Origin of the sequence: Clostridioides sp. ZZV14-6154 (assembly GCF_020657785.1) — a bacterium.
Classification (GTDB): domain Bacteria; phylum Bacillota; class Clostridia; order Peptostreptococcales; family Peptostreptococcaceae; genus Clostridioides.
Genome location: NZ_JAGWCY010000005.1, coordinates 115343 through 173013, shown reverse-complemented (window position 1 = coordinate 173013; position 57671 = coordinate 115343). Strand labels below are relative to the sequence as shown.

48 protein-coding genes, 1 pseudogene and 1 riboswitch (2 of these 50 running past the window's edge) are annotated in these 57671 nt (G+C 28.1%); of the genes and pseudogenes, 39 read left to right on the top strand and 10 right to left on the bottom strand.

The features are described from left to right. Positions 1 to 295: the 3' portion of an ornithine racemase Orr gene (orr, locus tag KGF45_RS12635; protein ID WP_227842673.1), read on the top strand. The gene continues 770 nt to the left of window position 1, outside the view; only the last 295 of its 1065 coding nucleotides appear in the window; its start codon lies off the left edge, out of view; the stop codon is at positions 293 to 295. A gap of 29 nt (positions 296 to 324) precedes the next feature. After that, entirely contained in the window at positions 325 to 1746 is a 1422-nt protein-coding gene (gene nhaC / locus KGF45_RS12630) for a Na+/H+ antiporter NhaC (RefSeq protein ID WP_227827848.1), read from the top strand. A 134-nt stretch (positions 1747 to 1880) separates the two neighbouring features. On the opposite strand, the gene KGF45_RS12625 is transcribed toward nhaC, so the two are convergent. The 3 genes from KGF45_RS12625 to KGF45_RS12615 form a co-directional block, all read right to left on the bottom strand. After that, a complete protein-coding gene (locus KGF45_RS12625; RefSeq protein ID WP_227842672.1) occupies positions 1881 to 3236 on the bottom strand; it encodes an APC family permease in 1356 nt (451 codons plus the stop codon). A gap of 36 nt (positions 3237 to 3272) precedes the next feature. Then, on the bottom strand, positions 3273 to 4493 hold the full coding sequence (locus KGF45_RS12620) for a M20 metallopeptidase family protein (RefSeq protein WP_227842671.1): 1221 nt from the start codon (positions 4491 to 4493) through the stop codon (positions 3273 to 3275). Positions 4494 to 4861: 368 nt separating this feature from the next. Next, positions 4862 to 6874: a sigma 54-interacting transcriptional regulator gene (locus tag KGF45_RS12615; RefSeq protein WP_227827845.1), complete on the bottom strand. Its 2013-nt coding sequence runs from the start codon at positions 6872 to 6874 to the stop codon at positions 4862 to 4864. A gap of 612 nt (positions 6875 to 7486) precedes the next feature. Here KGF45_RS12615 and KGF45_RS12610 point away from each other — a divergent pair. Further along, positions 7487 to 8137 carry a Crp/Fnr family transcriptional regulator gene (locus tag KGF45_RS12610; RefSeq protein WP_227842670.1) on the top strand — a complete coding sequence of 217 codons (651 nt, stop codon included), beginning with the start codon at positions 7487 to 7489 and terminating at the stop codon, positions 8135 to 8137. Positions 8138 to 8279: 142 nt separating this feature from the next. Here the strand turns inward: KGF45_RS12610 and KGF45_RS12605 are convergent, their stop codons facing one another. Both KGF45_RS12605 and KGF45_RS12600 read right to left on the bottom strand, forming a co-directional pair. Beyond that, the gene (locus KGF45_RS12605; protein WP_227827843.1) at positions 8280 to 9656 is read right to left on the bottom strand and encodes an MATE family efflux transporter; all 1377 of its coding nucleotides are present in this window, start codon (positions 9654 to 9656) and stop codon (positions 8280 to 8282) included. Between the two features lie 15 nt (positions 9657 to 9671). Beyond that, positions 9672 to 11585 carry an ABC-F family ATP-binding cassette domain-containing protein gene (locus KGF45_RS12600; protein ID WP_227842669.1) on the bottom strand — a complete coding sequence of 638 codons (1914 nt, stop codon included), beginning with the start codon at positions 11583 to 11585 and terminating at the stop codon, positions 9672 to 9674. A gap of 135 nt (positions 11586 to 11720) precedes the next feature. Here KGF45_RS12600 and KGF45_RS12595 point away from each other — a divergent pair, with 135 nt between their 5' ends. Both KGF45_RS12595 and KGF45_RS12590 read left to right on the top strand, forming a co-directional pair. Beyond that, positions 11721 to 12353, top strand: coding sequence for a redox-sensing transcriptional repressor Rex (locus tag KGF45_RS12595; protein ID WP_227434586.1), 633 nt, complete (start codon positions 11721 to 11723; stop codon positions 12351 to 12353). 137 nt (positions 12354 to 12490) lie between these two features. After that, positions 12491 to 13045 carry an FmdE family protein gene (locus tag KGF45_RS12590; protein ID WP_227842668.1) on the top strand — a complete coding sequence of 185 codons (555 nt, stop codon included), beginning with the start codon at positions 12491 to 12493 and terminating at the stop codon, positions 13043 to 13045. A 213-nt stretch (positions 13046 to 13258) separates the two neighbouring features. On the opposite strand, the gene KGF45_RS12585 is transcribed toward KGF45_RS12590, so the two are convergent. After that, on the bottom strand, positions 13259 to 13429 hold the full coding sequence (locus tag KGF45_RS12585; protein ID WP_009888017.1) for a DUF362 domain-containing protein: 171 nt from the start codon (positions 13427 to 13429) through the stop codon (positions 13259 to 13261). Positions 13430 to 13712: 283 nt separating this feature from the next. Between KGF45_RS12585 and KGF45_RS12580 the strand changes: the two genes are divergently transcribed. The 4 genes from KGF45_RS12580 (at position 13713) to KGF45_RS12565 (ending at position 18519) form a co-directional block, all read left to right on the top strand. After that, positions 13713 to 14780, top strand: coding sequence for a CapA family protein (locus KGF45_RS12580; RefSeq protein ID WP_227827840.1), 1068 nt, complete (start codon positions 13713 to 13715; stop codon positions 14778 to 14780). Positions 14781 to 14950: 170 nt separating this feature from the next. Then, a complete protein-coding gene (cooS, locus tag KGF45_RS12575; protein ID WP_227842667.1) occupies positions 14951 to 16852 on the top strand; it encodes an anaerobic carbon-monoxide dehydrogenase catalytic subunit in 1902 nt (633 codons plus the stop codon). Continuing rightward, a complete protein-coding gene (locus tag KGF45_RS12570) occupies positions 16845 to 17318 on the top strand; it encodes a 4Fe-4S dicluster domain-containing protein (protein WP_227842666.1) in 474 nt (157 codons plus the stop codon). Before cooS ends, KGF45_RS12570 begins: the two co-directional genes overlap by 8 nt. Next, complete coding sequence (locus KGF45_RS12565) at positions 17293 to 18519, top strand: FAD-dependent oxidoreductase (RefSeq protein ID WP_227842665.1); 1227 nt, start codon at positions 17293 to 17295, stop codon at positions 18517 to 18519. The genes KGF45_RS12570 and KGF45_RS12565 overlap by 26 nt, the downstream gene beginning before the upstream one ends. Positions 18520 to 18648: 129 nt before the next feature. Here the strand turns inward: KGF45_RS12565 and KGF45_RS12560 are convergent, their stop codons facing one another. Further along, the gene (locus KGF45_RS12560; protein ID WP_227827836.1) at positions 18649 to 19836 is read right to left on the bottom strand and encodes an SAM-dependent methyltransferase; all 1188 of its coding nucleotides are present in this window, start codon (positions 19834 to 19836) and stop codon (positions 18649 to 18651) included. 267 nt (positions 19837 to 20103) lie between these two features. Between KGF45_RS12560 and KGF45_RS12555 the strand changes: the two genes are divergently transcribed. The 18 genes from KGF45_RS12555 (at position 20104) to KGF45_RS12470 (ending at position 38133) form a co-directional block, all read left to right on the top strand. Then, positions 20104 to 20928, top strand: coding sequence for an ATP-binding protein (locus KGF45_RS12555; protein ID WP_227827835.1), 825 nt, complete (start codon positions 20104 to 20106; stop codon positions 20926 to 20928). A 127-nt stretch (positions 20929 to 21055) separates the two neighbouring features. Beyond that, the gene (gene gluD, locus KGF45_RS12550) at positions 21056 to 22321 is read left to right on the top strand and encodes a Glu/Leu/Phe/Val family dehydrogenase (protein ID WP_227434603.1); all 1266 of its coding nucleotides are present in this window, start codon (positions 21056 to 21058) and stop codon (positions 22319 to 22321) included. A 406-nt stretch (positions 22322 to 22727) separates the two neighbouring features. Then, positions 22728 to 23102, top strand: coding sequence for a M56 family metallopeptidase (locus KGF45_RS12545; RefSeq protein WP_227827834.1), 375 nt, complete (start codon positions 22728 to 22730; stop codon positions 23100 to 23102). Positions 23103 to 23215: 113 nt separating this feature from the next. After that, positions 23216 to 23869: a M56 family metallopeptidase gene (locus KGF45_RS12540; protein ID WP_227827833.1), complete on the top strand. Its 654-nt coding sequence runs from the start codon at positions 23216 to 23218 to the stop codon at positions 23867 to 23869. 195 nt (positions 23870 to 24064) lie between these two features. Beyond that, entirely contained in the window at positions 24065 to 25198 is a 1134-nt protein-coding gene (locus KGF45_RS12535; protein ID WP_227827832.1) for a M56 family metallopeptidase, read from the top strand. A 440-nt stretch (positions 25199 to 25638) separates the two neighbouring features. Next, entirely contained in the window at positions 25639 to 26667 is a 1029-nt protein-coding gene (locus KGF45_RS12530; RefSeq protein WP_227842664.1) for an NlpC/P60 family protein, read from the top strand. Positions 26668 to 26957: 290 nt separating this feature from the next. Beyond that, complete coding sequence (pyrB, locus tag KGF45_RS12525; RefSeq protein WP_227842663.1) at positions 26958 to 27878, top strand: aspartate carbamoyltransferase; 921 nt, start codon at positions 26958 to 26960, stop codon at positions 27876 to 27878. Positions 27879 to 27918: 40 nt separating this feature from the next. Beyond that, on the top strand, positions 27919 to 28611 hold the full coding sequence (locus tag KGF45_RS12520) for a dihydroorotate dehydrogenase electron transfer subunit (protein ID WP_227827829.1): 693 nt from the start codon (positions 27919 to 27921) through the stop codon (positions 28609 to 28611). Beyond that, complete coding sequence (locus tag KGF45_RS12515; RefSeq protein WP_227827828.1) at positions 28604 to 29506, top strand: dihydroorotate dehydrogenase; 903 nt, start codon at positions 28604 to 28606, stop codon at positions 29504 to 29506. The genes KGF45_RS12520 and KGF45_RS12515 overlap by 8 nt, the downstream gene beginning before the upstream one ends. 87 nt (positions 29507 to 29593) lie before the next feature. Beyond that, positions 29594 to 30178, top strand: coding sequence for an orotate phosphoribosyltransferase (pyrE, locus tag KGF45_RS12510; protein ID WP_227827827.1), 585 nt, complete (start codon positions 29594 to 29596; stop codon positions 30176 to 30178). A 220-nt stretch (positions 30179 to 30398) separates the two neighbouring features. Next, on the top strand, positions 30399 to 31325 hold the full coding sequence (locus KGF45_RS12505; RefSeq protein WP_227827826.1) for a ketopantoate reductase family protein: 927 nt from the start codon (positions 30399 to 30401) through the stop codon (positions 31323 to 31325). Positions 31326 to 31431: 106 nt separating this feature from the next. Next, entirely contained in the window at positions 31432 to 32811 is a 1380-nt protein-coding gene (locus KGF45_RS12500) for a hypothetical protein (RefSeq protein WP_227842662.1), read from the top strand. 32 nt (positions 32812 to 32843) lie between these two features. Beyond that, positions 32844 to 33527, top strand: a complete 684-nt coding sequence (locus tag KGF45_RS12495; RefSeq protein ID WP_227842661.1) for a prolyl oligopeptidase family serine peptidase — start codon at positions 32844 to 32846, stop codon at positions 33525 to 33527. A gap of 18 nt (positions 33528 to 33545) precedes the next feature. Next, complete coding sequence (locus KGF45_RS12490; RefSeq protein WP_227842660.1) at positions 33546 to 34472, top strand: hypothetical protein; 927 nt, start codon at positions 33546 to 33548, stop codon at positions 34470 to 34472. 35 nt (positions 34473 to 34507) lie between these two features. Further along, complete coding sequence (locus KGF45_RS12485) at positions 34508 to 35503, top strand: alpha/beta hydrolase family protein (RefSeq protein WP_227842659.1); 996 nt, start codon at positions 34508 to 34510, stop codon at positions 35501 to 35503. A gap of 15 nt (positions 35504 to 35518) precedes the next feature. Beyond that, positions 35519 to 35710: a hypothetical protein gene (locus KGF45_RS12480; protein ID WP_227827823.1), complete on the top strand. Its 192-nt coding sequence runs from the start codon at positions 35519 to 35521 to the stop codon at positions 35708 to 35710. Between the two features lie 15 nt (positions 35711 to 35725). After that, a complete protein-coding gene (locus KGF45_RS12475) occupies positions 35726 to 36709 on the top strand; it encodes a permease (protein WP_227842658.1) in 984 nt (327 codons plus the stop codon). Between the two features lie 590 nt (positions 36710 to 37299). Then, positions 37300 to 38133 carry an MBL fold metallo-hydrolase gene (locus KGF45_RS12470; RefSeq protein ID WP_227842657.1) on the top strand — a complete coding sequence of 278 codons (834 nt, stop codon included), beginning with the start codon at positions 37300 to 37302 and terminating at the stop codon, positions 38131 to 38133. A 71-nt stretch (positions 38134 to 38204) separates the two neighbouring features. On the opposite strand, the gene KGF45_RS12465 is transcribed toward KGF45_RS12470, so the two are convergent. Continuing rightward, on the bottom strand, positions 38205 to 39101 hold the full coding sequence (locus KGF45_RS12465) for a LysR family transcriptional regulator (protein ID WP_227827820.1): 897 nt from the start codon (positions 39099 to 39101) through the stop codon (positions 38205 to 38207). A gap of 190 nt (positions 39102 to 39291) precedes the next feature. On the opposite strand from KGF45_RS12465, the gene KGF45_RS12460 reads away from it, so the two are divergent. The 8 genes and pseudogenes from KGF45_RS12460 (at position 39292) to guaA (ending at position 49343) form a co-directional block, all read left to right on the top strand. After that, a complete protein-coding gene (locus KGF45_RS12460; RefSeq protein ID WP_227842656.1) occupies positions 39292 to 40323 on the top strand; it encodes a putative sulfate exporter family transporter in 1032 nt (343 codons plus the stop codon). Positions 40324 to 40616: 293 nt separating this feature from the next. Continuing rightward, the gene (locus tag KGF45_RS12455) at positions 40617 to 41492 is read left to right on the top strand and encodes a DNA-3-methyladenine glycosylase family protein (RefSeq protein ID WP_227827818.1); all 876 of its coding nucleotides are present in this window, start codon (positions 40617 to 40619) and stop codon (positions 41490 to 41492) included. Positions 41493 to 41511: 19 nt separating this feature from the next. Further along, entirely contained in the window at positions 41512 to 43002 is a 1491-nt protein-coding gene (cls, locus tag KGF45_RS12450) for a cardiolipin synthase (RefSeq protein ID WP_227827817.1), read from the top strand. A 192-nt stretch (positions 43003 to 43194) separates the two neighbouring features. Then, positions 43195 to 43479: a co-chaperone GroES gene (gene groES, locus KGF45_RS12445; RefSeq protein ID WP_003420907.1), complete on the top strand. Its 285-nt coding sequence runs from the start codon at positions 43195 to 43197 to the stop codon at positions 43477 to 43479. 32 nt (positions 43480 to 43511) lie between these two features. After that, entirely contained in the window at positions 43512 to 45140 is a 1629-nt protein-coding gene (gene groL / locus KGF45_RS12440; protein ID WP_227827816.1) for a chaperonin GroEL, read from the top strand. 266 nt (positions 45141 to 45406) lie between these two features. Further along, positions 45407 to 46147, top strand: coding sequence for a nickel pincer cofactor biosynthesis protein LarB (gene larB / locus KGF45_RS12435; protein WP_227827815.1), 741 nt, complete (start codon positions 45407 to 45409; stop codon positions 46145 to 46147). Between the two features lie 47 nt (positions 46148 to 46194). Beyond that, positions 46195 to 47420, top strand: a pseudogene (larC, locus tag KGF45_RS12430) (nickel pincer cofactor biosynthesis protein LarC). Between the two features lie 59 nt (positions 47421 to 47479). Next, a riboswitch (purine riboswitch) is annotated at positions 47480 to 47581 on the top strand. 223 nt (positions 47582 to 47804) lie between these two features. Continuing rightward, positions 47805 to 49343, top strand: coding sequence for a glutamine-hydrolyzing GMP synthase (guaA, locus tag KGF45_RS12425; protein ID WP_227434621.1), 1539 nt, complete (start codon positions 47805 to 47807; stop codon positions 49341 to 49343). A gap of 192 nt (positions 49344 to 49535) precedes the next feature. Here guaA and KGF45_RS12420 read toward each other — a convergent pair whose 3' ends face one another. Continuing rightward, positions 49536 to 50000 carry a MarR family transcriptional regulator gene (locus tag KGF45_RS12420; protein ID WP_227842655.1) on the bottom strand — a complete coding sequence of 155 codons (465 nt, stop codon included), beginning with the start codon at positions 49998 to 50000 and terminating at the stop codon, positions 49536 to 49538. Between the two features lie 194 nt (positions 50001 to 50194). Here KGF45_RS12420 and KGF45_RS12415 point away from each other — a divergent pair, with 194 nt between their 5' ends. Continuing rightward, positions 50195 to 51076, top strand: coding sequence for a hypothetical protein (locus KGF45_RS12415; RefSeq protein WP_227842654.1), 882 nt, complete (start codon positions 50195 to 50197; stop codon positions 51074 to 51076). A gap of 168 nt (positions 51077 to 51244) precedes the next feature. Here KGF45_RS12415 and KGF45_RS12410 read toward each other — a convergent pair whose 3' ends face one another. Then, positions 51245 to 52078, bottom strand: a complete 834-nt coding sequence (locus KGF45_RS12410) for a serine aminopeptidase domain-containing protein (protein ID WP_227842653.1) — start codon at positions 52076 to 52078, stop codon at positions 51245 to 51247. A 582-nt stretch (positions 52079 to 52660) separates the two neighbouring features. Between KGF45_RS12410 and KGF45_RS12405 the strand changes: the two genes are divergently transcribed. The 3 genes from KGF45_RS12405 to KGF45_RS12395 form a co-directional block, all read left to right on the top strand. Further along, entirely contained in the window at positions 52661 to 54904 is a 2244-nt protein-coding gene (locus KGF45_RS12405) for a GGDEF domain-containing protein (RefSeq protein WP_227842652.1), read from the top strand. Between the two features lie 435 nt (positions 54905 to 55339). Further along, positions 55340 to 57370 carry a BglG family transcription antiterminator gene (locus KGF45_RS12400; RefSeq protein WP_227842651.1) on the top strand — a complete coding sequence of 677 codons (2031 nt, stop codon included), beginning with the start codon at positions 55340 to 55342 and terminating at the stop codon, positions 57368 to 57370. Beyond that, positions 57367 to 57671, top strand: partial view of a fructose PTS transporter subunit IIA gene (locus KGF45_RS12395; RefSeq protein ID WP_227827809.1) — the 5' portion only. 148 nt of this gene lie beyond the right edge of the window; only the first 305 of its 453 coding nucleotides appear in the window; the start codon lies at positions 57367 to 57369; the stop codon falls past the right edge of the window. The genes KGF45_RS12400 and KGF45_RS12395 overlap by 4 nt, the downstream gene beginning before the upstream one ends.

Sequence of the window (57671 nt, the reverse complement as noted above, 5' to 3'; positions counted from 1 at the left end):
TCCTATTGGTGAAATAGGAGTTGATGCTTTTAGAAATAAACCTGTTTATGAAGACAAGGGAATCTTAAAAAGGGCAATCATAGCAATAGGTAAACAGGACATAAATATTGACTCTTTAATTCCAATAGACACTGATATAAAGATATTAGGGGCAAGTTCAGACCACATGATATTAGATGTAAGTAATACAAAATATGACTATAAATTAGGCGACAATGTAGAATTTTTATTAACTTATGGAGGCATCGTGTCATCTAGTACGAGCGAATATGTTTCAAAAAAAATTATAGTGTAGTGTTCAAATAATTAGGAGGAAATTATTTTATGAAAGAGCGAGAATGTAGAAAAGCAAATCTGTTTGATGCAATGATACCAATTACTTGCTTGATATTATTTTTAAGTTTAGGGGTATTAATGTATGGCTCATCACCTCATGTACCACTAATAGGAGCTGCAGCAGTAGCAGGACTTGTAGCTGTATATAGGCTTGGATTTAAATGGAAAGACCTAGAATTAAGTATGTTCAATAGTATAAAGATGGCAATGCAAGCAATCTTAATCATAATTATAATAGGTGTACTTATAGGAACTTGGATAGTAAGTGGAGTAGTTCCATGTATGATTTACTGGGGGCTAAAAATTTTATCACCAAATATTTTTTTAGTAGCATCAACACTAGTATGTGCAATAGTATCTCTTGCAACAGGTTCATCTTGGAGTACAATGGGTACAGTAGGTGTAGCACTTTTAGGAATTGGCCAAAGCTTGGGTATGCCAACTGGATTAATAGTTGGTTCTATAATATCTGGAGCTTACTTTGGAGATAAACTATCACCTTTATCTGAAACGACTAACTTAGCTCCAGCTATGGCAGGAACAGATTTGTTTACACATATAAAATATATGCTATATTCAACTATACCATCATTATTAATTTGTTTAGTAATTTATGGTGTAATCGGAATGAAGTATTCAGGTCAAGCATTAGACATAAAACAGATAGAGTTAATTAGGTCTACATTAGATTCTACATTCAATACTTTATCACCAGTATTATTATTAGCTCCAGCAATAGTAATTGGATTAGTTATATTTAAAGTTCCTGCGATACCAGGACTTATAGTAGGTGCTGTATTAGGAGTATTGTTTGCAATAGTTTTCCAAGGAGAATCTATGAATGTAATATTAGACGCAGCACAAAATGGATATGTTTCATCAACACAAATAGAAGAGGTAGATGCTTTATTATCTAAAGGTGGGATTATGAATATGATGTCCACTGTATCTTTAACAATATGTGCTTTATCTCTTGGAGGTATTTTAGAAAAAACAGGCATGCTTGAAGCAGTAGCTTCTTCTTTACTAAGATTAGCAAAGGGTGTATTTGGAACAGTATTATGTACAATGGTAACTTGCACGGTTACTAACATAATAGCAGGTGAACAATACTTATCTATAGTTATACCAGGAAGAATGTATAATAAGGAATATAAAAAGAGAGGTATACACCCTAAGATGTTGTCAAGAGCTTTAGAAGATAGTGGAACTTTAAGTTCTCCACTGGTACCATGGAATACATGTGGAGCGTATATAACAGCAACATTAGGGGTATCTGCATTAACATATGGTCCATATGCATTATTAAATATTATAAATCCATTGGTATCTCTAGCATTAATTGCATGTAAGTTTAAAATAGCAAAAATAGAAGATGAACCTGAAACTTGTTTGAATTTTGATGTTTGATTATAGTATTTAATATATGTTACTTATTAGAAAAAATAAAGACCTAAACTTTGTGTAAATAACAAAATTTAGGTCTTTATTGACTTTTTCTATAAATTTAAAATAAAAAAGAATGTCAAGTAATCTATAAAATATTACTGAATTTTTTCTCTTGGGATATACAATTTTGAATCTTCTGATTTATTTTCGCACTCACATTCATTTTTTTTATTTTTTTTCATAAGTACATATAAAGGTGCTATCAATAACATTGCTCCTAGTCCTATCAAAACCCTATTTTGAGTTACAGGTTTTGACATATCTTCAAGCCAAGCTTGTTGTAACAACCATAAACTACCTAATATAGCTACTGTTGGTATAACAGGACCAAAAGGAATTTTAAATGAAGCCTGAATATCTGCTCTTTTTCTTAAAACTATTACTGACAAACAAGTTGGTATGTATTGAGCAAATCTGGCAATTACACTCATTACTGCAAGCTGTTCAAAACTTCCAGTTAATACAAGTGGTATACAGAAGATTAAAGACATTATTATTGCTACATATGGAGCATCATATTTATTTGTTTTTCCTATAAATGCTGGAAGAGAACCTTCTTCTGCTAGAGCAGAGCCACATTTAGGAGTTACTATTGAAGAACCTATATTTATTCCGAATATAGATATTAATGTTGCTACAGATATAAAGACTTTGCCATAATTACCTAAAAATACGCTTGAAGCGTCTGCGATTGGAATACTATTTTCAAATAGTTTGTCTCCAAGTATACCCATACAGACAACTTGAATTAAGATATAAATTATTGCACATATAAATATTGTAGTTATTAATGCTATTGGAAGATTTTTTTTAGGATTATCCATTTCTCCACTTGCTACAACAAATGATTCAAATCCAGTAAACGCGTAAAATACTAATATTATAGCAGGTCCTATACTGGAATTTACAACATTACCTGAAGGAACAACATTATCAAATTTTATAAAGAATATTCCGATTATTACAAAAATTATTAATGGTACTAATTTAGCTATAGTTATTACATTATTCATTATCTTTGTGCTTTTAATTCCAAATAAGCTGTTTATTGAAAGTAATGTCACTAATGTCACTGCGATATACCCTTTATATTCAGTAGCAGCTTCTGGCCAAAATGCGCCTAAAGCTGTTGCAAATCCTACTGCTAGTGTAGACCATGATATGATTCTAATAACCCAAGACATTGTACCAACTTCAAAACCTATAAAATCACCAAATGCCTTTTTGGAGTATAAATATGCACCTCCATTTTTGTCAAACATACTTCCAGCCTCTGCAAAACATAAAAGTATTGATAGAACTAGAAGTGTAGCAAAAATATATATAAATATACTGTTTTGGCTTGCTAGATTGTAAACTTTACCTGGTAGTAAGAATATACCTGAACCTATGATACTATTAATTCCTAATAATATCATACTAAATAACCCTAATTTTTTAGCTTTTTCCATATTAATTTATCTCCTATTCTTTTATTAATTACCATATTAATTAAAATATAAAGTATTCATTACATGCATCATAACTCCTATTGGCAGACAATCCTCATCTACATTAAATTTAGAGGTATGAAGAGGTGAAGTCAGCCCTTTTTCCTCGTTTTTGCACCCTAAATGGAAGAAGGCTCCTTTGCAATGTTCTGTATAAAAAGAAAAATCTTCTCCACCTAATGAAGGGTTTGTTCTCAGTATAAATTTTTCTTCTCCAAGTAATTCCTTAGTATTTGAAATAACAGTATCTACTAATTCCTTTTCATTTATAACAGCAGGGTAATTTTCGTCACTCACATATAATGTTCCAATACATCCAAATGCAGATGCTGTATCTTCAACAATTTTAGTAATCTTATTAATTACAAAATCCCTTGTCTCACTATTTAAAGTTCTCAATGTACCTTCTAATTTTACATCTTCACATATTACATTATGTGCATCACCACCATATATTTTGCCTATAGTCAAAACTGCAGCATTATTTGGTTCTAGGTTTCTACTTATTATGGTTTGTAGTGATGTAACAATTTGTGAAGCTGTGACTATTGCATCAATACCATTTTCAGGGTATGCACCATGAGCTCTTTTACCCTTAACACTTATTTCTATAGTATCAACACTTGCATTTAATGTGTCGTATTTTGTTTCAATAAATCCTGTTTTAATGTGTGGCATGACATGAAGCCCAAATATATAATCAGCTTTAGGGTTTTCTAAACACCCGTCTTCAACCAAGAATTTTGCTCCACCAAAACCTTCTTCTGCTGGTTGAAATAAGAATTTTACATTTACATTTAGACTATCTTTCATTGAATGGAGTACTTTACATGCTCCAAGTAGCATTGTTGTATGCGCATCATGACCACAAGCGTGCATTTTTCCATTATGTATTGATTTGTAAGGTATATCGTTTTCTTCTTCTATAGGAAGCGCATCCATATCTGCTCTTATACAAATAGTTTTATCTGCATTTTCCTTTAAAATGTATGCCATAATTCCATTGTGTTTTGTAAATTCCATATAATCAATTCCTATTTCTTTTAAATAAGAAATGACTTTTTGTTTTGTAAGATTTTCCTCAAGAGCTAATTCTGGAATTCTGTGTAATTCTCTTCTAACATCTATTAACCAAGGTTTTATAGAATTACAACTTTCTATTACAAAATCTTTTTCTAATTCTTTAACTTGATTTTCTAATTTTAAAGCTGGTTGCATTTTTATTCCTCCAATTGCTTTTTATTGTTTTGTTAATATAGTTAAGCAATTATTATGCCATATTTTTTTACTTAAGAATTTTGTTTTTTATAAAAATATTGAATAAAAAAAATCATTATATTGTATGAAAAGTATGAAAAATAAATATTATATTGCAATTTTCAGTAAAAAATCTTATTTTGGATAAAGATTATGCTATATATGAGTGTTTATAAAGAAAATAGGAAAATTTTTATGTATCCTATTCCTATTAATTCCTATTAATTAGATAAAAATAAACTATAATTTTTATGTATTTAGCAAACAAAAAAATCTACTAAGGAAACAAATTATTCCCTAATAGATTTTTTATTTAATATTTGATAAACTTATAGAGTTTCATACTTTAATTTATTATAAAAGGTTTCTCCTTTTTGAGTTATTTTACTTCCATATCTTCCTGAATTACAAATTATAAATTCTTCTTTTTTTAGATATTCAAATATTTTTTTTATTTTCCCTTCAGTAATTTGAATATTTTTATCTAGTAATCTTTGTAAAATTAGTCCTCTACCAATACCAACATCTGATTCTTTATTTAAGATTAACACTTCTAGTATATTTAAAATATCATTTTTATTATACTTTAGTTTTAATGGGGAATTCTTATTATCTAAAGTTCTTAAGTTTGGAGGTAAGTCCTTTTCAAGTACAATATCATCACACATAATATTTAAATAAGATGTTACATTTTGGAGTTCTCTTATATTACCTTTCCATTTATAGTTTTGTAGAAGCTCTTTTGCTTCTGGTGTAATCAATAACTTTTTATTAATTAAATCTTCCATAATAATTAAAATATCTTCTTTTCTTTCCCTTAAAGGAGGTATATTTATTGGAATTGTATTTAATCTATAATATAAATCCTCTCTAAATTTACTATTATCAATCATTTGTTCTAGATTTTTATTAGTAGCTGATATGATTCTAACATCTATATTAATTATATTATGAGAACCGACAGGCATTATTTGTTTTTCTTGAAGAACTCTAAGGAGCTTTGTTTGTAGTTCTAAGGGCATGTCGCCAATTTCATCTAAGAATATAGTTCCATTGTTTGCTAGCTCAAATAATCCTTGTTTTCCTTCTTTTAGACCACCAGTAAAAGTACCTTTATCATATCCAAATAACTGACTTTCTAGTAAGTTTTCGGGAACAGCTGCACAATTTACTGCTATAAATGGCTGATTTTTTCTAGTTGAATTATTGTGTATAGATTGGGCTATGAGTTCTTTACCAGTTCCACTTTCACCTCTAATAAGTATACTTAAATCAGATTTAGAAACTTTTTTAGCTAAATCTATGCATTCAAGCATCTTTGGGCTATTTGTTTTTATATCTTTGAATGTATATTTTGCTATTTGTCCTTTTTCTCTTAATTTTTTAGTTAAATTTTGTTCTAGCTTTTTTATGTATGTTATTTCTTGTAAACTGTAATATGTACCCATTTTTTCATCTTTATTGTATATGTTTTTTTTATTTACATTTATATACTTTTTATCAAATATAACAACCTTGTCCAATATCTCTTTTTCATTTAATAAAACCTTTAAACTATCTATAAACACTTCTTCAATATGTTTACCATAGATATCTTCTTTTATATTTAAGATGTCTTTTACTTTACTATTATATGTATTTATTACACCATCTTTTGAAGTAAATAATATTCCATCTTTTGATAAGTTCAATATTGTATCTAATTCTTCTATCTTTAAAAACAGTTCCTTATATTTATCTTTTATACCTGTGTCTAAACTTATTATTTCTTCTGAGTATTTAACTAGATTAGATTGTATTTCTTTTGAATCGATTTGTAATAAGTTTATTATTTCTATAAATGTAGAAATATCTATATATCTATGACCTAAATCAAAAATATCTGAGATAAAACTAGGGACTTTTTCTGGAACTCCTGGAGTTATAGCTATCTTTATATCTTTATAATTATTTTCGTTCATATATGGAACTGGTCTGATATTAGTTACTCCAATCTTATAAAATAAGCTTATAGTCTCTAAAGTAGTTTCATCAGAATCATTTACAATTAAAGCATTTGTACCTTGTGGTAAGGATAATAAATCATATACTTTATCTTCCTTAAAAGTTCTTCTTATTACAATAACTTTTTTCTTGTCCAATATATTATTTATAATTTTATCTAATCTCTCTACAGACATTACTAATATTACGTCATCGTTTATAATATCATCATCATTTATTTCATTTATAAAATATCTGTTAATTTTTATGTAATCTCCAAAAACTAACTTTAAGTTATTTTCCAAAAAATCTATTAAATCTTTTCTGCTATCATTTACCAAAGCTACTGATTTTTTCATTGATTTCTCCTTATTTATATAATAAATAGTTTTTAATAATATTTACAGGAAGGTTATTTCCATAATCAATATATCTCATTGTATCTAAAATGGTACAAAACTTATACAATATTAATACTTAAACTATTCAACATTATTAATACTATAAAATAATTTAATTTTAATATCTTTTTTATGTAACATCAATAATTTTATATCTAACTTTTTAAATTTAATAGAGTTTTATACAAAAAAGAAGGTGCCTAGATATGATTTTTTGAGAATCATACATAGAAACCTTCTTCCTTATAATTAAATCTTGTCACCAAATCCCCCTAATTGTTGCTTAAAATCTAAAATGTATGTATATTTTTCATTTCTATTCGATTAAATTATAATATACATCTAAAAAATTTATTTTAACAAATTCTATTGATAATACAATTTCATAAATATAGAATTATATTAAAATAAATAATATATGAAAATATATATGTATAAGTTTATTCTGCTTGAGTAGAATAGATTTGTCAAGATTAATTTAATTGTTATATTATCTTTTGTTAAAAATTAATCTAAATTAAAATATATAAATAGAATATTTTACACAATATATCATAAAAGGAGAATTTAATGAAAGCAGAAGAAACGAGCATATACCCAATTATTAAAAATAACTTAAATCAAGTATCCATTGTTGAATATAAAAAAGGGCAAAGATTTGTAGCGTCAGATGAAGATTTACAAGAAGTCTTTTTTATAATAGAGGGAGTTGCATTAGTAGAATGCTCTACTAGAGGAGGAAATAAATTTCTTGTTGATATTGTACCAGAAAATGAATTTATAGGTAAAATTAGTTATATATATGAACATAATTTGAAATGTGATATCTTTGCGAAAACTAATATAAAATTATTCCGATTTAAAAAAGATGTCTTTGATGAGTTATACCTTAAAAGAGATTTTATTGAATTATTTCACAGTAAATGTACAAGAAGAATATATGAGTTGTACAAGACTAGAATGGTAAGAGAATTATTTTCTTGTACAGAAGTCATTGCCTATTGTATATTAAAAAAACAAGAGAATAGTACATGTAAAGCAAAGTATATTCGTAATTTTAGTGAAATTTATTCAATCAGTAGAAAGAGTAGATACCATTCCCTATTGAATTTAATTGAAAAGGGTATAATTAAAAAAATAGATAGTACATATGAAGTTTTGAATTATGATAAATTATATAGATTAGCATTTGAAGTAAAGGAATTTTTAGAAGATAAATAGTTATAAATATTATTGTTATTTCACTTAAATATAATATAATAATTTCTATAAAAAATAGCTTCACTGAAAACTAGAAATAATTTAGCTGTTTTCAGTGAGACTATTTTAAAGTATTATATACTACTAAAATATACTATTGTTATTAATCAATTTCTTTAACTATGTTAATAGCCCATTTTTTAGATAATGCTCTAGGTACACCAAATATAAATTTTACAACTTCTTCACTGTAAGTGAGTAGAACAAGGATAAATATAGGTGCCCCTTTAAATGCAGCTATAAAAGTTAAAGGAAGTGAAGCTAACCACATACATCCTAATTCTAAAAATAGAGCATATTTAGTATCTCCACCACTTCTCAAAATACCAATTATAATTAATGTATTAAATGATTTTAGAGCCATTAGTATACCCATTATAAAAAATATTTTAGTTATATCAGAAGACAAGCTATCAGAAACACTGAACATCTTTAATAATAATGGGATATTTAAAATTAAAATAATTCCAAGTATTAAACCAGCTAAAAACACTAGTATAGAAAATTTCTTAGCATATTCAATGGCTCTTTTGATATGGTCAGCACCAAGTTCATTACCAAGCATAATAGATGCACCAGATGCAATACATACAGCAGTCATTATAAAGAAGTTACCTGTACTAGTTGCTATTTGACTTGCCGCTATAGCAGATGTACCTGCCCTTGAATAGGCAACAGAATACAGAACAGTTCCAACTGCCCATGCAGAGTCATTTACAAATATAGGGAAACTCTTTGATGAAAAAGATTTGATAAAAATCTTATCAATAGCCTTTAGATTTTTCAAACCAAATTTTAATATATAGTCTTTTTTATAAAAATAGACATAAGTAAGCATTAAAATTAATTCGCATATTCTTGCAATTACAGTTGCTAAAGCAGCTCCTTTTACGCCTAATGCAGGAAGCCCTAAATTACCAAATATAAATCCATAATTTAAAATAACATTTGTTACAAGAGCAAATGCACTGCAAATCATACCTAACTTAGGATTCCTAACACCTCTAGAACCAGTACTAAACACTGTACTTATAGCTATCAATGGATAACTAAATACTGCAATACTAAAATACTCTATACAAAGTCTTACAACCTCTGAATCATAAGAAAATATGTGTATTATTGGTTTTGGCGTTAGTAGAGCAGGGATAACAAATACAAAACTTAAAGCTAGTGCTAATATACAGGTAAGACCTGTAACCTTTCTTATATTACTAATATCTTTCTTTCCATAAAACTGTGAAATAAAAACTCCAGCTCCACCTGTAATACCAGATAGAGACATATTAAAAAGGAAGAAAAATTGGTTTGCAACTCCAACTGAAGCTACAGATACTTCACCTAAACTACTTATCATAACTGTATCTATTACATTTACAGATGTAGAAATTAAGTTTTGTATGATAATAGGTATACATAAAGATAGAAGTATCTTGTAAAACCTTTTATTTTCATCCTTTAAAGAAAACAATGCTTGCAAATAATCCTCTCCTTTTTACATAAACTCTTCCCACTCATCATATAGAGATGAAAGGTCATTTTCTAAACTGATTTTTTCTTGACTGACTTCTTTAGCTTTCTCAGGATTAGAGTATACTTCTTCTTGACACAATAGCACATCTAATTCTTCAATTTTAAGTTCTAGTTTTTCAATTTCTTTTTCTATACTTTGCCTTTTTATTCTATTTTTCTTTTCTAATTCTCTTTGTTCTCTTTCTTTTCTTTTTTCATCCTTTATTTGAGTCCTTGTTTTTTCTTCTTTCTCTTCAACAATACTCATTTCCTGAACTTGTCTTTTCTTATCAATATAATAATCATAGTTACCTAAATATTCAGTAACTCCATCTTCATCTAAAACAAGAATCTTATCTACAACAGTATTTAGAAAATATCTATCGTGTGATATTGTAAATATAGTACCATCATAATTAGTTAATGCTTCCTCAAGAACCTCTTTAGAATCAATATCTAGGTGGTTAGTAGGCTCATCTAACAATAAGAAATTTGCATTGGATAGTATAAGTTTAAGTATAGCCACTCTGGCTCTTTCTCCACCACTTAATGTAGAAATTTTCTTGAAAACTTCTTCATCAACAAATAAAAATGCTCCTAACATATTTCTTAAAGTGGTTTGAGTAAGATGATTATTATTTTCCCAAATTTCATCAATTATGGCGTTATCCAAATTAAGAGTTTTTTGTTCCTGATGGAAGTAAGAAACATGGACATTAGTTCCAAACTTAATATTACCATTAAGAGGTTGTAGTTCGTTAGTTATTATTTTAAATAATGTAGACTTACCAATACCATTTGCACCTATAAGAGCAACTTTTTCTCCTCTATATATGTCTAAGTTTAAATCTTTAAAAAGTATTCTTTTTCCATATCCCATAGATACATCTCTAATTTGAAGGACATCATTCCCACTTTGAACAGAGGGAGTAAACTGTATACGAGCTTTTTTTCTATAAGCTTCTGGCTTATCTAAAACATCTACTTTGTCCAATGCTTTTTCTTTGCTTCTCGCACGTTTTAGGTGCTTTTCCCGACCATACGCTTTTAGTCTTTCAATAGATTCTTCTTGTTTTTTTATTTCTTTTTGCTGGTCTTCGAATTTTTTTAGTTCTAGTTCTTTTTCTATTTTAGACAGCTCAACAAATTTAGAATAGTTACCATTATATACTTTAAGTCTTTTATTGTGAATTTCAAAAATTCTATTTACAGCTTGGTCTAAGAAATATCTATCATGAGATATTAGCATAACAGTACCTTTGTATTGTTTTAAAAATACTTCTAACCATTCTATTGCTTCAGAATCTAAGTGGTTAGTAGGCTCGTCAAGTAATAATAAAGTTGGTTTTTTAAGAAGTAATTTTCCTAAAAGAACCCTAGTTTTTTCACCACCAGAAAGTATACTTATTGGTTTATCCATATCATTGTCACTAAATCCTAATCCTTTTAAAACTCCTTTAGCTTCAGACTTATATCCATATCCATTTAAATCTGAAAATAATTCTAACTTATGTGAATATTCATCCATGATTTTTTCTAAAATTGGAGAGTTTGTTTTTGTGCTTTCCTCAGATATTTTAACTTCCAATTCTCTTAAATAGGATTCCATATCTATCAAATCTTTAAAAACTTCCAACACTTCTTCTAAAATGGTATTATCCGAATAAAAATTGGTATTTTGTTCTAAATATCCGATTTCACAATCTTTAGAAGTGTAAATATCTCCACTATCATAGCCATAAATTCCCGATATTATTTTAAATAAAGTAGTTTTTCCAGTACCATTAATGCCAATTATACCAATTTTATCCCCTTCATTTACTGTAAAACTAATATTTTCCAATATAGAATCTATACCAAAACTTTTATTTAAGTTGTTGCATGACAAAACAATCATAAATTTCTACCTCCTTGAACTATCTAAAATTATAATGTTTTGATATAATATAATCAAGGTTATATGTATTAGTTTTGAAAAAGAAATATTTTATTGTGAATCAAACAAAAAAGAGGACACTTTTAGGAGGTGAAAATGTTGGGAAATAAAAATATATCAATGGCAGTTATAAGAAGGCTCCCAAAATATCATAGATATCTTGGAGACTTATTAGATAGGGATATACAAAGAATATCTTCTAAAGAATTGAGTGATATAATAGGTTTTACTGCTTCTCAAATAAGACAAGATTTAAATAACTTTGGTGGATTTGGACAACAAGGGTATGGTTATAATGTAGAGGCTCTTCATACTGAGATAGGTAAAATACTTGGATTAGACCGACCATATAATGCAGTTCTTGTAGGAGCGGGTAACTTGGGACAAGCTATAGCCAATTATGCAGGATTTAGAAAAGCTGGATTCGAGATAAAAGCTTTGTTTGATGCAAATCCTAGAATGATAGGTTTAAAGATAAGAGAATTTGAAGTGTTAGATTCAGACACTTTAGAAGAGTTTATAAAAAACAATGATATAGATATTGCTGTATTATGTATACCTAAAAATGGAGCACAAGAAGTTATTAATAGAGTTGTAAAAGCTGGAATAAAAGGTGTATGGAATTTTGCACCATTAGATTTAGAAGTTCCGAAAGGTGTTATAGTTGAAAATGTAAACCTAACAGAAAGCTTATTTACTTTATCATATTTGATGAAAGAAGGAAAGTAGACAACTTAAACATATTAATAATAAGTAACTATGAAGAGTATTGAGAAAGTCAGAAGATTTAATATTAAATCATCTGGCTTTTTAAAATATAAAAGCTAAAATTGATATAATATAGAAGTAAACTTAATATAAAGGGAGTGCTATTAGTGGAAGAGTTATGGCAAAAAGCTATTGAATTTCATGGTCATGAATGTCCAGGTCTAGCTATAGGATTTAAAGCGGCACTTGCAGCGAGAAAATATTTGGAATGTAATCAGTCAGGGGATGAAGAGATTGTATGTATTTCTGAAAATGATGCATGTGGAATAGATGGTATACAAGTGGTATTAAGTTGTACGATGGGTAAAGGGAATTTGCTACTTAGAATGACAGGTAAATCAGTATACCATTTTTTTAATAGGGAAAATGGAAAGTCTATAAGAATATATGTGAAATCAAAACCATTTGATATGGATAGAGAAGGGTATAAAAAATACTTATTAGAAAGTGAATTTGAAGATATATTTGAAATTACAGACACAAAATTAAGACTTCCAGAAAAGGCAAGAATATTTAAGTCTCTTAAATGTGAAGTGTGTGGAGAGTTTGCACCTGAGCAATATATAAGAATTCAAGATAGCAAGAAGGTATGCCTTGATTGTTTTAGCAAATACGAAAGATTTTATGAAGAAGGAAAAGAAACATCAAATTAAAAATATTAGGTTTATACATAGCAATGAAAGAGTCACAGCAAAGGATTATATACAATATTATTAAATTTATATAATAGAAATAAATGCTTTATTTTAATGGAGTAAAGTGATGATATTTAAAAATAAATGTTATTTAATTTATGCATAATAAAAAGAGACTGATTAATATTGATAAAATCAAATTAAGACAGTCTCTTTATGAATAACCAATTATTATTCTGGTTGAGGTGCATCTACAGGACAAGCTCCTGCACAAGAACCACAGTCTATACAAGAACCAGCATCTATAACATATGCGTCGTCTCCAGCTGATATACAGCTAACAGGGCATTCAGCCTCACAAGCACCACAGCTTATACAAGCGTCAGTAATTTTATATGCCATTTTGAAATCCTCCCTTTTATATGTATTGTAATTCAATAACATTATAACAAATATTATTGAATATAACAATTAAATTAATTCTACAATAAAAACTTTATTGTGATATTCTTATTTTAAAGTTTTACAATAAATTTTAATCTGCTTATATTTTTATTTATCTTAGAGAAGTTTACCTTAAAAATAAAATTAAAGTTTAAAAGTTATGTATGTAGTACATTTAAAAATGTTATACTCTTAAAGAGTATATTTTATTAAGAATTTGTTGATTTAAAGGAGATTTAATATGAAAAATAAGTCAGTTTACATATGTATTATGAGTTTATTGTTGCTTGTAGTAGGGTGTTCTAATAATTCGAATAAAGAAAACAATATTAAAAAAGATTCTAATAATAACCAAAGTCAGGTTGAAGAACAAAAAAGAGAGCCTATAATAAAAGATATAACTATAAGTTTTGCTGGTGATGTAACTATGGGAAACTATAAAGGTTCATCATACTATGGTAGTTTCGACCATGAATTTGAAAGACAAGGAAAGGACTATGATTATTTTCTTAAAAATGTAAAACCTATATTTGAAAAAGATGATTTGACAGTAGTTAACTTAGAAGGTCCTCTTACCAATGCATCAAAGGCGAAGGAGAAGAAGTTTGCATTTAAAGGCAAACCAGAATATATAAACATTTTGAAGTCTGGAAGTGTAGAGGCAGTAAGTGTTGCGAATAACCATTCAGAGGATTATTTTGAGGAAGGTATGAAGGACACTAAGTTCATATTGGATGAAAATAAGATAAATTACTTTGCTTTAGGTAAAGATGCAGTAATAGATGTTAATGGAATTAAAGTAGGTTTATTGGGATATAATGGATTGTCAACTGAATACAATGAAAAAAACTTAAAACAAATGGAAGATGAGATTAAAGCCCTAAAAGAGAAGTCAGATGTTGTTATGGTTTATTTTCACTGGGGAATAGAGCTGGAATATTCTCCAGATAAAAAACAAAAAGATTTCGCTCATTATGTGATAGATAAGGGTGCAGACTTAGTTATAGGTTCTCATCCTCATGTAGTTCAAGGTATAGAAAAGTATAAAGATAAGTATATAGCCTATAGTTTAGGAAATTTTTGTTTTGGAGGAAACAAGAATCCTTCTGATACAGACAGTTATATATATCAACAAACTTTTACCTTCTCAGATAATAAACTATCTTCAATTAAAGAGCCAAATATAATACCAACAGCAATAACATCTAGTAGCTCTAGAAATAATTATCAACCAAAAGTACTAGATGGAAGTGAGAAGGATAGGGTTTTAAATAAGCTAGAAAAAATAAGTAAAGATTTGAACAATTAAAAGTGTAAAAAAAAATAAATATATATATTTATTTTAATAATTTATATTTTGTTTGAAGCTTGGGAAAACGTGGTATCAAATAAGTAGATTTTAATAGTTAAATTGTAGTCAATCACTATAATGCTATTAAATCTACTTTTTTAATATAAAAATATAAGGGGGAATTTGTAATGGCTTGTAACACTTGTAAAATGTGCGAAAGCGCAGACAAGAAATTAGAAAGTTTTGTAGCTTCAAAGGATGTTGAAACAGCATTTCATAGAACTGAAGATCAAAAGGTTAAATGTGGTTTTGGACTTCAAGGAGTCTGTTGTAGACTCTGTTCAAATGGACCATGTAGAGTAACTTCAAAGTCACCAAGAGGTATATGTGGAGCAGATGCAGATACTATAGTAGCAAGAAACTTTTTAAGAGCAGTAGCATCAGGGGCAGCTTGTTATTTACATGTGGTAGAAAATACAGCTAAGAATTTAAAAAATGTTGGAATAACTAAAGGTGTTATTAAGGGAGAAAAAACATTAAATCAATTAGCAGAGATGTTTGGAATAGAAAGTGATGAAAAATACGATAAATGTATAAAAGTAGCTGATAAAGTTATAAATGATTTATATAAATCAAGAGATGACAAGATGGAATTAGTAGAAAAAATAGCTTATGCACCTAGAGTAAAAAAATGGAAAGAGTTAGGTATAATGCCTGGTGGTGCAAAATCAGAAGTGTTTGATGCAATAGTAAAATCATCAACAAATTTAAACAGTGACCCAGTAGACATGTTAGTCAACTGTTTAAATTTAGGAATATCAACAGGGTTATATGGTCTTACTCTAACTAATCTTTTAAATGATGTTATGTTAGGAGAACCAGTTATAAGAATGGCTCCTGTAGGATTTAATGTAATAGACCCAGACTACATAAATATAATGATAACAGGTCATCAACATTCAACATTTGCAAATTTCCAAGACAGATTAAAAGATGAAGATGTTATAAAATTAGCTCAATCTGTTGGGGCAAAAGGATTTAAATTAGTAGGATGTACATGTGTTGGTCAAGATTTACAATTAAGAGGAGAACATTACCAAGAAGTATTTGCTGGTCATGCTGGTAACAACTTTACAAGTGAAGCTGTTTTATCAACTGGAGCAATAGATATAGTTCTTTCTGAATTTAACTGTACTATACCTGGACTTGAGCCAATAGCAGATAAATATAAAGTAAAAATGGTTTGCTTAGATGATGTTGCTAAAAAAGCAAATGCAGAATATATAGAATTAGATAGAAGCAATTTAGATGAACTTAGTAATTCATTAATACAAAAAGCACTAGAATCTTATAAAGATAGAAGAGGAAGTGTTGAAATAGATATACCAAAAGACCATGGATTTGAGCAGTCTTTAACTGGTGTAAGTGAAAAGAATCTAAAAGCATTTTTAGGAGATTCATGGAAACCTCTTATTAATTTAATTGCAGAAGGAAAAATTAAAGGGGTTGCAGCTGTTGTAGGATGTTCAAATATGACAGCAGGAGGTCATGATGTAAATACTGTTGAATTGACTAAGGAGTTAATTAAAAAAGATATTATAGTACTTTCAGCAGGATGTTCTACTGGAGGATTAGAAAATGTTGGTCTTATGTCACCTGGAGCAGAAGAATTAGCAGGAGAAAACTTAAAAGAAGTATGTAAGACTTTAGGAATACCACCAGTATTAAACTTTGGGCCATGTTTAGCTATAGGAAGACTTGAAATAGTAGCAACAGAGTTAGCAGCTGAGCTTGGAATAGATTTACCACAATTACCATTAGTGCTTTCAGCTCCACAATGGTTAGAAGAACAAGCATTAGCTGATGGAGCTTTTGGACTTGCTCTTGGTTTACCTCTTCATTTAGCATTACCTCCATTTATAACAGGAGGAAAATTAGTAACAGAGGTATTAACAGAAAAATTAAAAGACTTAACAGGAGGACATGTTATAGTGAATCCAGATCCTAAATCTTCAGCTGATCAATTAGAACAAATAATAATAGACAGAAGAAAAAATTTAGGGTTAAAGGATGTGGAATGTAATGCATAGAATTTTTATAAATAAAGATTTATGTACAGGCTGTAAAAGTTGTGTATTAGCTTGTATGTTAAAGCATAATAAAGATTATGACATGTATACTCTTGATTTAGAAAATATAGATAATGATAGTAGAGGGCATATAGAACTAGATAGCAAACATAATAATCCAGTTCCAATTCTTTGTAGACACTGTGATGAACCGGAATGTGCCTTAGCATGTATGAGTGGTGCAATGCATAAAGATAGTCAAAGTGGAATTGTTTCATATGATGAAGAAAAATGTGGTTCATGTTATATGTGTGTGATGTCTTGTCCATATGGATTATTAAAACCAGATGATAGAAGCAAGCAAAATATACTTAAATGTGATTTATGTAAAGATGAGGAATATCCTAGATGTGTAGCTAATTGTCCAAGTGGGGCAATTGAATTACAGAAGGAGGAAAATGATGAATTATGTAGTGTTAGGGGCTAGTGCTGCTGGTATAAATGCAGCAAAAACATTGAGAGAATTAGATAAAGATTCTAGTATAGTGATAATTTCTAAAGATGAAAATATATACTCAAGATGTATGCTACATCATGTTATATCTGAACACAGAACTTTAAAACAAATAAACTTTGTTGATGAAGACTTTATGGAGAAAAACAATATAAATTGGATTTCAGGTAAAACTGTTAAAGGAATAGACACAGATAAAAAACTAGTTCAAATGGAAGATGTCACTGTAAATTATGATAAGCTTTTAATAGCTACAGGTGCATCTTCTGCTATTCCTCCTATAAAGAATTTAAGAGAAGGAAATTTTGTATACTCTGTAAGAAACATAGATGATATTTATAAAATAAAAGAGAAGGCAGAAGAATCGAAGAAAGTTGTTATAATAGGTGCAGGACTAGTTGGGATAGATGCTTTAATTGGTTTATTTAAATATGAACAGCTAGATATTTCAGTGGCCTTTATGGAAAAATATATTTTAGATAGACAATTAGATGAATATACAGCATCAGTATATGAAAATAAATTTAAAGAAAAAGGCGTAAAATTTTATCCAAGTGCATCAATACAAGAAATTGTTTTAGATGATAGCAAAGATGTTAAAGGTGTTGCATTTTCAAACGGAGAAATTCTTGATGCAGACATGGTAATCGTAGCTACAGGAGTGAAACCTAATGCTGACTTTTTGGATGAAACAGGAATAGAATATGACAGAGGCATAATAATAGATGATAGATGCCAAACAACACGAGAAGATATCTATGCAGCAGGGGATGTTGTAGGTAAAAATGCCATCTGGCCTATAGCTGTAAAACAAGGAATTATAGCTGCACACAATATGGTTGGAAAAGATAAAAAGATAGAAGATGAATTTGCTTTTAAAAATAGTATGAATTTTATGGATATACCAACCATTTCTATAGGCATGAATACACCTGTAGATGATAGTTATAAAGTATTAACTAGACATGGAAATGATTGTTATAAAAAGTTTATTTTTAAAGATAATATAATCTATGGAGCAGTTATACAAGGAGATATTTCATATGTAGGTGTATTAACTCATTTGATAAAAAATAAGGTTGAAATATCTGATTTAGAAAATAGGATATTTGATGTATGTTATGCAGACTTCTTTAACATAAAAGAAAATGGAGAGTTTTGTTACAGTGTATAATAGCTGAATTAAAACTTATAAATAAATAGAGCTATTTTAAGATAAAAGATTTTAGTTTATAAAAGCTTTACTTAAATATAGCTCTATTTTTATAATTAAGTTCAAATTTTGATTAATTTATAAAAGTACCTATTTTGAACAAGAATACATATAATCTCTAGTTAGAGGTAAATCATTTTTGATACCTTTAGTGAAAAGTATCTGATGTATATCTATAATACCAGTATTGAAAGCAGCAGCGCAAGAACAAAGATATAAATCCCACATTCTTATAAATTTATCATCAAACATTTCTTTAATCTTAGGAAGACTATCATAGAAGTTTTTATGCCAAGATAATAAAGTTTTTACATAATGTAATCTTAAACTTTCAACATCTATAGTATGATAGTTATAATCGCTACAAATATGTATCATTTCTCTTAAACTAGGAATAACTCCACCAGGGAAAATATATTTTTTTATCCAAGGGTCTCCATAAGATTCTTTTAAGCCACTTATATAGTGAAGCAAAAATAATCCACTATCTTTTAGGACAGCATTTACATTTTTAATAAAAAGCTCATAATTTTCTCTGCCAACATGTTCAAGCATACCAACGCTAACAACTCTATCAAATGTAAGATTTGATTCTTTAAGTTCTCTATAGTCCATAAGTTTTACTTCAAGGTAATCTTGAAGATTCTCTTCTTTAATTCTAATATTAAACTCTTTAAATTGTTCTTCGCTAAGTGTAATTCCCACACCATGAATTTTATATTTTTTTGCTGCTTCTATTAATAGAAATCCCCATCCACAACCAATATCAAGAAGACTCATACCTTCTTCTAAATTTAGTTTAGTTAATATGTGATGAACTTTATTAACCTGAGCATCATAAAGATTATCATTATCATCTTTAAAATATGCACAAGAATAACTAAGTGTTTTGTCTAGCCATAAACTATAAAAATCATTTCCAATGTCATAATGAGCGTGTATTTCTTTTTTTTGATGTCTCATCGAATTAGATGAATGTAGCAAATGTTTTACAGCTGAGTTATCAATATTAAATTTGTCTATCTGTTTTAGAAGTAGATTTAAGGTTAAAAATAAATCTCCTTCAACCTCAATGTCTCTATTTATGTAGGCTTCTCCAAGTGCTAAAGATGTACTTTTTAATAATTCAGATTTGCTAATATCATTATTTACAATAACTTTAAATTGAGGAGAGCTATCTCCAACTAGAAATTCTTCCCCGTCTTTAAGCCTAACTAGAAATGGTGTTTCATTAAATCTTTCTAAATAGTCTTTTAAAAAATTTTTTGTAATGTTCATATTACCAGCTCCTTTTAATGTAAATCCAGTAAGTTTTCCTTGCTTAAAGTATATTATATTCCTTTTTTTAAAAAAGTAAAATTTTTTTTTGGTTAATTTTTACTTGAATGAACTTTTTATTTTATAAAGGAATTTTATCTTGTGATATTTTATTTTATAAATTTTAGTATTGGATATAATATTCAATTAGTAATGATATAATAATTTTAATTAATAATAAAGTTTTGAAGCAATTAGTTTGAAACTATTTAATGAAGGAGATATCAAATGGAAGTATATGCTTTAGTTGGGTCAAGTGGTACAGGAAAAAGTTATAAGGCACTAGAGTTTGCATATGAAAATGACATAGATTATATAATTGATGATGGGATTTTAATATATAGAAATAAAGTTTTAGCAGGTATATCAGCAAAACAAGCAAAGACTACTATTGAGGCAGTTAAAAGAGCTATTTTTTATAATTTAGAACATCGGCAAAAGGTTAGAGAGGTAATAGAAAAAGAAAACATAAATAAGGTTCTTGTTATAGGAACTTCAAAAAAAATGATTAATCAGATTGTAGAGAGATTATCAATCGGAAAAGTTTATAAATTTATAAATATTCAAGATATAAGTACTAAATATGAAATAGAAATAGCAAAACAATCTAGAAAAGAAGGAAATCATGTAATTCCTGTTCCAGCAGTTGAAATAAAAAATATGACAAGTGGTCTTAGTATAAATCCATTAAAAAGGTTTTTTAGAAAAGGAAATAATATAAATATGGTGGTTTTAGAAAAGACAATTATAAGACCTACTTTTAGTTACATTGGCAAAGTTTATATTGATGCAGATGTAATTAAACAAATAATTGAATATGAAGTGTACAACTTTGGAAGCATTGATAGAATAAATAAAACCAATATAGAGAATTGCAACAATTTTATGAATATTTTTGTAAGTATAAATATCAATGATTTAGAAGTTATAAAAAAAATTGAAAGTATGCAACATATAATAAAAAAGTCTATTGAGAGAATGACTTTAGTTAATGTACAAAAAATAGATATTAACATTCATAAAATTAAAAAAATAAACTTCCTCCCATGTTAAAAAATAAACTGAGAAAATGATATACTAATTTGCAATAAAGTGTGCTATAATTAAACTGTAAATTTAGGAAATGGTTTTTCTAAATGGAGTATACATAATTATAACGTATTTATAAGGGGGCTTTCAAATGTCAGGAAAAGATGTAAATGTCTTCGAGATGGCGCAATCTCAAGTAAAAAATGCATGTGATAAATTAGGTATGGAACCAGCAGTTTATGAATTACTAAAAGAACCTATGAGGGTTATTGAGGTTTCAATTCCAGTAAAAATGGATGACGGTTCTATAAAAACTTTTAAAGGATTTAGATCACAACATAATGATGCAGTAGGGCCAACAAAAGGTGGAATAAGATTCCATCCAAATGTTTCAAGAGACGAAGTAAAAGCTTTATCTATATGGATGACTTTCAAATGTTCTGTAACAGGTATACCATATGGTGGAGGTAAAGGTGGAATAATAGTAGATCCATCAACTTTATCTCAAGGTGAATTAGAAAGATTAAGTAGAGGATACATAGATGGAATATATAAATTAATAGGTGAAAAAGTTGACGTTCCTGCACCAGACGTAAACACTAATGGACAAATAATGTCTTGGATGGTTGATGAATATAATAAATTAACTGGACAAAGTGCTATAGGTGTTTTAACTGGTAAACCAGTTGAATTTGGTGGTTCTTTAGGAAGAACAGCTGCTACTGGATTTGGTGTTGCTGTAACTGCAAGAGAAGCTGCTGCTAAATTAGGAATAGATATGAAAAAAGCTAAATTAGCTGTTCAAGGTATAGGAAACGTTGGTTCTTACACAGTTCTTAACTGTGAAAAACTTGGTGGTACTGTTGTAGCTATGGCTGAATGGTGCAAATCAGAAGGTTCTTATGCTATATACAATGAAAATGGTTTAGATGGTCAAGCTATGTTAGACCATATGAAAGAACATGGTAACTTATTAAACTTCCCAGGAGCTAAGAGAATATCTTTAGAAGAGTTCTGGGCTTCAGATGTTGATATAGTAATACCAGCTGCATTAGAAAACTCTATAACTAAAGAAGTTGCTGAATCTATAAAAGCTAAATTAGTTTGTGAAGCTGCTAATGGACCAACTACTCCAGAAGCTGACGAAGTATTTGCTGAAAGAGGAATAGTTCTTACTCCAGACATATTAACTAATGCTGGTGGAGTTACAGTTTCTTACTTCGAGTGGGTACAAAACTTATATGGATACTACTGGTCAGAAGAAGAAGTAGAGCAAAAAGAAGAAGTAGCTATGGTTAAAGCATTTGAATCTATTTGGAAAATCAAAGAAGAATACAATGTTACAATGAGAGAAGCTGCTTATATGCATTCAATTAAGAGAGTTGCTGAAGCTATGAAATTAAGAGGATGGTACTAGAATTACTCTTAATAAATAATAGGATATAATTATTTAATATATAAAAGGGCTGTACTATGTACAGCCCTTAAAAGTTGTATGACTCAAAATAATTTGGGTCATTTTTTATTTTGTAAGATATATTAATGTAATCTATGCAAAAAAATTAAATACAACTATAATCAATAAAACTAAAGTTGATGTAATTAAAATTATTTACTTTCAAAACACTTATAATGTAATATTAGTAGGTTTTAGATAGAGTCTATATATTATAACTTAAACTAATTCTTGTCAATTGACGCACTAATTATGAATAAGATATAATTAAATAAAAATAGTTTTATAAACTTAATTGAAAAAATATTAAATAAAAATAAATATATTTCTAAATTAAATATGTTTCAAATGAGATAGGAGAGAGTTGATGGCTAACTTAATTCTAAATGGGATTTCTAGAACAGTTATAGTGAGTAGTTTATGTATATTTTTAATATTAATTTTTAAGCAAACGATATTTAAAAGATTTAGTAAGAAGTTCAATTATTATATATGGTTAATAGTAGTTCTTAAGTTGTTACTTCCATTTACCTATTATACCTTTACAGTTAATATTTTAAGAAATAAAACGAAAGCCAATATTGATAATATTAACTTAGAACATTTTAATAGTGTTTCAACTTTAAGTAATAGTATTTTGATATATGTTTGGATTTCTACTGTAATAATATATTTAACTTATACTATCTTTAAATACATAAAACTAAAAAACTTAATAAATGACTTATCTTATGATGTTTAGGATGAAGAAATAATAAATCTTTATGTAAGTATATTAAAAGAATTTAATATCACAAAAGATATAAAGTTAAAATATTCTTATGAAGTTGAAACACCAGCATTTTTGATTCATGTGTGCTTTTACCACCACATGATTATAAACTAAAAGAACTTGAATGGATTTTTAGACATGAGCTTATGCATTTTAAGAGTAAGGACCTCTGTTTGAAATATGTAGTCTTGTTTTTAAAAATAGTTTATTGGTTTAATTCAGTTATATATATAATGGATAAACATATGGATTTAGATTGTGAACTTTATTGTGATGAGAGGGTTTTAAAAAAGTTTAATACAGAAGATAAAAAAGACTATGCTTTAACAATTATAAATGCAATGAGAAGAAGCTCAAATTCTTCAAACAAATTTGTAGCTGGGTTACATAAGAAATCTGATATTAAAAAGAGAGTAACGAATATGTTTAATGAAAAATATAAGAATGGTATATTAATAGCTTTAATTATATGTTTATTGTTTTCTGTTACGTTCTTTAAATTTGATTCAACTAGTCTTATTGAAGATACTGCTCCTTTAAATAAATCTGAGTGTGTATTTGAAGGAAGAGAGGAAGGAATGTTTATAACTATAGATTTTACATATGCAAATGCACCTGAAAAATTAAGAAGAGAGCATGAAGAAAACTGTAGAGCAGTTGGAATTATACCTAAAGATTCAGATTCAATAGAAGTTTTTCCCAGAGATTTTAGATATTGTTTGGATTTAAAAAAATAAAATTAACATCATAGAAGCTTTATATTTAAATTAAACAGTTAAAAAATTTAAGATTAATTACTAGAATATGATTTAAATAAGAAAAGAAGTAGTTTAGATTTAGTTTAAAAGGAGACATTTATATTAAGGATATAAAACTTAAAAAATAAGTAAATTGAAATACAAAATACTAATAAATAAGTTAGGTGAAAATATATGGTTAATTCAATTCTAAATGGGATTTTTAGAACTGTTATAGTAAGTAGTTTAAGTATTTTTCTGATATTGATTTTTAAGAAAAATGTATTCAAAAGATTTAGTAAAAAATTTAATTATTACATATGGATGATAGTTGTTATTAAGCTGTTGCTACCTTTTACATACTATACCTTTACAATAAATATCTTGAGAAGCAAAGAAAATATCAATATTAATAACATAAATTTAGAGGGCTTTAATAATATTTCAAATTTAAAGAATAACATCTTATTGTATGCTTGGATTATAACTGTAGCAATATATTTAATTTATACTATATTTAAATACATAAAACTTAAAAACTTAATAAATGATTTATCCTATGATGTTGAGGATGAAGAAATGATAAATCTTTATAAAGATATATTAAAAGAGTTTAATATAACAAAAGATATAAAACTAAAGTATTCTTATGAAGTTGAAACACCAGCATTTTTTAATTCATGTGTACTTTTGCCACCACATGACTATAATTTAAAAGAGCTCAATTGGATTTTTAGGCATGAACTTATGCATTTTAGGAGTAAAGACCTTTGTTTAAAGTATGTAATGATATTTTTAAAAATAGTATATTGGTTTAATCCATTTGTATATATAATGGACAAACATATAGATTTAGATTGTGAACTTTATTGTGATGAAAGAGTCTTAAAGAACCATAGTGAAGAAGAAAAAAAAGATTATGCTCTAACAATTATAAATGCAATGAGAAGAGGTTCAAATATTTCAAATAAATTTGTGGCTGGATTACATAAACAATCTGATATTAAAAAAAGAATAATGGATATGTTTAATGAAAAATATAAAAATGGTATTTTAATGGCATTAATTTTATGCTTATTATCTTCTATTACTTTTTTAAAGATTAGCTTAACTAGTATCATTGATTTGAATATATTGCCTAAAGATGTAAAAGTTACAGGAAACATTTTTTCTATGACAGTTTCAACCATACCATTTACATATGCAGATGCTCCTGAAGGTATGCGAAGAGATCATAAAGAAAACTGTGAAAGTATAGGGTTAACTCCTAAAGATTCTGATAGAATTGAGATTGTGGTAGAATTTTATGATGTATTAGTAGAACCATAAGTAAATTTAGAAAAAACTATAATCTAAAAGTCACTTTTATATGAGTGACTTTTTATTTAGAATAAGTTAAAAAATTCACTATATTTCTAACTTTATAGAAGTTTTATTAAAAAATATACGATACATAAAAACGCACAAAAAAACACATAAAACAATATTTATGCGTACTTTAGCTTCAAAAGGTACAAAATTCTTTACTTTTACAAACTCATATTATATAATTAAGTAAATAATGTATATTTAGGTGACATATTGGATAAGCTAATTAATTATTATTTATTAATATAATGATACTATAAAAGTTATATAAAGAGGTTTACAAAAAAGTTACAGATAGAGCTTTTATTAATGTATTGTGTATTAGTATTTTATCCTTAGGTACACTTCACCTATAAAATAGAATCATAAGATAATTATGGGAAAATTTTAGGAGGTTTATCGTGAAGAAAAAGATATTAATACCAGTATTTGCATCAGTTATGGCATTATCAGTAAGTTCAATTGTAAATGCAGATGAAATAAATGATTCATCTCAAAATAAAGATGATAAAACAAATACTGAATTAAATTTAGGCGAATATAAAGAAGTAAAATATAAAGTTGCAAGAATAAAAGATGGAGTAGCTATAAAGATAAGAGAAGAAGGTCAAGTTCAAAATATAGCTTATTCTGGAGACGAATTTACAGTTCTAGGAATCCAAGGAGAATGGGTTAAAGTTAAAGTTGAAGATGGCGAAGGTTGGTTGGCTACTAGATATGTAGATATATCTGAAGGGGTAGGATATACTAATGCTGATAAAGTAAACTTAAGAAAAGATAAAAGTGAAAATTCAGAAGTAATTGGGGAGCTAGAAAAAGGAAGCTCTTTATTGGTTTTAGAGGAAAATGGAGATTGGTTAAAAGTTAAAGATGGAGAAACAGAAGGATATGTAAAATCTTCTTATCTAACTGATAAAGCTCCAGTAATAGAAGAGCCACAAGTAGACCAAAATGTTACTCAAAATGGAGATTCTACAAACACAAATAACAATCAACAAAACAATACAAATAATAATCAACAAAATAATAATTCAAATGTGCCAACAGCTAACTCTAATGCAGTTCAAGCTGTGCTTAATTTGGCTTATTCTAAGCAAGGTTGCCCATATGTTTGGGGAGCAGAAGGGCCAAATACTTTTGACTGTTCAGGATTTACACAATATGTATACAGAAATGCAGTAGGAAAGAAGATACCAAGAACATCTAAGGCACAATCTAATTATGGACAAACTGTAAGTAAGGCAAATTTACAGCCAGGAGACTTAGTATTCTTTACAACTAATGGTTCTGGTTCTGTTAGTCATGTTGGTATATATGTAGGTGGAGGTAATATGATACATTCACCATCAACAGGAAAAACAGTTCGTGTAACTAGTATAAATTCAGCATACTATACAGCAAGATTTGTTACAGCAAAAAGAATCTTATAATCGATTTGTACTATAATAAATTGATAAATACATAAATACAAATGCTCTATATTATATTTAATTTAATCAGGAAATCTAAAATGATTATATGTTAAATGCAATATAGAGTTTTTTGCATTATCTTAAATTTTGATGTGGATTTATATTAATATTACTATTAAATAGTATTCTTTCCAGATAATGATTATTTGCGCAATACCTTGACAGGATAAGGTAAAGGTGATAAGCTACTAACAGTACAAAAATACTTTTAATTTTAGTTCAGAGAGGCTAAAAAAGGAGGACGAAAGATGTTAAAATCAAGAAATTTAATCCAACCAGAAGACTTTTCAATAGAAGAAATAGATGAAATATTAGAATTAGCTCAAAAAATAATTGACAATCCGTCAAAATATTCTCATATATGTGAAGGTAAACTATTAGCTACATTATTTTATGAACCGTCAACAAGAACAAGATTAAGTTTTGAATCTGCTATGAACAGACTAGGAGGTCGTGTCGTAGGTTTTTCAGAGCCAAACTCATCATCTGCATCAAAGGGTGAAACTTTAGGTGATACGATGAGAATAGTATCTGGTTATGTTGATATAATAGCTATGAGACACCCTCAATCAGGTGCAGCTACAGAAGCATCAAAATTCACAGAAGTACCATTTATAAATGCAGGAGATGGCGGAAATCAGCATCCAACCCAAACACTTACAGATTTACTTACTATAAAATCATTAAAAGGAACTTTAGAAAATCACACAATAGGATTATGTGGTGATTTAAAATATGGAAGAACTGTACATTCTTTAGTTAAGGCTATGGCGAGATACAAAAATACTAAGTTTGTATTTATAGCACCTGAAGAACTAAAAATGCCAGACTATATAAAAGAAGCTATAAAGGGACATGCTTACTATGAAACTAATAATTTAGATGATATTATAGGAAGTTTGGATGTTTTATATATGACTAGAATTCAACAAGAAAGATTTGAAGATAAATCAGAATACGAAAGACTGAAAAACTATTATATTTTAAATAAAGCTAAATTAGAAAAAGCATCTGAAAGTATGTTAGTAATGCATCCATTACCAAGAGTAAATGAAATAGATGTTGATGTAGATACAGATGATAGAGCTGTTTATTTTAAGCAAGCTAAATATGGAATGTTCGTTAGAATGGCATTAATAATAAAGCTTCTAGGTATAAATGAAGGCTAGTAGTTACATTATATAATAGTAAAGTAAAGGAGATTTTGGGATGTATAAAATTCTAGAAAATATATACATAGGTGAAGATATGTATAGAATGAAAGTAAAAGGTACTTTTGAAGGTAAGATGGGGCAATTTTATATGCTAAGAGCATGGGATACTTATCCAGTACTTTCAAGACCTATAAGTATACATGATATAGATGAAGAAGGTATAACTTTTCTTTATAAAGCAGTAGGAGAAGGAACTCAAATTATTAGTAATCTAAAAGTGAATGATACTATAAAGCTAGAAGGTCCTTATGGAAATGGATATAGTAAAGTTGATGGAAAAGTAGCTCTAGTAGGTGGTGGAATCGGTGTAGCACCATTGTATTTAGTTGCTAAAAATATAAAAGACTGCGATGCTTATCTTGGATTTAGAGAAGATGTTATATTAGAAAATGAATATAAAGAAGTTTGTAATGAGGTATATACAACAGTAGGAAATACGTTTGTAACAGACATAATTGATGTAGAAAAATATGACTATATATTAACATGTGGGCCAACTCCAATGATGGAAAAATTGGTTAAAATGGTAGAAGGTACTAAAACAAGGATTATGGTGTCACTTGAAAATCATATGGCATGTGGAGTAGGAGCATGTTTAGTATGTACATGTAAGACTACTAAAGGAAACAAAAAAACTTGCAAAGATGGTCCAGTATTTTGGGGAGAGGACGTGATTTTTAATGGCTAATTTGAACATAAAATTTGGAAATATTGATTTTAAAAATCCAGTAATAATGGCGTCTGGGACTTTTGGATTTGGAAGAGAATATAATGAAATTTATGAGATACAAAAACTTGGTGGGATAAGTAGTAAAGGTCTTACTTTAAATAAAAAACCTGGTAATAATGGTATGAGAGTTCATGAGACACCATCAGGTATGATGAATAGTGTTGGACTTGAAAATCCTGGAGTTCAAGGATTTATAGACAGTGAACTTCCTTTCTTCAGTGAGTTAGATTTAGTTAGAATTGCTAATGTTGGAGGCGGAACATTAGAAGATTATCTACTTGGGGTTAAGCTGTTAAATGACAAGCCTGTAGATATTATTGAATTAAACATATCTTGTCCAAATGTCAAAGCAGGAGGAATGGCTTTTGGTATAAAAAATGAAGTGGCAAGAGAAGTTGTTCGTGAGGTAAGAAACGTAACTAAACTACCTCTAGTAATAAAATTATCGCCTAATGCTGAAGATATTGTGGGTATGGCAAAAGTTTGTGAAGAAGAAGGTGCTGATGGAGTATCTTTAGTTAATACTTTTAAAGCAATGGCAATTGATATAAAAAATAGAAAGCCAGTATTTGAAAATGTATATGCTGGATTATCTGGACCAGCTATAAAGCCTATAGCTCTTAGAATGGTACATGAAGTTTGTAAAAATGTAAATATACCAGTAATGGGAATGGGTGGAATAACTAAAGCTACAGATGCCATAGAATTTATAATGGCAGGAGCTACTTGTATTCAAGTTGGAACTGCAAATTTCATGAATCCTAAAATTGGTCTTGAGATAATAGATGGAATCAATGAATTTATGGATAGAGAAGGAATAAAGAGTTTAGAAGAAATAAGAGGAATTATATAAGTCAGTGTAGGTATGATAAATAAGTATAACTAAATCAAATAATATAAATTAAAATAAATATAATATTAACATGGAGGAAAAAATAATATGAGTAAAGTAGATGTAGTAGATATATTAAAGAAAAGTGATGCATTATTAGAGGGACATTTTTTATTATCTTCAGGAAAACACAGTAACAGATATGTGCAATGTGCAAAGTTATTAAGATTCCCAGAGTATGCAGCTGAGGTATTAAATACAGTTGTTGAACAAATTAAAGATTTAGGTATAGACTTAGTAGTTGGGCCAGCTATGGGTGGAGTAGTAGTTTCTTATGAGTTAGGAAGACAGTTAGGAAAAGAAGCTATATTTACTGAGAGAAAAGATAATACAATGGAGTTAAGAAGAGGATTTGAAGTTAAAAAAGGTGCAAAAATAATAATTGCTGAAGATGTTGTTACTACTGGTAAGTCAACTATGGAAACAAAAAGAGTATTAGAAGCATTAGGTGGAGAAGTTATAGGTGTTGCCTGTATAGCTGATAGAACTAATCATGATATAGGTATGCCTATATATAGTGCAGTAAAACTTGATATTCAAGTTTATGAAGCTGGTGAATGTCCTTTATGTAAAGAGGGAAAATTACCAGTTGTTAAACCTGGAAGTAGAGAGTTTAAAGAATTAGGAATGTAATAACTAATTAATTAAATTTAACATTATTTGAGGAAATACAAATTTTTTTGACTAAAAAAATATCAATTTAAATATATAAATAAGAGATAATAAACAGCTAGCTTTCATTTAAAAGGCTAGCTGTTTTTTGTTGAAAATATATTTACAAAACAGTAGCTAGTAGCAGTACAATATAATTATAAAATAAAAAATTATTATATATATTGGGGAGGGTTTCGGTATGAGTAATCAATTAAAGAAAAATCAAAAAAAGGTTGTATTTTTTGGTGTTGGTGCTGTTGGAGCTACCTTTGCAGAACAATTTTTAAATTCTAAATATGATTTTAAAATTCTTTGTGACCAAAAAAGAAAAAAAAGATATTTAGAAGATGGTTTTATAATAAATGGAAAAAGATATGACTTCGATTATATAACTAAAGATGAATATAAACAAGAAGCTGATTTTATAATTATAGGTTTAAAATACAATAACCTAAAAGAAAATATAGAAGAGTTAGATGGATTGGTTGGAAAAGATACAGTAATAATGTCTTTATTAAATGGAGTTAATAGTGAAGAGATAATAGGAGAAAGATTTGGAATTGAAAAAATGGTATATTCATATGTAACAAATATAGATGCAAAAAAAATAGAAAATAATATTATACATACTACAGATGGAATAATTGTATTTGGAAATAAAGATAATAGTGAAGATAGAAAAACAGATATAATAACTGAAGTTTTTGATAGTGTAAATATAGAATATGTATTATCAAAAAATATTCAACGAGATATGTGGTGGAAATACATGGTTAATATTGGGGTAAATCAAACTTCAGCTATACTTGGAGCTTCTTATGGAGTGTTTCAAGACTCTGAATATCTAAGAGAGTTAGCAAAATCTGCAATGAGAGAAGTTGTTGATATAGCTCAAGTAAAAGGTATATGTCTTACAGAAGATGATGTAGAAAATTCATTACATAGAATACTAGAACATTCAAGAGAAGGTAGAACATCAATGCTTCAGGATGTAGAGGCTCATAGACTTACAGAAGTAGATATGTTTTCTAAGAATATTTGTGAACTTGGAAGAAAGTATAACATACCAACTCCTATAAATCAGACTCTTTTTTATATGATAAAAGTAATTGAAAGTAGATTTTAGAAAATTTTCAGAAAAAAATTGAGGCTGTGAGTAAATCTGTGTAAAACAAATTTATCTACAGCTTTTTTAGTAGACACAATTGGTAAAAATGGTTATACGTCAAATTATGAATACTAAAAAAATAAAAAATTTTAAATTTAAAATAAAAAATTTGAAAGGAATTTTGAATAAAATTATTACAGAAAGGATAGAAAATACTATGAAAAAGCTATTTACAAGTGAAACATTTTTGGAATTTCAGTTTATCAGTGACTGCCAACTGTCTCCAGATGGAAGATATACAGCCTTTGTTGTAAAGAAAGCTGATATCAAAGAGAATGGTTACACAAGCCAACTTTATGTATTAGACAATAAAAGTGGAGAATTGAAACAAATAACTTCTATAGATTCTGTAGGAGCATATGCTTGGGAAAATGAAAATACGATTTTGTTCCCTACTTTGAGAAATGAAAAAGTAAAAGAAGATATTAAAAATGGCAAGCAATGTATGAGTTACTATGCTTTATCTTTACATGGTGGAGAAGCAGAAGAACTTTTTAGATTACCCATCAAAGGTGGTAAATTGAATCCTATAGGAAAAGGTTTGTATGCAGTAATTGATTCTTATGATAATGACCAACCTGCTATGGAAGGATTGTCAGAAGAAGAACAGCAGAAAAAAATAAATGCTTATAATAAAAGACAATATGAACACTTTAAGGAAATTCCTTATGCTGTCAATGGTGAAGGATATATTAGTAGGAAAAGAAAGCGCCTGTACTTATATAACAATAATACAAAGGAATTAAAGCCAATTACAGTCCCAATGTTTAATGTGGTAGGTATGAAAATAAATGATGGCAAAATATTATATGTAGGACAGGAATTTGAAAATGTAAAAGGTTTAAAAATTGGAGTTTATGTGTTTGATACTAAGAATAATACAAATGTTTGTATATTAGAAAAAGATAATTATATTATAAAAGGTTTTGAATTATATAAAAATAAAGCAGTGTTAAATTTAACAGATGCTTTGTCTTATGGTAATGGCGAAAATGGAGATTTTTATACCATTGATATTGATACAAAAGAAATGAAACTTCTTTCAGAACATCAACATCATTGTATAGGAAATACAATAACATCTGATATTAAAATAGGTACAGGGCAGACAATAAAAGTAGATGGTGAATATATTTATTATACTTCTACAGTAAATATGGACTGCATTATTGAGAGAATACATATTCCAACAGGAAAACAGGAAAAAGTTACAAAAACAGGCTCTGTTGATTTTATCGATGTGAAAGATGGCAATATTGTATGTGTAGCTTGTACAGGAAATCAATTACCTGAAGTTTATACAGTAGAAAATGAAACTTTATGCAAGAAAACATATTTGAATGAACATATTCTACAGGAATATAAAATTTCTGAACCAGAATATATGGAATCAAAAGGAAGTTCTAATTGGGAAATACAAGGATATGTATTTAAACCAGAGTAGATTATGAAGTAGGAAAAAAATATCCAGCTATATTGGCAATTCATGGTGGGCCAAGATTGACATATGGACCATATTTTATGAATGAAATACAGGTATTTGCAAGTTCAGGATATTTTGTATTCTTCTGTAATCCAAGAGGTTCCGAAGGTCGAGGAAATGATTTTGCTGATATTAGAAAACAATTTGGAGATATTGATTACATAGATTTTATGGAGTTTACAGATGCTGTACTTGAAAAATATCCTGATATTGATGAAACGAAGTTAGCTGTAGAAGGTGGAAGCTATGGCGGATTTATGACAAACTGGATAATTGGTCATACAAATCGTTTTGCTGCTGCTTGTGCTCAACGTTCTATTGCAAACTGGAGTGGTATGGAGGGTACAACAGACATTGGTTATTATTTCTGCAAAGGGCAAACAGGAGCTTCTCACATGGAAAATCATGAGCTTCAATGGAAACAATCTCCTCTTGCTTACGCTGATAAATGTGTTACTCCAACTTTATTCTTACATGGGGAAAAAGATTATCGTTGCTATATGCAAGAAGCATTCCAGATGTTTTCTGCATTGAAAATTCATGAATGCCCTACAAAACTTTGTCTTTTTGCAGGAGAAAATCATGAGTTATCACGTTCTGGCGGACCAAAACAAAAACTGCAAAGATTCGTAGAAATGTTAAATTGGTTTTCAATATATGTTAAAAAAGAGCAGTAAAGAGAGTAGAATATAAAAATGGAAAAACTAAAAATTGAAAGTTCAGATATTTATGAATATTTATTTCCTCATGATATTTCTTGTTCCCCTGATGGAAAGTATATTGCTTATATTATATCAAATATCAATGAGGAAAAAGATTGTTATGAACATGACTTATATGTTATGGAAATAAAAACAAAGAAACAAATACATTTAACTCAAACAAGAGATGTAACAGCATTTAGCTGGATTTCTAATACAGAATTATTTTTTACTTCAAAAAGAGATAAACCAAAAGCAGGTACAACAGATTTTTACACTATTTCTATACAAGGAGGAGAAGCAAAAAGAGCATTTTCTATTCCAAAAGCCTGTGGTCTACCTGTATCATTGGGAAATAAATTGTGGTTATTGATGACAAAAAATCCAACAGATGCTAAAAAATCAGAACCAGATAGAGCGGTAGAAGGTGTGGACTATTGGACATTTACAGATAAACCTTTTATAAGAGATGGAGAAAATTTTTCTCAAAGAAGACGTGTTACTTTAGAGTTGTATCAAGAAGGAAAAAATGAAACAAAAGCTATTACACCAAAATATTGTGATGTAGCAAGTTTAGATGTTTCTTCTGACAAAAAAAGAATTTTATATATTGGTCAGATTTATGAAGATTGTGCGACACCTTTTTCTGGTCTTTGGGAGTATCATTTAGAAACTGGAGAAACAAAAGAACTTGTTCCACAGGGAAAGTATCAAATTAGCTTGGCTAAATATGTTGGTGAAAATAAAGTAATGTTGCAGGCTTCTACATTAGACCGTTCTATTACACAGAACCATGATATTTTTATGCTTAACTTGGAGAATGGTGAAATTAATATGATTGCAAGCACAGATGGTATGTATGCTACATTATTGGATGTAGATGCTGTATATGGTGGTGGGCGTAGAGTAATAAAGTTATAGGAGATAAGTTTATTGGTGCAAGAATTTGCAGAACTATGACAGAGTTTAATGAATTTGACACAAAAACAGGTAATATACGCATTATTACAAAAGTAGATGCTTTTACCTCTTTTGATGTTTATGACAACACAATGTATGTAGTTATGTTGAAAGACTATGAATTAGCAGAAATATACAGCATTGATATGACAACAGGAGAAATGATAAAAATGACTACTTTTTCTAAATCATACTTAGATAGTCATAAAGTATCTTTACCTGAAAAATTAACATTTGTGGCAAAAAATGGAGAGGAAGTAGATGGTTTTGTAATACCACCTGTAGATGTTAAAAAAGGTGAAAAATATCCAGCTGTATTATTTATCCATGGTGGACCTAAATGGGCATATGGTTATATGTTTATACATTTGAAACAGTGTGTAGCGTCAAAAGGAATGTATGTTATTTACTGTAATCCTCATGGAGGCGATGGATATGGTGAAAAATTCTTGGAGATGGTAGAAAGATGGGGTTATGTTGATTATGAACATCTCATGGAATTTGTAGATACCTGTATTGAAAAATATCCTGGTATTGATGCAGACCGCCTAGGTGTGACAGGAGGAAGTTATGGTGGTTATATGGCAAACTGGATAATTGGCCATACAGACCGTTTCAAAGCAGTTGCTTCTCAAAGAGGTATTAGTAACTTAGTTACAGCGTCTTTGATTATTGACTTTGGTGATAGAATTATGAAGCAAACTTGTGGTGATAAGACACCTTGGAATCATGAGGAAGTTCTTTGGAATCATTCGCCTATTAAATATGTAAAAAATGTTAAAACACCAACTTTGTTCTTACATAGCGATAGAGATTATAGATGTTTTATGGGAGATACTTTCCAAATGTTCACAGCATTAAAACAGCTTGGTGTAGATACAGAAATGTATTTATTCCATAGAGATACACATGGATTGTCTAGAAATGGCAGACCATCTAATAGAATTGTACGTGCTGATGCCATTGTAGATTGGTTTGAAAGATATTTATAATAAGGGGGTTATTTTATGAGTGAAATGTTATTATGGTTTAGTGTTGTATTAGTTTTGTTTGCTATTGGAGATTTAATTGCAAGTAAAACAAAAGCAAAAGTTTCTGCTGTATTTGTCACATTACTTTTATTTTTGATTCTCTTTGTCACAAAAGTGATACCAGCAGATATTATTGAAAAAGCAGGTATGACTGCAGTGGCAAGTTAGAGTGTTCCAATGATTATGTTCAGTATGGGAACAATGTTGAATGTCAAACAGTTCATAGACGAATGGAGAACTGTGTTGACAGCATGGCTTGGAATTTTGGCAGTTATCATTTGTGTTTCATTGTGTATTCCTCTGTTTGGAAAAGCAACAGTATTGACAAGTATACCAGTTATAAATGGGGCTTTACCTGCTACCATTATTATGACGCAGGAAGCGTTAGAAAAAGGATTGACACTTGCAGCAGCTACAGCAACAGTTGTATTTGCAATTCAGAAATTTGTTGGTACACCAATTGCCTCTAGAGCTGCACTACAGGAAGCCAACCGTCTTTTAATAGAATATCATGAAGCAAAAGGAAAAGGAATTGATTTAGCAAATGTGAGTGGTGAAAATAAAGAAACAGAAGGTACAGCAAAAAAAGCAAAACAAGTTTTCTGTGAAAAATATGATAAATATTATTCTACAAATGTTTGTATATTTTTTATAGCTATATTCTCTTATTTAGGATATGAGTTTTCAGAGATTATTCATATGAATTATTCGATTGTATGTCTTGTTGTTGGTGTTCTTGTAACGCGTATTGGTATTGTACCAAAAGACATTTTAGAAAAAGGAAAAATAAAGGGGTTTATCAACATGGTTGTGTTTGTGGCTGTTATTCTTTCTTTAGCGAAGGTTTCTTTGACAGATTTAGTTAGTCTTTTTGTACCAATTGTAGGTATGTTTGCAGTTTCTATTATTGGTATATTTATTACAATGAAGGTATTACCTGGATGGAAAATTATTGGTTCTAAACCTCTTGCCTTTGGTGTAGGATTTTGCCAGATGCTGGGATTCCCAACAACATATTTGATTTCAAATGAAGTATGTAATGCCACTGGAGAAACAGAAGAAGAAAGAGCATATTTGATGTCTAAAATAATGCCTAAGCTAGTAGTTGGTGGTATGGCTTGTATGATTTCTATAGTGGTAGCTGGTATTATTGTACCAATGCTATAAATAAATTTTGTAATTAAATAGTAAATAGGAAAAGGGATAATTATTTATTGGGATAGGTTATAATATAAAAAGGATTCTAAAAGTCATAAAAAGCTTGTAGAATCTTTTTTTATGTTAACTTAAATAATGAACGCATAAGTTTAAGGGAAATACTCATAGCTATAACATGAGAATGATAAATAAAATTAAAAATTCTAATACATATGCAGTATTTAAAATTTCTTCTGTTATGTCATGTTTGATTTTTAATAACTCTTTCACGTTTTATCTAAAATAAAAACCACTCAAATATGACTAAGAGCGGTTTGAAATTCAATGTTAATTTAATTTTAGAATTATCCATCTTATAATATATAAAATATGAATTAAAAAATATTTTTAATAGCTATAACTATTGATATTACTTATTTTTATATTAATTACTATATCATAAAATAACAAAAAAATCAAGTCGAGTAATCTCTCTGTTTCAGTGATATACTAGGTTTTAATAGTTTTTAATAAACATAATGTAACTAGAGGATAATCTATGTTTTTTAATTTTTTTGATTAAAGTTACCTCTAGCTCAATAATTATAAGGAGAAATATTATGAATTTGAAAAAAGGATTAGATATTTTAGAAATTCCATCAAGTATATTAGGTAAGGGTAAAGTTATATATATTCCAGTAATCTATACAGAAGATGAGGCAACCATTGTTGATACTGGACTTCCAGGTCAAGGAGAGTTAATAATTGATGCTCTTAATAAGAGTAATACAAGTTTTAATAAATTAAAAAATATCATAATAACTCACCATGATATAGACCATATAGGAAATATAAAATATTTAAGAGAAAAATCTAAAAATGATATAAAGGTATATGCATACAAAAGTGAAGTTAACTATATAACAGGTGAGGAAACGCCATTTAAACTTTGCATATTAGAGCAAGAGATAGATAATCTTAATGACAAAATGCTTGATATGTTAAATGCTATAAAACTTGGATTTAAGTCATCATATACTACAGTAGATGTATCTTTAAATAACCATGAGGTTTTACATTTAAGTGAAGAAGTAGAGGTTATACACACAGGTGGTCATACTAGGGGTCATATATGTCTTTATTTAAAGAAATCTAAAGTACTTATTGCTGGAGATTTATTAGAGATAAAAGATGGTAAACTTAGACCAGTTGATGTAATGCATAGTGACAAGCAAGAATTGATAAAAGCTATTAAGAAATTAAGTAACTATGATATAGAGGAAATAGTTTTTAGTCATGGTGGATTATATAAAAAAAATATAATTGAAACATTAAAAAATATAGTTATTGAATATGAGAAGGAAAGAAACAAAAAATGTATAAATAATTATTTACTTGATATTTTGAGAATAAAAATATTACTGGAATCAGAAATTTCCAGTAATATTGAGTAGGAAAAAATATATTTACACAAATCTATAAACATTCTCAAAAAACTTATAATTATTGTTAGTTTTAAATTATATTAATCTTCAATGCTATTTAAATTACTAAATATTTTTAACTCTTCAATGAAAATACTTGCTGCTTTTGATAAAGTTATATCTTTTGGAAAGATATATGAAAAATGTCTGTTATAGTTGCTTCCAAGTTCTATAACAGATAGTTCGTTATTTAAAACAGGTAAGCTTGTTACTAGATTAGATACTATTGTAATCCCTAAATTATTTCTAACTGATTCTTTGACAGCATAGTTACTTCCAAAGACCATCATACTTTTTGGAATAATTTCCTTAACACTTAAAAACATATCCAAATAATCTCTAGTACCAGAACCATCTTCTCTGACTATCCATTTCTGATTTTGAAGCTTATCAAAACTAAAATCTTTTAATAAAGGACTATTATATGGAAGTGCTAAAACCATCTTATCTTCAAAAAAATATTCTTGCATAAATGTGGGTGAAGAACAAGTCCCTTCGATAAGTCCAATATCTAAAATATAATCCTTAACATGAGAAGATACAATAGATGTATTTTCTATGAAAATTTCTATATCTATGTCAGGATACTTTTGAGAAAATAGTGCAAGAAAATTAGGAAGAATATATTCTCCAATAGTTAAACTTGCGCCAATCTTTAAACGTCCAGTTATAGCATCTGAAACCTGATTTACATCATGATATGTAACACTTAAAAGATTTAGTATTTCCTTGGCTCTTTTATATAATATTTGTCCACTTTCTGTGATAAAAATAGTTTTCTGTTTAATAGACCTATTTATAAGCACAACTTTAAAGTAATTTTCTAAGTTTTTAATATGTTTACTTACACTTGGTTGTGATAAATTTAGATATTCACCAGCCTTGGTGAAATTTTTATATTCAACAACAGCCACAAACGTTTTTAATTCTTCAAACAATTTTTTATATCTCCTTTGCATAACAAAAATTTTGTATTTTTTATAAGTTACTTACAGATAATTGTAATATATACATTAATCATTAAAAATATTAATCATTACGATATTATATATTTATTTTACTTATGGTTATTACAATTATATACTATTATTGTAAAGAAAACTATATTAATTGGAAGGTAGGTATATTATGTTAAAAAATAAAAGTAGTTTTACATTAAAGAATATAAAAGAAATATTACCTGGATTGTTTGTATCAGTATTAGTAGGTTATATTAGTATATTTATTTCGACATTAATACCTAAGGTAGGAGCAGCATCAATCTCTATATTTTTGGGTATGTTTGTAGGAAATTTATTTTTAAACCAGAAAGTATTTCAAAAGGGTTATAAATTTTCAGAAACAGATTTGCTATCATATTCAATAGTATTATTAGGAGCAACACTTAGTATATCTACTCTAATAGATTTAAAGATTTCAGGTATATTGTTTATAATATTACAAATGACAATAACAATAGTATCAGCACTTTATATAGGTAAAAAGCTAGGTTTTGGTGAAAACTTTAGATTTCTTATGGCAAGTGGAAATGCAGTATGTGGTTCTTCTGCTATAGCAGCAACAGTTCCAGTAGTTAATGCTACAGACAAAGAAAAAGGAATAGCAATAACTATTGTAAATGTTACTGGTATATTTCTTATGTTTTTACTTCCAATAATATCTCAATTCTTATATAGTCATGAACTTGTAAAAACATCAGCAATGATAGGTGGTACATTACAATCAATTGGTCAAGTTGTGGCAAGTGGAGCTATAGTTGGGGAAAATGTAAAGGATTTAGCAACTATTTTCAAAATAATGAGAGTAATATTCTTAGTTGTAGTTGTTTTAGTATTTGGTCATTTGAAAAATAAGTCTAACAGTGAAATTATTGAAGAAGAAAAAGATGAAATAAAAAAGAAAAAAATAAATATACCATGGTATGTAATTGGTTTTTTCATAACTTGTGCACTTTTTTCAATTAATATCATACCAAAAGAAGTATCTGTATTGTGCAAAGAAATAAGTAATAAATTTGAAATAATAGCACTAGCAGCAATTGGATTAAAAGTTAATGTAAAAGACTTAGTAAGACAAGGTAAAGCAGTTTCTTTATATGGTTTATTTGTAGGAACAGTACAAGTTGTATCAGCGATAGTTTTGATAAAGATATTTATATAGAATAAAAGTATTGATTATAATATCAATCTACTTAATCAAAATAATATGTTATTAATAATCGATAATATAAATAAAAAATGAATTCTAATAAGCGTAGATGGGTATAAGCTTATTGGAGTTCATTTTTTATTTATAGTGAAAATTTAAAGTAAAATATTATTTTACATAATAATAACATTATAAATTTTGAAATTAGTTATCTTTGTGTTAAAATAAGAAAAATGCACATATCACAGTTAAGTATTTAAGCAGATAAATAAAATAAAAATATAAATATTAAGGAGATTTTTTATATGAATGTTTATGAAAAGAATAATGTAGTTATACTAGAAGGAGTAACAGATTTTGATCCAAAACATATATTTGAGTGTGGTCAATGTTTTAGATGGCAAAAGCAAGAAGATGGCTCATACACAGGAGTTGCGAAAGGTAGAATATTAAATGTAAAAAAAGAAGATGATAAAGTATATTTAAATAATACAAATTTAGAGGAGTTTAATAGCATTTGGTATAATTACTTTGATTTAGGGACTGATTATACAGAAATAAAAAACAATCTAAAAAGTATGGATGAATATTTAAATAAAGCTACTGAATTTGGATGGGGAATAAGAATATTGAGACAAGATGGATGGGAAATGCTTATATCATTCATAATTTCTTCTAATAATAGAATTCCTATGATACAAAGAGCTATAGAAAACTTATCAAAAAGTTTTGGTAAATACATAGGTGAGTATGAAGGTAAAGAATACTATGCATTTCCAACACCAGAAGAGTTAAATAAAGCCTCACAAGAGCAAATAAGAGCATGTCAAACAGGTTTTAGAGACAAGTACATAAAGAGTACTACACAAGCTGTTATAGAAAATAATGATAAGGTATCTGAATATGTAAATCTAAGTACAGATGATTGTAGAAAAGAGCTTTTAAAATTTAATGGAGTAGGTCCAAAGGTATGTGATTGTATTGCGTTATTTGGCATGCAAAAATATGATTCTTTTCCAGTTGATGTATGGGTTAAGAGAGTTATGCAAGAGTTCTACATAAATGAAGATATGAGTTTACCTAAAATGAGAACTTATGGGATTGATAAATTTGGAGAAATGTCTGGATTTGCACAACAATATCTATTTTACTATGCAAGAGAGCTTGGTATAGGAAAATAGACTTAAGGGGGAAGGAATTATGGGAGTGATAGGCACAATATTTCTGTTCTATTTAATTATATCATATCTAGCTGGAGCCATAATTTCTGTAATTATATTACTTGAAAATAGAGATCCTGCAAAAACCATGTCTTGGTTATTGATGTTTATCATATTTCCTGGGATAGGGTTAATTATATATGCTATTTCGGGTAGAAATATTAGAAAACGAAAATTATTTAAAACTCAAAAACTAGCTAATAATATAAAAGAAAAGAAACTTTTTGATACATTAGAAAAGATAACAGAAATTGTTGAACTAGAAAAAGAATCTATAAGGCAAAATAAGCTTTTAAGAGATGAAGAAGATGGTAGCTATAGAAAAAGAGTCATAAGCATGCTACTAAAGACTGGGATGTTTCCATTTACTAAAAACAATAAAGTAGATGTTTTTGTAGATGGAAATGAAAAATTTAAGAGACTTATAGAAGATATAAGAGAAGCTAAAGACCATATTCATTTAGAGTACTTTATAATCAAAGACAGTGAAATAGGTAGGGTGTTAAAAGAAGAACTTATAAAAAAAGCTAAGGAAGGTATTAAAATAAGAATTTTATATGATGATGTAGGGTGTTGGAGATTTTGGTTTAATAGAAAATTTTTCCGAGAAATGAGAGAAGTAGGTATAGAAATAGCAGCTTTTTTACCTACAAAATTCCCTATAATAGGAGGAAAGTTAAACTATAGGAATCATAGAAAAATTGTTGTTATTGATGGAATAATTGGATATACAGGTGGAATAAATATAGGAGATGAATATTTAGGAAAAAATGAGAAGTTTGGGTATTGGAGAGATACTCATATTAGAATTAAAGGAATTTCTGTATATATGCTTCAAATGACATTTTTGATTGATTGGTATTATACAACAAAAGAGGTTTTAGTCACTAAAAATTACTTTCCAAGTGTCGGAAATGTAGGTGAAAGTATGATACAAGTGGTAGCTAGCGGACCAGATAGTGATTGGGAAGACATTCATTATGCTTATTTTTCTGCTATATGTCAAGCTAAACAAAATGTTTATATAGAAACTCCATACTTTATTCCGGATGAGAGTCTGCTGAAAGCTATAAAAAGTGCTGCACTTAGTGGTGTAGATGTAAGAATAATATTTCCTAAAATTGCAGACCACAAAATAGTTAATATAGCATCTTATTCATATTTTGAAGAAATATTAAGAGCAGGTGGTAAAGTCTATTTGTATAAAAAAGGATTTATACATTCCAAAGTAGTAATAATAGATGATAAAATTGCTTCTGCGGGTACAGCAAACATGGACTTAAGAAGTTTTATGCTCAACTTTGAAGTGAATGCTTTTATTTATGATGAAGATGTTATCAAGGTAATGACAGATGATTTCTTTGAAGATTTAAGTCATTGTGAAGAGCTTAATTTAGAGGTATTCATGAACAGAAATATTGTACAAAAAATTAAAGAATCTGTAGCCAGATTATTTTCACCAATATTATAAAAAATTATTAAAAAAGGTATTGAAAATTATGTGTGATTGGTATATTATAATAATTGTTAGCACTCTAGTAGATAGAGTGATAATAAATAAAAAGTATATATATAAATCTACATACAAAAGTAGTATTAATTTAAAAATAACTAAAAACATAGGCAAACTAGTCTATACTTAATATTTTAGGAGGCGTGAATAATGAAAATAAGACCATTAGCTGACAGAGTAGTAATTAAAAAAGTAGAAGCAGAAGAAAAGACTGCAAGTGGAATAGTTTTACCAGGAGCAGCTAAAGAGCAACCTCAAATAGCTGAAGTTGTAGAAGTTGGACCAGGTGGAATAGTTGAAGGAAAAGAAATAAAGATGGAATTGACAGTTGGAGACAAAGTTATATTCCAAAAATATTCTGGAACAGAAGTTAAAATAGAAGGGCAAGAATATACAATACTAAGACAAAGTGATGTATTAGCTGTTATTGAATAAATATAGAATAAATTTATTAGGAGGGGTTTAAAATGGCTAAAGAAATTAAATTTTCAGAGGAAGCAAGAAGAGCTTTAGAAGCTGGTGTAAATAAATTAGCAGATACAGTAAAAGTAACATTAGGACCTAAAGGAAGAAATGTTATATTAGATAAAAAATTTGGTTCTCCACTTATAACTAATGATGGTGTAACTATAGCAAAAGAAATAGAATTAGAAGATAGATTTGAAAATATGGGAGCTCAGTTAGTTAAAGAAGTAGCAACTAAAACTAACGACGTAGCTGGAGATGGTACTACAACTGCTACAGTTTTAGCACAAGCTATAATCAGAGAAGGTTTAAAAAATGTAACAGCAGGTGCTAACCCAATACTTTTAAGAAAAGGAATACAAAAAGCAGTAACAGTAGCAGTAGAAGAATTAAAAAATCAATCAAGAATAGTAGAAACACAAGAAGCTATATCTCAAGTTGCTTCTATATCTGCTGGTGATGAAGAAGTTGGAAAATTAATAGCAGAAGCTATGGAAATAGTAGGTAAAGATGGAGTTATAACTGTTGAAGAATCTCAAACTATGAATACTGAATTAGATGCTGTTGAAGGTATGCAATTTGACAGAGGATTCGTTTCTGCATATATGGTTACAGATGTAGACAAGATGGAAGCGGTTTTAAACGACCCATATATATTAATTACTGATAAAAAAATATCTAACATACAAGAACTATTACCAATTCTTGAACAAATAGTTCAACAAGGTAAAAAGCTACTAATAATCGCTGAAGATGTAGAAGGTGAAGCATTATCTACATTAGTTGTTAATAAATTAAGAGGAACATTTGATGTAGTAGCAGTTAAAGCTCCAGGATTTGGAGATAGAAGAAAAGAAATGCTTCAAGATATAGCTATACTTACAGGTGGTCAAGTAATATCAGAAGAATTAGGATATGATTTAAAAGAAGCTGATTTATCTATGTTAGGTAGAGCTTCATCTGTTAAAGTAACTAAAGAAAATACTACAATAGTAGATGGTTCTGGAGATAAAAAAGCTATAGAAGATAGAGTAAATCAAATCAAACATCAAGTAGAGCAAACTACTTCAGATTTTGATAGAGAAAAATTAATGGAAAGATTAGCTAAGCTTGCTGGTGGGGTAGCTGTTGTAAAAGTTGGAGCTGCTACAGAGGTTGAGTTAAAAGAACGAAAATTAAGAATAGAAGATGCTCTTAATGCAACTAGAGCTGCTGTAGAAGAAGGAATAGTAGCTGGTGGAGGAACTGCTTTTGTTAGTGTTATACCAGCAATAGGAACACTAGTTGATAGTTTAACTGGAGAAGTTAAACTAGGAGCTCAAATAGTTAAAAAAGCATTAGAAGAACCATTAAGACAAATAGCTATAAATGCTGGTCTTGAAGGTGCTGTAATTGTACAAAATGTTGTTAATGCTGAAGCAGAAACTGGATTTGATGCTTTAAATGAAACATATGTAAATATGATAGAAGCTGGTATAGTTGACCCAACTAAAGTTAGTAGAAGTGCTTTACAAAATGCTGCATCAATAGCAAGTACTTTCTTAACTACTGAAGCTGCTGTTGCTGACCTTCCTGAAAAAGAAGATGTAGGAATGCCAGGAATGGGTGGCGGTATGCCAGGAATGATGTAATCTTAAAATATTTAAAAATATAAATTTTAAGATAGAGAACTATTTTGACTTAGATTTTAATATCTAAGTTGAAATAGTTCTTTTGTATATATCTAATTTTTTATGTATTTACAACTTTAATATATATATTTGGATAATTAGTATCTAGACTATAATAATATCTTTGAAGTGGTATTGTTATTTTTTAGGTTATGATGTTAGATATATATTAATTAAGGTATAATTGTTGGTAGAGAATAAATCAAAGTTTAAAAGGATGCGATAATATGGATTTAAGAAAATTGCTTGAACAGGTTAAAAATGAAAACATTGATATAGATGTTGCATTAGAACAATTAAAAGATTTACCCTATGAAGACCTTGGATATGCAAATATAGACCATCATAGAGAATTAAGAAATGGATATCCAGAAGTAATTTATTGTGAAGGTAAAAGTGATGAACATATTTTAGGGATTATTGATAAAATGAATCAAAAAGGTTCTAATATATTGGGGACAAGATGTAGAAAAGAAACATTTTTAAAAGTTAAAGAAATTTATAGTCATGCTGAATATGAGGAATTATCTAAAATTCTTAAAATTCAAAATCATGTTATAGAGAATGTTGGAAAAGGCAAAATTGTAATTGCAACAGGAGGAACTTCTGATATACCAGTAGCAGATGAAGCATATTATACAGCTAAATTTTTAGGTAATGATGTTGATAGAATATATGATGTTGGAGTGGCTGGTATACATAGACTTTTAAATAAGAGACATAAAATAGATAGTGCCAGGGTAGTAGTAGCTGTTGCAGGAATGGAAGGTGCACTTGCAAGTGTAATTGGAGGTCTAGTTGATGTTCCAGTAATAGCTGTCCCAACATCTGTCGGATATGGAGCCAATTTTGGAGGATTAGCAGCATTATTGGCTATGTTAAATAGTTGTGCGTCTGGAATATCTGTTGTAAATATTGATAATGGTTTTGGAGCAGGATATTTGGCAGCTATGATAAACAAATTATAATAAATATATTGATATAAATTAGACATAAATTATACGATATTAATCTAATGTTTATTAGATTTTTCATTATTAAAACTGAGGAGAAATATATGAGTGAAAAAATACTTTATTTTGATATAGTAAGTGGTATATCAGGGGATATGACCCTTGCAAGCTTATTAAATTTAGGTGTACCTAAGGAAATTTTTTTGGAGGAAATTCATAAACTAGAAATGAGCGATGAATTTAATATAAATATAAGCTCAAAAAATGAAAGTGGAATATCAGGTACAACAGTAAAAGTAATTACGAAAGAAACACATATTCACAGGAATTTAGTGGATATATTTGAAATTATAGATGAAAGTGATTTAAATGAAAATGTAAAATCTAATGCTAAAAAAATATTTATGGTAATTGGAGAAGCAGAAGCAAAGGTTCATGGAACTACGATAGATAAGATACACTTCCATGAGGTAGGGGCTATAGATTCAATTGTAGATATCGTAGGAGCATCTATATTAGTTGATTTACTTTGTATAGATAAGATTTATTCTAGTACAGTGTCTGTTGGTTCAGGATTTGTAAAATGTGACCATGGAGTCATGCCTGTACCTGCACCTGCAACTATGGAAATATTAAGAGGTGTACCAATTAAATTAAATAATGTAAGAGGAGAATGTACAACTCCAACAGGAGCTGCAATAATAAAAGTTCTGTGTGATGAGTTTATAGAGGATTTTGAGTTTTCTCCAATACAAATTGGATATGGAATAGGTCATAAGAAATTTGAAGTACCTAATATGCTAAGAACAGTATTAGGCGAAAAAAAAAAGAAGAATTAATTTATGAAATTAGTGCAAATATCGATGATATGTCTTCGGAAGTATATTCTTATTTGTATGAAAAAATATTAGACGAGAAAGCGTTAGATATTTATACAGAAAGCATTTATATGAAAAAGAATAGACCTGCAACGAAAATATCGATTTTATGTAATAAAGTAGATTTAGAAAAATTTATTGAAATATTGCTTTTAGAAACTAGCACTTTTGGAGTACGATATAATGCGTACAACAGAGAAATTTTAGATAGAAAGTTTGTAAAATTAGATACAGAATATGGATTAGTTACAATAAAACTAGGGTATTACAAAGATAAATTAGTTAAAGCTACTCCAGAATATAATGAATGTAAAACTATAGCAAAAAATGAAGATATTCCTATAAAAAAAGTGTTTGCTGATATAAATTTTAGAATAAAAGAAGAATTTAGTGAAAACTTATTGACATAAGTAATAAATTTTGATAAATTAATACTCAGCCTTAATAAATAAAAGTAAACAGAAAAAAATATATAAAATATAAACTCACTCGTATATGCTCAGAGATATGGTCTGAGAGTCTCTACCAAGATACCGTAAATATCTTGACTATGAGTGAAATTATTATACCAAAAGACCTAGTTAAGTAAATGTGTAGGCTGAGTTATACTCCCTATGTGTTGGCTATAAGATAAGGGTCATTTTGGAAGCCTGTATAGTAATTTCACTTTTGTTAGAAATTATGGAAGTTACTATACAGGTTTTTTGTGTAAAAAGATTTAATATAATTTAGACTGTATTGTGTTAAAATAAATATATATAAAAACTATATTATACAAGGAGAGATGTAAATTTATGAAACATGAATTAGTACTTGTAATAGATTTTGGAGGTCAATATAATCAGTTAATAGCTAGAAGAGTTAGAGAAAACAATGTATATTGTGAAATACTTCCATGTACTGCAAGCATAGAAAGAATAAAAGCAAAAAATCCTAAAGGGATAATATTTACAGGTGGGCCAAATAGTGCATACTTAGAGGATTCTCCAACAATATCAAAAGAAATATTTGAACTAGGAGTACCAATACTTGGTATATGTTATGGAGTTCAAATAATGTCTCATGTATTAGGTGGAGTTGTAAGAAAAGGCAACAAACAAGAAAAAGAATATGGAAAAACATCTATAACTTATGGAAAATCATCATTATTTGAAGGGATTACTACAAATAGTGTTTGGATGAGTCATACTGATTTAATAGAAAAGGCTCCAGAAGGATTTACTATAGTTGCAAACACTAAAGATTGTCCAGTAGCTGCTATGGAAAATGTAGAACAAAAACTATATGGAGTTCAATTCCATCCAGAAGTAGAACATTGTTTAGAAGGGGATAAGATACTTAAAAATTTCTTATACAATGTATGTGAAGTAAAAGGTGACTGGACTACAGATTCATTTATAGAAGATAAAATAAAAGAATTAAAAGAAAAAATAGGCGACAAAAAAGCTTTATGTGCTTTAAGTGGAGGCGTTGACTCTTCTGTTGCCGCAGTTCTTATTCATAGAGCAATTGGGGATAACTTGACTTGTATATTTGTTGACCATGGTTTGCTTAGAAAAAATGAAGGAGACGATGTAGAAAGAATATTCAGAGAGAAATTCGATATAAATTTAATAAGAGTTAATGCAGAAGATAGATTCTTATCTAAATTAAAAGGAATTTCTGAGCCAGAAGCTAAGAGAAAGATAATTGGTGAAGAATTTATAAGAGTATTTGAAGAAGAATCAAATAAATTAGGAAAAATGGATTTCTTAGTTCAAGGAACAATTTATCCAGATGTTATAGAAAGTGGACATGGAAATGGTGCTGCTACTATAAAATCTCACCATAATGTTGGTGGAATTCCTGAAGATGTAGATTTCCAAGAAATAGTTGAGCCATTAAGAGAACTATTTAAGGATGAAGTTAGAAAAATAGGATTAGAGCTTGGTATAGAAGAAGGATTAATATTTAGACATCCTTTCCCAGGGCCAGGTCTTGGAATAAGAGTTATAGGTGATGTAACTAAAGAAAAATGTGATATATTAAGAGAAGCAGATGCTGTTTATATGGACGAGCTTAGAAAAGCTGGTTTATATAGAGAAATATGGCAAGCTTTTGCAACATTACCAGATGTTAAGACTGTTGGAGTTATGGGAGATGAAAGAACATATGCTTATTTAGTTGGTTTAAGAGCAGTTACTTCTTCTGATGGAATGACTTCTGACTGGTATAAGATGCCTTATGATGTTTTAGAGAAAATTTCTAATAGAATAATCAATGAAGTTGATGGAGTAAATAGAGTAGTTTATGATATAACTTCTAAACCACCTGGAACAATAGAGTGGGAATAGTTAATAGTAAGCTAGAAGGCCTTTAAATAGGGCATTTCTAGCTCTTTTTCTGTCCATTTTTTACGTGTTTTCATACATATCATGCTGTATAACTATTCTTTTAGGTTATATTTATGTTTTTAACGGAATGCGTAAAATTCAAAGTCATAATATATCTTAGTTGAGCTAGACTTTGTGCTATAAATAATTATTTTACTCATAATGTTTTTCTTCTCTTTCAACTCCTGTATATAGTTTTGTAATCATTTGATAAAACAGACTGATTTCTTCATTTGAATAATCTTGAAATATATTGTTTAATTTCTCAGTATGGAGTTCCTGTACTTTTTGTGAATATTCATCTGCTTTTTTTGTTAATACAATAGAAGTATTTCTTTTATTATTGGGTTCATGCTCAATAGCTATAAATCCTTTGCTTTCAAGAGAAACAGCTAGTTTTTTTATATTTTGACGTGAAGACCCTAAGAGTTTTCCAAGATAAGTAAAAGTAGTTTTTTCATCAGCATGCTTTACCATTGTAAGAAGCATAAATTGTTTTAAAGTAAGATGTTCATCTGCTTTATCAAAAATAGTTTGTAATCGGTTTTGTAAAATAAATATGCTTGCAAAAATACCTCGAACTTCATTATTTCTTTCACCACTAAAATTTTTAATCATATTTTTAATTTGCATAAGATATTCCTTTCATGTGAAATCTACTATTTACATTATAGTAATAAGTTGCTATAGTGTAAATAGTAACTTATTACTATAATTTACACAAGGTATTTTTCAGTTGACTTAACTAACAACACTCAGAATCTTTAAATACTTTACCTTAGGGAGGAAATCAAATGATAAAGAAAAAACAAATGACCTGGCTAAATATTTCAGCAACCATTATATTCATACTATTGCTAATCATTACAGTTTGTGGAATATTTTCATTCTCTATAGATAATAAATATGAGGCAATAAACCTATATGGGCAAGTTATTGAGATGTATGGTACAGGTATCTATCAATATGACTCATATTTCAAGGCACCTATATTGATAGGTTCAGACTTAGTAATGTTTTTAATTGTTGTTCCAGTTATTGGTTCATACATATTTCGTGATATAGATACAGTAGAACAAAAAACAAATTTTCTCACAATTCTAGGTATCGTTTTGTATTATGCTTTTAGTATTTCGTTTGGTGTTGCACATAATCAGTTACAACTAGTATATATTTTGTTAACTTCAATTTCATTTTTCACTCTATTTATTTTACTGATGGATATTTATGGAATATCACTTTGCTATAACTGTTCTTTCCATTTAAGAAAGGTAGAATACATGTTTTTGATATTAGCAGGTACTTCAAATATTGTTGCATGGTTACCAGATGTATTACATTCATTATTTACAAGTAGTACACTTGAGAGAATAGAAATGTATACTACAGAAATTACTTATGTGCTTGATATGGGAATTATTAGCCCTTTGGTTTTTATTATTATTTATCTATTAATAAAAAAGAAAAGCTATATTTCATTAGTTTTATATAGAATGATATTAGTAACATTAAAAGTTATTGGGGTAATGCTTCCAATACAAACTCTTGTACAGCTACGAGCAGGCATTTATATTCCAATTCCTGAATTGGTTACGAAAGTTGCTATTTTTGTGACACTTGCGATAATCTCTATCTATTTTGATAAGTTAAATAAAAAAAGAATTATAGTGATTCTGTCAAATAATAATTTTTAGTTTCACAGGATGCAAGCTCAAAACAAGTAGAATATATCATGGTAGATTGTTTTTATCATATGAATTTTAAAAGGTAGATGTCGTAATGACTTATACCTCTTACTCAGTTTACTTTATTATATATTAATCATTAAACTTGAATTTTATGTTTAGTATTTTTGTTGTATTCTATTGATTTTCTATAAACCACTCATATACTGTCTGACAAAACTTTTCACTATTTAAATAGTAGCTATTATGAACATCATCAATTTCAACAAGCTTCTTTTTACAGCTCAACGAATTATAATAGCTATCAAAATACTTAGGTTTGAAATATCTGTCATGAAGCGTTTTAAAAACAAGTGTTGGAATATTAACTCCATTTTTTATTACACTATCTTGTGCGACAAAACATTCTAACATTGTATTCATTACCTTTGTGCTATTTTTCCAAATATTAGGGTTGTCTTGCTCAATCATTTTGTAAAACGCATTATCATGGGCTTCATTATAACCTTCATATTTAGGTGGTTTTACTGTTATATGAAAATTAGGAAGGAGTTTGAGGAAAAAGTTTAATAATTTAACAGTGGGATAAGAATAACCTACCCCTGACGTATTTTTATAATCAACACAGGCAAACTGGGCAAAACTTTTTAACTTATTACTTGTACATGCATAATACTGTGCAAACATGCCACCAATACCTGCATTTCCGTATAGATGTATGTTGGAAGAATAATTCTTTTCTATATACGCAATGACAGAGTCTAAGTCTTTTACAATTGAATTACGTGAAAAATCTTTTTCATTACCACCGCTTTTACCTGTTCCTGAAAAATCAAAGGCAAAGACATTTACATCATATTGCGAAAGAGGTTCGTATGCTAACTGTAAATCAAGCGTAGTTACAATAGGAGTATGTGTAACAATAATATTCGTAGATGATTTTCCACTAATGAATGAATTACAAAAAATCACTGTATTTCCGTTTGGTATTTTTATATGTTGCCAACTCACTTACTTTTCCTCTCTTTCATATGTAAAATATTAGAATAATAAAATTATAAATTATTTATTGGTCATATTTTATCACAGTTACATATTAAAGTCATTTATTTTTTAGTTGTATTATAATATTAATAATAAAGCAGTATATTAGAATGAAATTTATATAGTGAAATTCATATAATAAAATTTATTTTCAGGATAATTAAAAACTACCTTTTAATTTTAGATTAAAATCTTGATATTTTTACAAAGGTAGTAGAGCAAAGAATAGTCTCTGTACATTATGATAAGCTATTGTTTTACTATTGTTGATATTAAGGATATAGAATTTGTTAGTATTGAATAAATAGAAATATAAATTTAGATTATGAATTTTATTTTTAAACAATATTCTACAATAATATAATAGAAAATATTACATAAATAAAATGAATAAAGAGATTATCCGTGAATTATTATTGGAATATAAAGGAGTTTTGTTGAATATTGGTAAATAGAATATTATAATATAGTGTGGATAGATTTTTAGTAATAAAATTTGTAGAGTTAGTATTTATACTAAAAATGGACTTATAATTTGGAGGACAAAAAATGAAATTATCAAGGTACGAAAAAAACAATATGGTTTTGTCTATAATTTTATGTGCACTTATTATTTCAATTCTTGTAATTACTGTTTTTACTACTGTAAAACTGTACAACATATCTAATAAGCAAACTAAAAACTATTTAAACGATGTATCTACACAAATTGTATCAAATGTTGACAATCAAATTGAGTTTATTTTGTCTGATTTAAGACTAATGGCAGATTTTATTAAACAATATGAAGGCGATAGTCGATATGATTACTTAGCAAAAAGAAAAACTAGTTATGAATATTCTGATATTGGGATAATTGATTTAAAAGGTGAAGCAGAGTTTTTAAGTGGAAAAAAATTGGACTTAGAGAATACTGTTTCATATAAAAAGGGAATAGAAGGTAAAGAATATACAGAACTTATAGAGTCACTAGACGTTGTACTCTACAGTGTACCTATATTTGATGATAAACATGAGGTATCTAGTATTTTAGTCGGCGTTTCTCAAAAAGAAAGTGTGAATAATATTCTTAGTATTGACAGTTTTAATGGAGAAGGAACTATTGAAATTGTTAATACTAAGGGGAAACCTCTCTTTATAGGTAAAAATAGTGAGTTGATAAAGGATATTAGTCATAAATATAGAGGTGCTATAAATGAGCATTGGGTTCCCAAAATGATGGATGACTTTAAGAGTGAAGAATCAGGAGAAATTATAATAACTTCATCAAAAAATGTAAAGTGTTTGCTAACTTATCATCCAGTAACAAAAGATTTAAATGATTGGTATTTTGTTCTTATAGTGCCTGAAGAAGCTGTTTTAGGTGAATTGAATAAATTAAACATTTTTACAATAATAATGACATTTATAATTATTTTTATTATTGGAATTATAACATGGATTTTATATACTATTAGAAGAAAATATATAAAACAAATCGAAGATATTGCTTATTTAGATAATATAACAAATGGTATTAATTCAACAAAATTTAGTATGTTAATAAAACCTTTAATTTCTAAATCTCCTGATAGCACCTACATGATGATAGCAATAAACATAAAAGATTTTAAGCTAATAAATGATTGTTTTGGTAGTGAAAAAGGAAATAATGCACTTAAATATATTTATAATGTATTGGAAAAGAATATTATTAATGATGAAGAGTTTGTATGTCGTCATGATGCAGACTTATTCTATCTATTTATAAAGAATCGAGCAGTATTAGAAGTTTTAGAATTATTGTATAAAATAGAAAATGAGATTAATTATTTTAATAAAGACAAAGAAAACCCATACTTTTTAAGAATATCAGTAGGTATTTACACTATTGAAAATCATAATGAAGATTTAATAACAATACAAGACCATGTAAATACAGCAAGAAAAAGTTTTAATAAAACTCATAAAAGTGATTTTAATTTTTATAGCGATATAGAAAAAAATAGATTGATATTTGAAAAGGAATTATCAAATTTAATGGAAAAGGGTCTTGCAGATAAAGAATTTTTTATATGCTTACAACCAAAGGTTGATATAAAAACTGGAAAAATTAGAGGTGCGGAGTCTCTTGTTCGTTGGAATAGTGTAGAAAAAGGAATGATTTATCCAAGTGATTTTGTTCCTCTTTTTGAAAAAAACGGATTTATATGTGAATTAGACTTGTATGTGCTTGAAGAAACATGTAAATTGATTTCTAAATGGATAAAAGAATGTAAAGAGTTATTAATAATTTCTGTTAATGTATCAAGGCAACATTTAAAGGATAAATTATTCTTAGAAAAATATGAGATGATATGTAATAAATATAATGTGCCTACATGGCTAATAGACTTAGAACTTACTGAATCTATTTTTTTAGAAAGCCCAGAAGCTATTGATGTAATAGATGATATTCATAGTAAAGGTTTTAAATGTTCTATAGATGATTTTGGATTTGGATATTCATCATTAGGAATATTAAAGGATTTTAAAGTTGAGATAATTAAATTAGATCGTTCATTTTTTGTGAATAAAAATGATATAGAACGTGGTAAAATTGTTGTAGAATCTGTTATTGAACTTAGTAGAAGGCTTGGCATGAAAGTAATTGCTGAAGGTATTGAAGAAGTTGAACAAGTACATTTCTTAAGAAGTATTGGATGTGATTATGTTCAGGGTTATGTTTTCTCAAAGCCATTATCAATATCTGAGTTTGAAGAATTCACATATAATGATAATAAAATAAAAAATTTGAAAATATCTAATGATTAGAGTTCTAAAATAAAATATTTAGGCAAGTTATATAATTTAAATATATAGCTTGCCTTTTTTACTTGTATGGTTAAATATTCAGATATAGTTTTACTTTTAAGTAAAACCTTTAACTATTTAACTATTGACCATATAGTTATAGATGTATAGTAGTTATCAATAAAGCGTTGAAAATACTATGTAATATTAAAATGTATTGTAATCAGTAGATGATATAAAGTTTTAAATATAAATATTATATTTTTTGATAAAAATATGTCTACAGATTTTGTAAAAACAATTTTCAAATATTGTAAGTTGTAGTTAAAGCTTTATTGTATTATTCTGAATATAGAAAGATAGTTACTATTTTTAGACATAAAAAAACTAAAATATACAGAATAACATAAAATTTGCAGTATTAATAACTCTAATTATTTTGAAAGGAGGGAAAATATGATAAGTGGAAGAATGTTACTCATTATGAATTTTCTAAAGGAAAAAGAGAAGACAAGTTATAGGGAGATTAGCCAACAACTAAGTATAGAAGAAAGAAAAATTAGATATGACATAAATAATTTAAATATTGTTTTACAGTCACTAAAGAAACCATTAATACAAAAGATAAATAAAGGTGTATTAATTATTCCTAAAGATTTCCAAGTAGTATATATAGATAATAATGACTATGTATTTTCTTTAACTGAGAGAGTATCTATTATGAAAATTATATCAATGTTTAAAATAGATAAGCTAAATTTAGAAAAGTTGAGCAAAGAATTCCAGGTTTCTAGAAGTTCAATTAAAAACGACCTTAATGTTTTATCAAATGAATTAGAAAGAAACAAAATAACTATTACATATGATAAGACTTTCAAAATAAGTGGAGATGAAAACACTATATATAAACAAAGATTAAGTATATTAAAATCATATTCTTACCTATTTGGTAAAGAAAAGTCTGATTTAAGTGTGTTTGAGCAGTATTTAGTGAAAATTATTGAACAAATATTCAAAGGAATTTGTTTGAATGATATATATAACTGGTCAACAGATTTACTTTCCCAAATGGATTGGACTTTAAACGATGAATCTTTTATGTGGTATGTTTCAAATATTTTTCTTTTTACATGGTACATACATTCAGATGAAAAACATCCTTTAGAATCTTCTTCATTAAGTGAGCCGTATTTTGAAAATAAGTTTGACCAAGAATTTGAACAAATCATTCAAAAGAAATTGACCAAAGAACAAATTTTATTGTTAAAAAGTTTTGTGTTTTTTACAAATAAATATGCAAGTTTAAATGAAGATATGGATTTGATTAGTACAGAAATAATAGTTCAAGATTTAATTTACAATATGTCAGAAATACTAAGTGTTGATTTCAAAGAAGATATGATTCTTTATAAAGGTTTGCTTAATCATATTGCTCCATTAATAGAAAGAATCAAACAAAACATACAAATCTATGAAGAACTATTCCATGTTATACCAGATAAATATCAATATGTACTTGAAGCTACTAAGGTTTCTATACAAAAGAATAGGATGTTAAATCAAATAAGAAATGAAAATGAAATAATACTTTTAGCAATACACTTTTTAGGAAGTGTACAAAGAAACGAGAGAAATAATTATAAAAATATATTATTAGTTTGTGGATTTGGATATGGTGTAATTGCTATGTTAAAAGATACTCTAATAAATGATTATCAAATAAATATATTGGACAGTATTCCAGCATATAAATTGCAAGATTATAAGGACTGGGAAAATATCGATTTCATTATAACAACATCAAAGATAGCTACAACTTTACCCAAAGTAGTTATTGAGATTAATCCATTTTTACAAGAAAACGATTATCTAAAACTTGAAGAAAAAGGAATAAAAAGAAAGAATGTCCTGACTAATTATATATCAATTAAAAAAAGGCTAGATTTCTTAGAAGAAGATGCTCAAAAAAGAGTGTTGAGTATCATATGGCAAGAGCTCGGATATAGTGATGAAAGGATATTATCTAGACAACTTAAATTAAGTGATTTAATAGGGGCTGATACTATCAACATAATTGATAAAGAAGTGAAGTGGGAAGATGCTGTTAAAATTAGTTCAAATATACTTGCTGATTGTGATTTTGTATCAACACAATATGCTGAGAATATTATAGATATTTTGAAAAATGTAGGTTTTTATGCTGTAAAAGATGAAGAGTTTGCTTTATTACATGGGAATGATAGTTCATTAGTTAAAGTGAGTTCAATAAGTTTACTAATATGTAAAGAGCCAATTAGTTTTGGTGATAAAAAGGTTAAAGTTATATTTTGTCTAGCAAGTAGAGATAAAAAAGAGCAAATTCCAGCAATAATTAATTTAACTAAAATGGTTTATAAGACTAATTTTATTAGTATGTTAGAAAGTGCAAGGACAAAAGAAGAAGCAGAAGGTTTAATTCATAAATATGAGGAGGAGGTCACTGTATGAGTAAATTAGTCAATGTAAAATGCTCATTCAAAATGAAAGCAGATTCAAAAGAAGAAGCTATTACATCATTAGTGGATGTAGTATCAAAAGAGGGGTATTTAAGAGATAAAAATCAATTTTTAGAAGATGTTTTAAAAAGAGAGGAAACATTATCAACATATATTGGGCATGGTATAGGTCTACCTCATAGTCAAAGTATAGGGGTCAAAGATTCTTGTATTACAATTGGAAAGCTTGATGTTCCTATTGAATGGACAGAAGAAGGTGAAAAAGTAGATTTGATATTTTTAATATCAGTAAC

Bases quoted from the DNA above. Each gene is read 5' to 3' on its own strand.
- nhaC (WP_227827848.1), top strand. From the start codon at position 325: ATGAAAGAGCGAGAATGTAGAAAAGCAAATCTGTTTGATGCAATGATA.
- KGF45_RS12625 (WP_227842672.1), bottom strand. From the start codon at position 3,236: ATGGAAAAAGCTAAAAAATTAGGGTTATTTAGTATGATATTATTAGGA.
- KGF45_RS12620 (WP_227842671.1), bottom strand. From the start codon at position 4,493: ATGCAACCAGCTTTAAAATTAGAAAATCAAGTTAAAGAATTAGAAAAA.
- KGF45_RS12615 (WP_227827845.1), bottom strand. From the start codon at position 6,874: ATGAAAAAATCAGTAGCTTTGGTAAATGATAGCAGAAAAGATTTAATA.
- KGF45_RS12610 (WP_227842670.1), top strand. From the start codon at position 7,487: ATGAAAGCAGAAGAAACGAGCATATACCCAATTATTAAAAATAACTTA.
- KGF45_RS12600 (WP_227842669.1), bottom strand. From the start codon at position 11,585: ATGATTGTTTTGTCATGCAACAACTTAAATAAAAGTTTTGGTATAGAT.
- KGF45_RS12595 (WP_227434586.1), top strand. From the start codon at position 11,721: ATGTTGGGAAATAAAAATATATCAATGGCAGTTATAAGAAGGCTCCCA.
- KGF45_RS12585 (WP_009888017.1), bottom strand. From the start codon at position 13,429: ATGGCATATAAAATTACTGACGCTTGTATAAGCTGTGGTGCTTGTGAG.
- KGF45_RS12580 (WP_227827840.1), top strand. From the start codon at position 13,713: ATGAAAAATAAGTCAGTTTACATATGTATTATGAGTTTATTGTTGCTT.
- cooS (WP_227842667.1), top strand. From the start codon at position 14,951: ATGGCTTGTAACACTTGTAAAATGTGCGAAAGCGCAGACAAGAAATTA.
- KGF45_RS12570 (WP_227842666.1), top strand. From the start codon at position 16,845: ATGCATAGAATTTTTATAAATAAAGATTTATGTACAGGCTGTAAAAGT.
- KGF45_RS12565 (WP_227842665.1), top strand. From the start codon at position 17,293: ATGAATTATGTAGTGTTAGGGGCTAGTGCTGCTGGTATAAATGCAGCA.
- KGF45_RS12560 (WP_227827836.1), bottom strand. From the start codon at position 19,836: ATGAACATTACAAAAAATTTTTTAAAAGACTATTTAGAAAGATTTAAT.
- KGF45_RS12555 (WP_227827835.1), top strand. From the start codon at position 20,104: ATGGAAGTATATGCTTTAGTTGGGTCAAGTGGTACAGGAAAAAGTTAT.
- gluD (WP_227434603.1), top strand. From the start codon at position 21,056: ATGTCAGGAAAAGATGTAAATGTCTTCGAGATGGCGCAATCTCAAGTA.
- KGF45_RS12545 (WP_227827834.1), top strand. From the start codon at position 22,728: ATGGCTAACTTAATTCTAAATGGGATTTCTAGAACAGTTATAGTGAGT.
- KGF45_RS12535 (WP_227827832.1), top strand. From the start codon at position 24,065: ATGGTTAATTCAATTCTAAATGGGATTTTTAGAACTGTTATAGTAAGT.
- pyrB (WP_227842663.1), top strand. From the start codon at position 26,958: ATGTTAAAATCAAGAAATTTAATCCAACCAGAAGACTTTTCAATAGAA.
- KGF45_RS12520 (WP_227827829.1), top strand. From the start codon at position 27,919: ATGTATAAAATTCTAGAAAATATATACATAGGTGAAGATATGTATAGA.
- KGF45_RS12515 (WP_227827828.1), top strand. From the start codon at position 28,604: ATGGCTAATTTGAACATAAAATTTGGAAATATTGATTTTAAAAATCCA.
- pyrE (WP_227827827.1), top strand. From the start codon at position 29,594: ATGAGTAAAGTAGATGTAGTAGATATATTAAAGAAAAGTGATGCATTA.
- KGF45_RS12505 (WP_227827826.1), top strand. From the start codon at position 30,399: ATGAGTAATCAATTAAAGAAAAATCAAAAAAAGGTTGTATTTTTTGGT.
- KGF45_RS12500 (WP_227842662.1), top strand. From the start codon at position 31,432: ATGAATACTAAAAAAATAAAAAATTTTAAATTTAAAATAAAAAATTTG.
- KGF45_RS12490 (WP_227842660.1), top strand. From the start codon at position 33,546: ATGGAAAAACTAAAAATTGAAAGTTCAGATATTTATGAATATTTATTT.
- KGF45_RS12485 (WP_227842659.1), top strand. From the start codon at position 34,508: ATGACAGAGTTTAATGAATTTGACACAAAAACAGGTAATATACGCATT.
- KGF45_RS12480 (WP_227827823.1), top strand. From the start codon at position 35,519: ATGAGTGAAATGTTATTATGGTTTAGTGTTGTATTAGTTTTGTTTGCT.
- KGF45_RS12475 (WP_227842658.1), top strand. From the start codon at position 35,726: ATGTTCAGTATGGGAACAATGTTGAATGTCAAACAGTTCATAGACGAA.
- KGF45_RS12470 (WP_227842657.1), top strand. From the start codon at position 37,300: ATGAATTTGAAAAAAGGATTAGATATTTTAGAAATTCCATCAAGTATA.
- KGF45_RS12460 (WP_227842656.1), top strand. From the start codon at position 39,292: ATGTTAAAAAATAAAAGTAGTTTTACATTAAAGAATATAAAAGAAATA.
- KGF45_RS12455 (WP_227827818.1), top strand. From the start codon at position 40,617: ATGAATGTTTATGAAAAGAATAATGTAGTTATACTAGAAGGAGTAACA.
- cls (WP_227827817.1), top strand. From the start codon at position 41,512: ATGGGAGTGATAGGCACAATATTTCTGTTCTATTTAATTATATCATAT.
- groES (WP_003420907.1), top strand. From the start codon at position 43,195: ATGAAAATAAGACCATTAGCTGACAGAGTAGTAATTAAAAAAGTAGAA.
- groL (WP_227827816.1), top strand. From the start codon at position 43,512: ATGGCTAAAGAAATTAAATTTTCAGAGGAAGCAAGAAGAGCTTTAGAA.
- larB (WP_227827815.1), top strand. From the start codon at position 45,407: ATGGATTTAAGAAAATTGCTTGAACAGGTTAAAAATGAAAACATTGAT.
- guaA (WP_227434621.1), top strand. From the start codon at position 47,805: ATGAAACATGAATTAGTACTTGTAATAGATTTTGGAGGTCAATATAAT.
- KGF45_RS12420 (WP_227842655.1), bottom strand. From the start codon at position 50,000: ATGATTAAAAATTTTAGTGGTGAAAGAAATAATGAAGTTCGAGGTATT.
- KGF45_RS12415 (WP_227842654.1), top strand. From the start codon at position 50,195: ATGACCTGGCTAAATATTTCAGCAACCATTATATTCATACTATTGCTA.
- KGF45_RS12405 (WP_227842652.1), top strand. From the start codon at position 52,661: ATGAAATTATCAAGGTACGAAAAAAACAATATGGTTTTGTCTATAATT.
- KGF45_RS12400 (WP_227842651.1), top strand. From the start codon at position 55,340: ATGATAAGTGGAAGAATGTTACTCATTATGAATTTTCTAAAGGAAAAA.